Raw genomic sequence first — 57,671 nt, forward strand, 5'->3', positions numbered from 1 at the left:
TTTATATTCATCACCATTATTTAGATAAACGATTCTCTCGTTATTTTCAATAATACATATTGGATCTCCAGAACCAGTGGATCCTAACAACCAATATTTTCGAAATGCTTCAGACATATCAAAGATACTCGTAATTGGTTTAAATGATGATTGAGAGGAAGTAAAATCTAAATAAGGTGGAGGTGTTTCAGGTAAGCCACCTAAAGATAAAAATCGTTTAAATTCCTCCGAAAAAGGAGTCTCTATTAGATCATCATATAAAAACTTTAATAATGGACCATTTTTATTAACATCCCAGTTTCTATTAAATTCTTCTGGTAATAACATCTTGTCACCTTCCTGATTCTTTTCTGAATGTTTCTAGTCTATTCGCAATTTGATCATCTACTCCGGTAATTCCCCATTCTTTTTCAACATTATGAATACCACCATATCCAGGATGCAAGCTTTTAGGTAAAGCTGCTGCTTGACCTCCTTCTCCAATATGATGATGTCTCATAGGATCTTTTAAGTAATCTGCATACTGTGGAAAATGTTTTATAAATTGCTCATCAACAACTGGAACTCTTCCTCTTTTAATCTTAGCAGTATTTTCAGCACTCCAAAACTCAGGATTACTTTTAAGTAACGTGTTAAAAAATTTTTTCGCATTTCTTTCCCAGCCAGCTGCATTTGTTCCAGGTTTGCCTTTCCCCTTAAAATTCATCTCTACTACAAGCCTAGGATCGATTAAATACTTATTATCGTATTTTGAAAGATCTCTACCTGTATATCCTCTAATCCGATCATATTCGCCACCATTACTCCATTTCCCCATCATCTTCACAATCCCAAGATCTTTAACAGATTTCGTTTCAACATCTACACGGACTGTCGGGAATCCGAACGTGAGGCCGTCAGGAGTTACTGGGCGTTCTGCGTATACGCGGACGTTTGTTGGGACTTTGAATTGTTTTACTTTTTCTAGTGTCTTGTTAGCTTTTTGGACTTTTGAATGGGTTGCAAGCGGGATGCCTTTATTAATGTGTTTCGCCAATGCACCTGCGCCAACTAAGCTTAAAGCCGCTTCCAGTGCCCCCTGCTTCCGCTTCTCCTCAGACACTTTGTTTCCAAACATGTCTCTGCCTGTCACGGCTTCTGAGAATCCGTTTGAAGCAACAAGACCGTATGCGCCCATTTCTGACATTTTGAGGATATCTAAGGATTTGCCTGTTTTGTAGGCATCTAAAGCGTGATCGGCCGCGATAGCCGCTTTTCCGGTTTTGTAGATGGCTTTTCCGCCTTTGAAGGCGCGGCCTGCCCAGCCGACGACCGGTATGAAGCCAGCTGCTGCCATAGCTCCTGCTGTCACACGTTCTGCGGTGGAGAGTTTTTCTCCGGTAACCGGATCAACACCTTCGGTTGCTCTTTTATAATCATAATAGCCAGTGACTTCTCCAGTAAAGTTGCAAACTCCATCCCATGTTTTTTCGTACCATGGTTTATTTGCTTCTTCTTCAGCCTTTTCCTGAAGCCGTCTGGCTTCGGCTTGCTGGGCTTTTGCATCGATATAGGTCGTTCCTTGCTTTTCTACTTCAATGACGCTTTTGTAGACTTCATTGCTGTGGAAGGCTTTTTTGTCATAGTACATAGGGGATGCGCTCTTCCCGTTGCTGGTGGCCTGCATGAGAACAGAATATTTGGTGAGCACTGCGTTGTCCAGAGATTCTAAATTTTGATACTCAGTGGTCAGGGATTCATCAAGCTTATCGACTGCTGTGATTGTCTCACGTCTGATTTTTTGGGCATCGCCCATCTTATCGGCATAGTCGTCAAGCGTGTACATGTCGAGATCAATAATATCGCTGATGCCTGACAAAATGGAGTCGATTTCTTCTTTATGAGCGGAGACAATTTCTGAGGCTTTCAAGTCTCCATTGGACAGCTCATGATCCAAAAAAGAAGTTTCCACATATGAATCATTCAGTTCTTGATCTTTAATGTCTCCTGAAATGCCATTTAAAAACGCAATTTGAGCAGAGACAAGAGTCAGCCAGCTTTCGACGATTTCCGCCTGTCCCTGAAAGAAATCTTTAATATTGTCCGCGCCTTTTCCTTTAAAATTGTCGCCTAAATCCGCCACTTCCTGAAACGCTTTTTTCAGAGTATTCAGCTGCTCCTCAAGCGTCTCATATTGCTTTTTTCTGCTCTTCGCTTCTTCGATTAAAGATTTAGATTCAAATACTTTGCTCATCGCACTGCCCTTTCTCTTCTATTTTACAGCTATCGCCTCGTCCTGCTCTTTGAGTGAATCTACGTTGTCCTTTGTATCCTCGATATTTTTCTGCACCGCTTTTTTATAATCTCCGAGCATGGTTTTGATGTTCTCCTCACGCTCATGATATTTTTTCGTGTAATCGAGGCTGTTTTTTCCATTTGATCCTGCGGCGCCGATTGATACGTCAGCCAGCGCGTCTTTGACAGAATCTAAGGTTTTGATGACTGTGTCGTACTTCAGCTTAATTTCTGACATAAAAAAAGATCACCACCATTTTAGTTTACTAATTTGTCTTCCCGCTTCTTCCACGAACTCTTCTCCTTTAGCAAGAAGGTCGCCTGCGGCATTCGCTGCGCTTTTTGTCAAATTCAGCTCGAATTTCTCTGTTTCAAGCCAAAATATTTTGCTTTGAATCGAAGCCATATACTCGTTATATTTATCATTCACAATCTTGGATGCTTCCGATTTTGCGTTTTCTCTGCCCTTGTCGAAATCATCCGCTTTTGTTCCCGTCCAGTGCTTGCCTAATTCCGGTTTCACAATGTCTTTGATTTCAGTAATTGCCTCTTCTTGCAGTGTGTCTATGTCCTTTTTTGCTTTTTTCAGCTTTTCGATCTTGTCTTCTACGTCGGAAATTTTTCCGTTGAGCGAACTTTTGATATCCGCTAACATACTTTCATAACCCATCTGATTCACCTCTTAATACTCAAAAAGTCGTATGGAGGGGCTGATGAAGATAGACTTTTCCATACTTTATTTCCATATATTATATTTTAAAATAGCCAGAAGGCGGCTTAAATAGGGTAAACGGCTTAATTTCGACGTATAATGCTCGCAATGTGTAGGTCTATAATCTTGTTTTTGTTCGTTATACAGCCAACGAAAGCGTTTTATAAGATGAAAACACCTAAAGTCGTAGTTATAAAGACACTTGAAAGAGACAGATGTTGATGATCTGTCTCTTGTCGTAAGAGCATATTTTGTTTTTTCCCTTTAAACCGTAGTAGAAAAGAAAAAAACTGGCTTCCAGCCAGTTTTCTCTTTTCCAACTATTGAATTGCACCTGACGGAACAACCGCCTTCCGTCCCACAGAGTAATACTCCACTCCTGCCTCAGCTGCTTCATCCAATGTGTAGCAGTTTCTGCCGTCAAAGATGAGCGGCGTTTTCATCAAGTTCTGATAGGCCGCTAACGGGAATTGTTTAATGTTGGCCCAGTCGGTTAAAATCATGACGGCGTCGGAGCCTTTGACTGCTTCCTCGATCGTCTCTTTATATTCAACAGCTTGCGGGAGAACATGCTTCGCATGGCTGGCGGCAATGGGATCGTAGGCTATAATATGGGCGTCGAGCGCAGCGAGACGGTCTGCAATGACAATCGACGGCGCTTCCCTCATATCATCCGTATTCGGTTTAAATGACAGCCCTAAAAGGGCAATCGTTTTTCCCATCACCCCGCCGAGCCTGTTCAGCGCTTTATCAACCAGCATCGCCTGCTGATTGTTGTTGACTTTGATGACCGATTTCAGCAGTTCAAAATCATGCTCGACATTGCCGGCAATTTGCACGAGAGCGTTTGTATCCTTCGGAAAACAAGAGCCGCCGTAGCCTATGCCGGCTTTTAAAAACTGGCTCCCGATCCGCTTATCCTGTCCCATGCCGTACGCGACTGCTTCAATATCGGCGCCAACCTTTTCACATATATTTGAAATTTCATTTATAAAACTGATCTTAGTGGCCAGAAAAGCATTTGAGGCATATTTGATCATCTCGGCGCTTCTGACATCTGTTTGATAAATCGGGATTTGAAACGGACGGAAAAGCTCCTCAAGCGTCTTGGCTGTTTTCTGATCCGCCGTTCCGATCACGATTCTGTCGCCATGAAACGTGTCATAGATTGCCGATCCTTCACGTAAAAATTCAGGATTGGATGCGACCGAAATGCTCACAGGCTCTGCAAGATGTTCAGTGATTAGCCCATCAATCAAATCATTTGTTCCGACGGGCACTGTGCTTTTCGTTACCACGATGGTATCCCGTTTGACATGCCGGGCGATGCGTTTGGCCGCATCTGTAATATGCTCCAGATTCGCGTGCCCGTCGCTTTTCTGCGGTGTGCCGACCGCTATAAAAATAATGTCTGCCTGTGCCAAGCCGTTCTCATAGCTCGTTTCAAAGTTCAGCCGTCCATCAGCTGTATTTTTTCTCATCAGCTCTTCAAGACCCGGTTCAAATATGGGGGAAATGCCTTTTCTCATTTCATCAATCTTGTGAGCGTCAATATCAATGCAGGTTACATGATGTCCAATCTCAGAAAGAGAAACACCTGTCACAAGACCGACATAGCCTGTTCCGATGACTGTTATATTCATTGTTTCCCTCCAACAGTTAAATTGCTGCTTTGCAGCTTTCGTATTATCGTATGAGAACATCCTATCATGAATGCGGATGATCTCCCGCATAGCCTGTCGGGTACAGCCTGTACAGATTTCTGAAATGTGATTCAATCATACAGTATACTATTATATCGCTCTCAGAAAGAAAGTGGTGAAATGAGAACCGGCTGTTTAAAAGAGCCCAAATAATTTTCTTCTTTTGAGCGGCTGCGGAGGCTGCCTGTAGATCGTCTGATTCTGAAGGAGAAGCTCGGCATTTTCCGTCAGCATATAAGGAAATTCCGGACCAAATTCTTTCTTAAGAACATGAAGGGCTTCCTGGTAATGAAAGTCTCTTGTTTTCAGATTATGAGCATCTGATGCTACGAAATGAATCAAATTGGCTTCAGCCAGCCGGAGAGAAAATGCTTTCATCTGTTTTCCGAAAGTACCCGCAAGACTTCCTGAAGTCACTTGAGATGCCGCTCCTTTTTCCACAAGATGATACAGCAAGGACGGGTTTTCGCGAATTTCCCTGTTGCGTTCAGGATGGGCGATAACCGGAATATATCCTTTCAGCTGCAAATCATAAAAAAGCTGCTCCGCATATCGGGGAACCTGATCAAACGGAAACTCAATCAGAATGTATTTAGTATCGTTCAGTGTAAGCAGCTGCTGTTCAGCAAGATCCCGTTCCAAATCGCCATAGATTCTGATTTCCTGCCCCGGAAGCACGGTTAAAGGGATGTCTTCTTTGATTAAACGTTTGTTTAACTGATCTGCCGCTTCTCTGACTGCGGCTTGACCGTTTTCATACACACCGTTCTTATGATGCGGTGTCGCAATGATGGTCCGGATTCCCTGATAAACAGCAGCCCTTGCCATTTCTATACTGTCGGCTGAATCGCTTGCCCCGTCATCCATTGCCGGAAGAATGTGACAGTGGATATCTATCATGTCTTAGCCTCCTTTTTTTCGCAAAAATAAATAACGGGCAAGCTGCACGTTATTTATTTTGTATGAAATTTTCCTTGTTTCCGTAATATCCGTATTCAGAGTGCTTCGAAAGCTTTTTGCCGTTCATAATCGCCCCAAGGAGCTTGCTTTTGCACGATTCAAGTGCCTCTTTCGCTTTTGCGGCTTGTTCCTTTTCTGTTTTCCCGCTTGAGATAACCAAAACAGAACCGTCTGCCACGTTGCCTAAAATCTGCGCATCCGCTACAGCAAGAATAGGCGGCGTATCAAAAATGACCATATCATATGCCGCACACACTTCGTCTGCAAGCTCGTTCATCCACTTCGAGGAGAGAAGCTCAGCAGGGTTTGGCGGGATCGGGCCGCTCGTCAGCACGTCAAGATGTGTTGCATTTGAGGCTTGTACAGCCTGCTCCAGTGAGCTTTTCTTTAATAAAACAGTTGTTAAGCCAATCATATTTTCAAAATGAAAGGCCGTATGTACTGTTGGTTTTCGCAAATCGGCATCAATTAGAAGCACTTTTTTTCCCTGCTGGGCAAATACGACAGCCAGGTTAGCGGCCGTCGTTGATTTTCCTTCTCCGGGACAGGCCGATGTGATCATCACTGATTTCATTTGGCGGTCCACTGAAGCAAATTCGATATTCGTACGAATCGTTCTATATTGTTCAGAGTTCAAGGATTTCGGCTCTGTCATCGCAATGACATTTCTGCGTATCCAAGAGCCGCTGCTTTTTCTAAGCGCCAAAATGTCCACTCCCCGCTTTTTCAGATTGGATACCGTGTAGGCTCTTCGCTGTTTTCTGCTCATTCGCAATCGTGGAAACCGTCCCTAAAACCGGTATGTCCAGCAAGGATTCGAGCTGCTCTTCCGATTTGATCGTATTATCTAAATGCTCAAGCAGGAAGGCCAGACCGATGCTTCCCGCCAATCCCGCCGCAAACGCGATGGCAATGTTAAGAAGCGGCTTTGGCGATACAGGTGACGGATGGTCTGAAACCTCGGCTTTTGACAGAATACTGACATTGTCAACATTCATAATGGATGTGATTTTGGTTTTAAAGACAGATGCGATGGTATTGGCAATATGAGCCGCTGTTTCCGCGTTTTCATCCTTGACTGATATGTTAACCACTTGGGAGTCCTGCTCGCTGGATACGGTAATTTTGTCATTCAGTTCCTGAGATGTCATCGACAGGCCCATCTCTTTAATGACTTCGTCTAAGATGGCAGGGCTCTTAATGATGACGTTATACGTATTGATTAACTGTAGATTGGTTTGAACATCGTTAAATTGGACTTCTTTTTGGTTGTTTTTCGATTGATTGACCAGAATCTGAGTTGAATTTTCATAGATGGGTGTAAGTGCGAAGAAACTGATGAGTCCGCCGGCGGCAGTGGCAGCTGCGGTTACAATCATAATCAAAAGTATGCGTTTTGTTAACGTTGATAATATCTCTTTTAAGCTAGTAGATTCTCCCATGATACCTCCAAATCTCTTATAACATCCTTTTCCATCTACGATTATACAACGTAGAAACCGCATTTCTCCAGCTTTTCACGTGACATAATTCGACATTTTTTTACAAAACGTTATGTGGCGATTCTTTATGTAAGCGCTCTATTTACTGTTTTGACAAAGCTTCCTCTTTTTCTCCTATTCAGGCAGTCACGTATTCACGCATTAAAAAAATCCCGCAAAAGGCGTGCGGGATTCTTATGTTGCATATCCATTTTTAATATGAGAAATCAAATTTTCAAGCATTTCCTTCGTCGTCATTTCAGATGACCGCTCACCAATTTCATGTGCATGCATCAAAATTTTCAGAAATTCTTCTTGATTCAATTTCTTTTCACTCATCTTTTTTGTTCCTTTCAGCTTCCATTAAGTTGAAAACACGATTATTATATGATGCCGGTTATCAATTTGCAATCTCTAATACATCATTCGACACATCCCATTTTTTATGTCCTTTTTTAGGAAAAACTTTTTCAGGCCGATGTGTTGCGATATAATAGAGAAATTGGATCTTTTTATTACGTGACTCGGTTAGGAGCGATAATCATGCTTCAGAATATGATTTCCAAAGACGATGTGCTGGCATCTGCCGAACAGTTGAAAGAACTCCTTCCCTACAATGAGGAAAATGTTCAGCTGATCAAAAAAGCCCTTATTTTATATCGGCAGGATTCAGTCTATCGTTTACAAGCAGTGAGTCCGACGGAAGTTACGGCTTTTGTGCAGGATGTTGTCCCTGTGCGGGTCACATTGAACTTGTTTGTCATAGTCAAAAGCGGCTGTTCATGTCCGTCCGGAAGAATCTGCCGCCATATGCTGGCTGTGTTTTTATATGTATATGCAATGTTTGAGCGGGTGGGTACTTTTACAGAGTATTGGCTTGAGAGGGAAAAGCTTGAGGAAAGCAAAGAACTCGTCCGCCGCCAATTCCAGGAAAAGGTGCTGCCTAATGAAGAATCGCTATCAAGCTGGCTCGCTTTTTTTGATTCAGAGTTCTCTCTCTGGCAGGCGCGCACGCCGGAAAGCAGCCAAAACATGCAGGGCCTCTATTACGGCTACCTGTCCGCATTAAAAAAGCATGCGCCGAACAAGCCGGAGCTGAAAAGCCTGTACCAAATTCATTCCGCGATTGCGGTGTGGCTTCGGATGTTCACATTGATTGAAGCGGGCAAGCTGAACCCCGAGCAAGACTTTTATTCCCTCAATCCGTATGTTGAACAGCTGATGGATACAATCTACAGCTCTATTGATAAATTAAAAACATATGCGCTGTCATTTGCGCTTGATCCGTTTTTGGAAAAAACACCGGAAGTTATCCGACATTTGCTGTTGAAAGAAGATATTTTTCAATATGAACGCATCCGCATCTTCGGTGAAATTTGGAGTGCGCTGCTGTCGCGACCAAAATGGGTGGCGCACGAACAGGAGATTTTGAAAAAAGAAGCCGGACGGCGTTTTTCTCCTGAATTGCAATTCGGGCGCCTGCACTTAGAATTCTTGCAGAAGAATGATGACGTTATTTTTGCGGAAGCTGATGAATTCCCGCCGGAAGCGCTGCCGTATACGTTTCAGTGGCTGAGTGAAATCACTGCCAAGAAGGATTGGAAACGGCTGAAAACATGGTACCAGCGGATTGAACCGATTGCGATGGGTTATACGAAACTGGATAAGCCGTTTAAAGAGATTCGCGACGTGATCAGCGAATTGTTCCTTCTGCTGAATGCCTATGTGAAGCAAACCAATGACCAATCGCTGTTTGAACGCTATGCTTCGGGCTGTCTGCCGTATACGTTCACAGAATACAGCCATCACTTATATGAGAAAAAACGGTATGCCGAGTGGATCGAAATTCACAGCCTTGTCGGCTTTTCCATCTATGAAATGGATAAAATGATGCTGAAGGAAATTGCAGCGAGCGATCCGGAAGCGCTTATCCCGGCTTACCACAGAGAAGTGGCCTTTTTTATCGATCAGAAGAACCGCAGCTCGTACAAGGAAGCCGCACGGTATTTGAAAAAACTGCGCACCCTGTACAGAAAAGCGAAGAAACTGAAGGTGTGGGAGCGGTATATTCAGCAGCTGAGCTCGCATTACAAGCGTCTGCGCGCGCTTCAAGAAGAACTGCAGAAAGGAAAGTTGATTGATGGCGAGTCTTAAAGAAATTCTCATCCACGTCGAACAAATGGAAGATGGTTCATTTACGCTCTCAGCCTTTGATGAGAATGAACAGCCCCTTCCCTACAGCCATATGAAAAGGCATTTGTTCCAATGGCATGAATCCTCATTTTACGGAACCTTTCTTGAGGATGTCAGCTTCATCGGGACAACCGCTGTTTTGCTTTCTCCATGGATGACTGTAGAGCTTCTCGGCAAAAACTCGTTCAACTCATTCAGCTCCGTGCAGCTTACAGAAGAAACGGAGCCGCTGATCGAGGCGGCATCGACCATCTATGAATTTATCGCAGACGGCGATTTTCTGCCTGACTATGAAGCATGGACAAACGGTGTTTTTCGCTGGAAGGACCGCGACAATATACTAGATGGCTTTACTGCGGATTGGTTTTCCGCTGCAGTGCAGGACTACATCCAATACGACGATGACCTGCGGGAGAAATGGGAACACATTAAGGAGAAATCGCCTGCGGTCACGACATTCCGCGGACATTTTCTCGATGAAGAGGATTTTCTTGAAGGGATCGGCTGGATTGACGATCAATCTCCATTTACAGTCGGCCTGCGCTTAAATGAGCCAGACTTTGACGGAGACGATTGGAAAATCGAGATGTTTTTACGCGATAAAAAGAGCGGCGCTGTTGAATTCTTTGACGGGCTGAAGAGCCTTAAGAAATCGTGGCAGGCGTACAGCGATAAAATCGCACGTGAGCAGGATCGCTTTCACAGAACGGTTCCGTGGCTGTCATTTGATTCCGGGACAACGCTGATTTCAGAGGAAGAAGCCTGGATCTTCCTGTCAGAAGCAAGTGAGACACTTGTCGATATGGGGGTTGAAATTCTCCTGCCGTCCTGGTGGCAGATTGTCAGAGACAGCAACATGATGCTGAAGGCAAAGGTATCGTCCGCCCCGCGCGGCGAGTCATTTGTCGGCATGAATGCGCTGCTTGATTTCAACTGGCGGTTTGCGACAAATGGAATTGAGCTGACTGAGGCTGAATTTAATGAGCTTGTCGCCAGCAACAGGCGCCTCGTTAATATACGCGGGCAATGGGTAAAAATCGATCCGCAGTTTATCAAACAAATGAAACGCCTGATGGAAAAAGCGGAATCTGAAGGACTCCACATGTCTGATATTCTGGCGCGCGAACTAATGGATCAGGGGGAAGGCGGGCTTGAAGATTCAGATCTGATTGATACATCCGCTTTTGCCGGCATTCAATTTGATCTGTCCAAACAGCTCAGGTCACTGATTCGAAAGCTTACGGCCGCGGAAAATCTGCCGGAGCACGAAGTCAGTCCTTCTTTCCAAGGAACTCTCCGCCCCTATCAGAAATACGGCATGAACTGGCTGCTGTTTCTGCGAGAAAGCGGTTTTGGCGCCTGTCTGGCTGACGATATGGGTCTTGGGAAAACGATTCAAATGATCGCCTATTTCCTACACGTGAAGGAAAGCGGCCGGCAAAAAACGCCGAATTTGATTATCGCGCCGACATCCGTACTCGGCAACTGGCAGCGGGAGCTTCAAACCTTTGCACCTGACCTGTCTGTCGCGCTCCATTATGGGCCGCGCCGTCCAAAAGGTGATGATTTCGCCGCGCATTACGAAAACGCAGATGTGGTACTCACTTCATACGGATTGTCGCATGCCGATTCGGAAGAGATGTCTTCTGTGACATGGAACACAATCTGCCTTGATGAAGCGCAAAATATTAAAAACGCGCATACGAAGCAATCACGTGCAATCAGAAAGCTGAAAGGGCTTCACCATATCGCGCTGAGCGGCACGCCAATGGAAAATCGCTTAACTGAACTATGGTCCATTTTTGACTTCATGAATAAAGGCTACCTCGGCAGTCTGACGGGCTTCCATAAACGCTATGTGCTGCCGATTGAAAAAGACCGGGACGAAAAGAGAATCGGACAGCTTCAGCAGTTAATCCGCCCATTCCTTCTGCGGCGGACGAAACGTGATGAAGAGGTCGCGCTTAATCTTCCTGAGAAGCTGGAAGAAAAAGAATTTATCCCGCTGTCAGCCGAACAGGCATCACTTTATGAGCAGCTTGTCAAAGACACATTTGACCATATGACGTCACTGACCGGCATGCAGAGAAAAGCGTTGATCCTCAGCATGCTCGGACGTCTCAAGCAAATATGCGATCACCCCGCGCTCTATTTAAAAGAGGATCAAACCGAGCTGCTGGCTGGCAGATCAGTCAAGCTCGAAAAATTGCTGGAACTCATGACAGCGATCCGCGTCCAAAACGAAAGCTGCCTTATTTTCACGCAATACATTCAGATGGGGAACATGATGAAAAGTCTGCTTGAAAAAACGTTCGGCGAACCTGTGCAATTTTTAAACGGGAGTCTCTCCAAGCAAGAGCGGGATACACTCGTTGAGAAATTTCAGAAGAAAGAATACCCGACACTCATTCTTTCACTCAAAGCTGGAGGCACCGGGCTTAATTTGACCGCCGCCAATCACGTCATCCATTATGACAGATGGTGGAACCCGGCCGTTGAAAACCAGGCCACTGACCGGGCATACCGCATTGGCCAGGAGCGCTTTGTCCACGTTCATAAAATGATTACAACGGGAACAATCGAAGAAAAAATTGATGTTATGCTCGAATCGAAACAAACCCTGAACGACCAAATTATCCAAAGTGAAAACTGGATTACCGAGCTTTCCACACAGGAACTCGAAGAATTGTTTACATTAAGCGCCTCAGCGCGATGAGAATGACTATAAAAAAGCTGGCTCTTTGAAAGAGCCAGCTTTTTTCCGTTCATATCCGTCACGCCGAATTTCCAAGGAATCCGTTACGCCGGTTATCAACAGGATGCGCTTTTGATGCAGCATATAAACCTACAGTAAATGTTTAATCATATGTGCGACGCCGTGTTCGTCATTGGTCAAGGTGACAGCATCGGCCATCGCTTTGATATCTTCCCGCGCATTGCCCATCGCTACACCTTTTCCCGCCGCCTCCAGCATCGATTTGTCATTTAAGCTGTCACCGACAGCCACGGTTTCTTCGATCGGGATATTCAGCCGTTCCGCAAGCCTCTTCAGCGCCTGCCCCTTGGAAGCTTTGCGGGAAGATAGCTCAAAGTTGTGCTCAGCAGAACTGACAAGCGTCAAATCTTCGGCATGCTCATATTTTTTCCAGCCTGCCTCGAGCTTCTCCTTGAAGAAAGAAAAACCGAGAATATTATAAAAGTCGATCTCCTGATCAGCCTCAAACAGCTCTTGAAACGAGCTAATATAAGCGAAGCCGGATTGGCTGTATTGCACCTCGGCCGCCTGCATAAGGACAGAAAGATCTGCTTCCGGATTCGCGCTTCTGAATCTGTCCAGCTCAACCTCAAGAAGCTCCTTGCCGTTTTGCGGCGTATATATGGCTGAACCTGTGAATACCTCGTAATAATAGTTTTCCGACTCAAGCCATGAGAGAATATCATATGCCCGCTTCTTATCAATCGTTTCGTGATGATAAAGCCTGCCATCTGGATCGTGAATGACGGCGCCGTTTGCGCTGATGACCCACGTTTTGATCCCCAGCGGTTCAAAGATTGACATGACGTCAAAATGAGCGCGCCCAGTTGACACCACCACTTCAATGCCGTCCCGCTGCGCCTGCCGCAGCGCGTTTTCATTTTCCAAGCTTACCTGATGCTTGCTGTTGAGTAAGGTTCCATCTAAGTCAATCGCAATCAATTTCAAGTTTGTCAGCCCTTTCCTTCATCCTGCTCTGTCACGAGAAGTTCCACTCCGTTACGGTCAAGCAAGTCACAAAACGCCTGATTCGGCAGCTTGTCTGTGATCAAGAGATCGATTTCACTCAGCTCCGCATACTGATAAAAACTGGTGCTCCCCAGCTTCGAATGATCTGCAAGCGCGATCACCTGCTTTGCCTGCTGGATCATTTTTCGCTTCACCATACCATCCTCTTCATGCGCAATTGTAATGCCATGTTCGGAAATCCCGACCACACCGATCAGCGCTTTATCGACGTGGTAGCTTGAGAGCTTTTCAATCACAGAGGCGCCGTACAGAAAGCGGTGTTCCTTTTCAAGCTTGCCTCCGAGCAGATAGATTTCAATTCCCTCTTTATCGGACAGCACTTCCGCGAGATTAATCGAGTTGGTGATCACCGTACAATCATCCGCATTCAAATGCTTTGCACATGCCTGAACGGTTGTAGAAGCGTCTAAAATCACCCGGTCACCATCATGAATGAGCGATGCGGCAAGCCTGCCGATCTTGTTTTTTTCCTCGGACACTGTTTTCAGGCGGCCAGAGTAACTTTGAATTTTCTGATGCACAGTCGGCAAAATGGCACCGCCCCTTGTACGGATGATGGCATTCTGTTCCTCCAGCTTCACAAGATCCCGTCTCGCTGTATCCCTTGACACCTGAAGAAGCGTACAGATCTGCTCCGTTGTAATTCGGTTATGCTGTTTTAAAAAATCCAAAATCGCTACTAATCTTTCTTCTTGGTACACGCCCTCATTCCTTTTCTTATCAATCATCTTTAAGCAATTATAAGTTTTTATTCAATTTCATTCAACATTATTAAGTGAATTTAAGCAAAAATGCATCATAAGAACCAATTTTTCCTAAATGACACAAAAGAAAGAACCAGTCTGGTCGACTGGTCAATTTTGAGGGGATGATGCGGAGATCCGGATAATATGAATGGATAGAAAACGGGAGGATCAGGGGGATGTCAATCGGCAGCTTTTTCCCGGGGTTTAGGGTCCATAAAACGAACAGTGTCAGCCAACACTTCCGTTACATATACGGTAACGCCTTCTGCGTTTTCATAGCTTCTTGTCTGAATCCGCCCGCTTACGCCGACAAGAGAACCTTTTTGGCAATACAACGCCGTGTTTTCAGCTGTTTTTCTCCAAAGTGTGCAATTGACGTAGTCGGCCTCGATTTCACCTGAAGCATTTTTGAAGCTGCGATTTACCGCGAGCGTAACGTGTGCGACTGCCGCACCGGCGGAAGTGTAGCGAAGCTCAGGATCTTTTGTAAGACGTCCGACAAGCATGACCTGATTGAACATGCGATTCCTCCTCTCCTTGCGGTTGTATGTATTGTAGATGATGCAATGAGAAAAGAAAAACGTGTAAAAGTGACTTTCAGCCTCTGTTTTTATCTTTCGTTTTCATTTTTCCTTCAGCTAAAAACATCTTTTGTTTTTTCCCTTTAAAGAAATATGTACTTTTTAAAAACCGGAAAAATATTTGCTTTGTCAGCCAATTTTGCGTATTCATACACACATAGGAAGAACCATCCCATGCAAACCACTGAAAGCTCAGTTTTTTTTCCGGCAGTGACACCTTAATTTTATACTGTTCCATGCCGTCTTGCGTTTCGTATAAAAAGCTTATCCTGCCTCTCTTGTTCAGATGGACCTCAAACACTTCTTTACGGCTTAACATATATGTTACTTCCTTTTGAATCAAACAATCCTCAGAAGGAGTGCCGTCAATATAAATTTCTTTTAAACGAAATTGATTCATACTACATCTCTCCGTAATCTATAGTCAGTTACAGTATAATGAAAAAATAGAAATTATTAAATGTTTCGCCAATACAAAATTCTTTAGCCCCAGCATTGCAGCATTTTTTCCTCTAAAACGTTTATGTTATAATGAAAGGCAAGAAAACTTTGGAAGTAATCGGGGTGAGAAAAGGAATGAAAACCTTTAAACTGGTTGATCTGAATGTGGAACGAGTGGACAAGGAAGAAAAAACAATTGAACAGTTTCCCCTTATCGACGGACTGATTATAAATAAAGAAGACGGTGAAAATCACTGGCTGATCGAAGCGCTTGTAGCGAAAGAACACCTGTCTTTTTTTGAACAGCTTCAAAACAGCCAATCTGAAGCCAAAGTATTTGTAACAATCACGAAAAAAAGCAATCGCCCCGCCCAGCTGACAGCAGCAGTGAAAAATATCGTCAAGCTGGAAGAAAGCATACAGGTTTTAATCTACGGACAAATGGTCACAAGAAAACAGCAAGGCACTGAGACCATTCTGGAGTCTCTTGTAAAAGAGGGCTATACAGGAACAAAACTCATTGAGGCATTTAAGCAAAAAATATAAAAATGAGGGACATGGTCCCCCGAAACCAGTAAAGAAGCGACGAGCAGTTATAATAGACATTTTGAATCAATATGTTCTACATTAAAAAAGCTGCCGTTTTAGAACGGCAGCTTTTATTTTCGTGCTTTCACTCTTGCATATTTAATTTGTATGGCCAAAAGAATCGACCAATTCCCCTTTAACAACGAGGCGCCCTTCGGTTTCGGCCGCCTTGTCACATGTGACTAACGTAATCTCCTTTTCGTTTGTCTCCTCAATCACATCTGCATCCATTTCCGACATGATTTTTTTGGATGTCACAGAATAAATATAGTCTTTTTTAAAATCAGTGATGACAATTTGAGCACCTGTTTTTATGTTTTCAAGAGGTCCGAACAGAAGACTCTTTTGCTTCAAATGATGGCCAGCCAACGGATAATTCCCCTCGCCCATTTTCTGATCGGGGCGCATTGTTGCCGCCCCGATCAGAAGGTTTTCGTTGGTTGTGCCTTTTACGATCGGAAGCTCTAGATTGACACTTTTAATCGTTATCCGCCCGATAACCGCTTTTTGATCGTGATTAAAGCCAGCCTTTATGGCATCCACCAACTCAGGCGGCTCGATTGAATCAAATTCAAATTCCGCTTCTTTCTCATTATTTCTTTTCAGCTGCTCCATAGTTAAGGCCGACTCACTCTGGCTTTTGCTAAGATAGGCTATGATTCCTCCTTTCAAAAAAGGAGAACAGATAAGCAGCAGTCCTAAAAGAATGAACATCGTAATGATCATTTTCTTGTACATGCAAAAAAATTCCTTTCTTATGCTTCGTTCCTAAATGAGCTGTGTCACTTTTAAAAAAGCACCTGATCAATTCTTCAATGATCAGGTGCTTTCATATTTATCCCTTTCTTTGCTTCTTTCTTGAGGCAACAGCTAAGCCTCCGCCTGCCATTAGCAGCAGGATACCGATCATTACCGTCAATGTGCTGTCCGCATCTCCGGTTTTTGGAAGGGATTTGTCTGTTTTCGAATCACCATCTGTGCCACTGGTTTTCGAATGATGTCCATCTCCATTCACATTTCCATCCGGTGTAGGTTTGTCAGATTTGTCAGGCGTTGGTGTTTTCACTTTTTGATTAGAAACAACGAGCTCAACAGCTTTTGGCTGTCCTTTTTCTATTGTGAATTCAATTGGTGTTTCATCCAGTTTGTAACCTTCTGGTGCCTTTGTTTCAATAAATTGATAGCTTCCTGGCGTAAGGCCTTTTACTGTGAACTGCCCCTTTTTATCCGTTTTCCAGAGTTCAGGCAGCTCTTTGCCATAGCCGTCAGTTTTTACAGGCTTGCCGCTTGCGTCCAATAACTTGAATTCAGCGCCCTCCAAAACTGTAGTTTTATCATCTTGATCCACTTTCGTCACATTCACGTCACCTGGTGTCAATATGTTTTCAGCGGTGATATCAACTGGTTTCGTGTCTGTATTTGTGATCTTGAACGATATAGGTGTTTGGTCTAAATGATAATCCTTAGGCGCTTTTGTTTCGACAAACTGATATTCGCCGGCTTTGAGGCCATGAACCGTGAGCTGTCCTTTGTCATCAGTTGTCAAGCCAGATTTCAGTACTTTGCCGTTGGCGTCTGTCAGATTGAACTCCGCGCCTTGAAGAACTTTATTTTTATCATGCTGATCCACTTTCGTGAGAACAACAAGGTTCTTGGTATTAACCGCTGTTACTTTCACTTGTTCAGGTTTGCCGCTGTATTCACCCTTAATGGTGAATGACACTGGGCTTTCGGATAAAAGATATCCATCTGGCGCCTGTTTTTCAACAAATTGATAGCTTCCCGGAGCTAAACCGTCAACTTCAATTTTGCCGCCTTCTTTTGAAACGAGATCGTCTCTCACTGTTTTTCCATTGCTGTCAGTGATTTTGAATACTGCGCCGGCTAAGCCTTTTCCATCTTGGTCTTGCTTCGTCAGCTGAACCGAGCCTTTATCGTTCACGACGATCCCGGCATCTGCAGATTCTGGTTTTCCTGCTGCTGATTCAGAAATGATAAACTCTATTTTCTCCGTATTTAACACATAGCCAGATGGCGCTTTCGTTTCAATAAAGGCATAGCGGCCCGGTGCAAGGTCCGAAGCCTTAACTTTTCCGTCTTTATCCGAAGTCAGCTTTTCTTGAACCGTATTTCCTTCCTGGTCGACAATGTTGAAAACTGCACCTTCCAGTTTCTGGCCTTCAGTATTTTCCTTCGTCAACTCAACAGAGCCTTTATAGTTGATAGCGGTCCCGGCATTCACTGGTTCCGGCTTTCCTGCTGCGGAATCAGAAATCGTAAACTCTATTTTCTCCGTGTTTAACACATAGCCGGATGGCGCTTTCGTTTCAACAAAAGCATAGTGTCCCGGTGCAAGGCCTGAAGCTGCGACTCTCCCGTTTTCATCTGAGGTCAGCCCTTCTTGGACCGTATTTCCTTCCTTGTCAATAATCCTAAAGACGGCTCCTTCAAGCTTCTGACCATCGGCATCTTCCTTCGTCAGCTGAACCGAGCCTTTATCGTTAACGGCAATTCCGGCATCTGCGGCTTCAGGCTTTCCTGCTGCAGATTCTGAGATGGTAAATTCTTTTTTCGTTGTATTCAGCACATAGCCGGATGGCGCTTTTGTTTCCACAAAGGCGTAACGGCCCGGCGCAAGGCCCGAAGCTTCAACTTTTCCGTCTTTATCCGAAGTCAGCTTTTCTTTGACGATATTTCCATCTTGATCGACAATGTTGAATACTGCGCCTTCAAGTTTCTGGCCTTCAGCATTTTCCTTCGTTAGAGAGACTTTCCCTTGGTAATTGGTCATTGCTCCTAAATTGACATCAGACACTTGATTCTTTTCATTTTTTGCGATTGAGAAGTGAATCGCTTTTGTATTCACGATAAAGCCTGCAGGAGCTTGTGTTTCTGTCAAGCGGTAGTAGCCCGCCGGCAAACCGTTCATTTCCACTTTTCCGTTTTTATCGGATTTTATATCTGTTCGTATGAGAGTATAGGTGCCGTCATTTGATTTTTTCTCCAGCTTGAAAACAGCACCCGCCAAAGGATTGTTTTGTTCGTCTTGTTTGATAAGCGTCACCTTGTTCTGTTGATTTACGACTTTGTACAGTGCCCCTGTCTTGGAGGAATTGCTGTCTATCTTAACAGAGACTCCTTTTGCATAAGCATCGCTGATGGTATATCCGTCAGGCGCTTTTATCTCTTTTAATACGTAGGAACCGTAGCGAATATTTCCGAATGTAAGCTTCCCGCCGGCATCCGTCGTGCCAGTGCGGAGGAGCTGTTTGGAATCCTCAGACCATAACTGGAATTCTGCTCCTTCAAGAGCTTTATCGTCCTCTCCAGTCTTAAAAATCGTCAGGCTTCCTTTATCTCCGGATCCGGAACCGTCACCGCTTGAAATGGCAACAAAGATCGAGCTGCTGTTTTCCTGAGTCTGCTCCTTCACATTTGTTCCCGAAATGGACACTTTATTTTTAACGTGGCCATTCGTGCCGGCTATGTTAATCAGAGACCGGTATTTGATCACATAGGCGCGGTCAATTTGCTTATAGCTGCCTATGAATTTCAGGACAAACGATTGTTCACCTGTTGTATTGTCAGTTTTGATGTCTAACGTGTAGTCTTTGTCTTTTTGAAGCTCGACATCTCTCGCAGTCAGATTTCCGCTGCTGTCTTTGACCACTCCGTTTTCATCATATTTTGCTTGATAAACTTTAAAAGAATCCGCATCTAGGATTTGATTTTCATCCGGCGTATCAGTAACCTTTACGTCATCCAGCGTTGATTGGCTGGAGTTGACATTGATGTTCCAATCGATGTAGCTTCCATTTTGTTTGCCGCCTTTGAAAACCAGACTTCCTCCGTTCGTAACTGAAACAGAGCCCGTCAAGGTGCGGTCTGCATAACCGTCATTATGGTAGGTCGCTTTGTTTGTGTACTGATTCTGATCAATGACCTGTCCTTTGAGCGATGTCTTAAACTCAATCAAGTATGGCACAGAATCGCCCGTTTTAAGGTGTACCGTCAGAGTGCGTTCATTTTTTTCTGAAGGCTCTTCGACCTCATACTTGGAAGGGTCAAGCGCGTCTCCTTCTGTGATGGAGCCGTTTTTATTGATCGTATAGCTCTTTACCACAACGGAACCCGGCACAAATTGCTGAGGATCTGTTATGACATCTTTTATATAAGGATTTTTTGTGGGTTCGCCATTATAATTGATGCCGATTTTCCACGTGATTTCCTTTGAAACTGCGTTGTATGATCCGTTTTTGAATCCATTGTTTGTCGTCTGATGATTCGGCGTAAAACTGCTTGATACCTTATTCGTGCGCTCATTGCCGTATTGATCAGTCCATGTCGACTGAGCTGTGTTCTTGACGATTTCGTTAGAATAATCGGCATTGAATGTTGTCGTATACGTGATCTTAAATTGACTGTTTGTTTTCGCGTAATCCCCGATCAATGCCAAAGTAAAGCCTTTATGTTCGGGTTTTTTTGTCAACGTGTAGTCTTTGTCTTTCTGCAACGTTTTGTTGTTCGTTGTGTCTTGAATTTTGAACGAGTCATCAATCAGAACCAATCCGCCGCTTTCGAATTGATCATCCAGCGTCCAATTGTTCATCTCATAGTTATTTTTATTAACTGTAATCGTCCAATCAACCGTCTTCTTCTCATAATCAACATTTGAATACCCTTTGATAAGGTTCTGTTGAATGGCTATTCCAGAAGCTTCTTTTGTATCCCCTGTTCCGGTCACCACGCTATTGGTGTATGTTGTCGATTTATCAATGATCACTCCGCTGTTGACCTTTGTTTGATATGTGATTTTGTAAGCGCTGGTAACAGGTTTATTAAATTTGATTTCAAATCCGCTTCCATTATCGGTGAGCGTGTAGTCCTCGCCTTCTTTTAAAGGCGTTCCAGCTTGCTCACTGCCGTTCTGTCCAAAGGTAATAGGAATAACCTTCAAAGAGTCTTTCACGAGGTGCAAATCGCCAGTTCCAAAAGAATCCTTAATGCTGGCCTTGGATTGGTCGATCTGTTTCTCACCGTAGTTATATGCAATAGCCCAGCTGAATGTTTGAGATTCTCCATTATAGCCGGTAGATGATTTTGCGATCATTTTTCCATATTTGGCCGTAACAGTGGCTTCTGCAGAAATTTGTTCCAGATTGTCTCCACTGAATGCTGCCTTGTTCGTCAGCGTCACATTTCCGCCCTGGCTCGGCTTTGCGCTATTGTCAATGTCGGTTTCGTACACAAGGCGGTAGGCTGAATCAATTGTCCCGTTAAATGTGACATTTCCTTTTGAATCAACGCTATAGCCGGAAGAAACTTCATTTCCTCTGCTTACAGAACCATCAATGTTCACATTGAGTTCATACACTTTAACTGAACGGTAGATTAAGCCATCCGGGAGGCTTTCTGTGAGTTTAGCATTCTTGACTTGATCTAATTTTTTATTGACATCGACCGTCCATGTTACTTTGCCGGGGTTGATGCCTTTATCCAAAGCACCTGATTTATCAATGGTTTTACTCACATTCGGTTTAAAATAAACCGTTGTCTCAGGAGTATCGGAATTCACAGGGAATGGAATCTTTTGTGTTGTCGAACCCGTTATTTTTTTCTCGTTGAACTGCGTATTGATAACCAATGTGCCTTTGACATTAGAAGTTTCTTTTACCTCGCCGTTAAATGTCATCACCACATGTCCGTTCGTATCAATAGAAAATGTCCCGTATGTGGTGTCTCCGGCTCTTAATGGCAGGTTCACAATGTCATTATGCATAATAAATTCTTTAGGCAAATCAAATTCATACGTATCGCCGGCATTGATTGTTTTTCCTAAATCGTCAGGAATGGCCCAATCAATTGAAATTTTCACCGGAGCATTTGTGCTGGCACGATTGCTCTTGTCATATGGCTCCCCGTTTTCATCCGTCAGTGTCACGCCGGTTAAAATATGTTGGGTGATTTGTTTTTCTTCAGTTTGCAAGCTTTTGAAAGCTGATTGACTTGAGGATGACACTTTTTTGGAATCATCACTCTTAGAGGAGTCGCTGCTCTTAGAGTCGGCTGATGGCTGTTGTTCTTCCTCTTTTTGATCCTTGCTGACTGAAGGTGTAGATTTGTCATCTGTCCCTTCCTGATCACCCGCAGTTTCAGAAGAGTCGTTTTTTGGCTCTTCCGCCTCGGCATCTGGTGTCTCATCTTTCTTAACAGGGATGATCACCTGCTGGGTTTTGCCTCCCCCCAGTTGAAAAAGGGCTGCTACTGTATGCTCATCGTCTTTTACATCTGCAGTAAACGTGGCTGACAGTGTAATGGCTCCCTTGGCATCAGGAGAATCCGCGGATGCAGTTGTTAATTTTACCGTCATGGTGCTGCCGCCCGCCGGCACTTGATAGCTGCCGATGACTTGGTCAGCAGATTTGATCTCACCTTCTGCACCTTTATCAAATGTAAAGCTTTTAGGTATCTCCACATTGATATCTTTTTCGCTTTCTGCGTCTTTATCTTTTTTTAATGACCATTCATATGTCAGTGTCACTTCATCCCCCGGCGTTACTGCCGGTTCATTTCCTTTTGACCCGTCAACAATCTTGTCATTGCCCTCCTTGACCGTCACCGAATCGAAGAATTGGCTGTCACTTGACGTTACGTCCACAGCCTGTGCTGTAAGTGTATAGCTTGCGATCTGGCTGAAGAAGAAAAAGATGGCCAGGCTTATGATCATAACGATTCGCCCGCTTTTTTTCAGCCCTAAGGGAAAACTCCTTGTTCTCAACTTTTCATTCCTCCCTTTCATATCTATTTTTCACTTGCCGATTGATCCGCGAGACCATAAAGTCATGTCTCATCCCCCAAAAATAACTGCTAATGCCGAATGAGTTTAAAAACTAAGAATTGCCATCCGAACCAAACTACATTGTATGAAATGGAACTATACAAATTCTGTACAACTAAAAATGGAATGAGTTGGAGATTAGAAGTTTCAAGCGGAGACATATGGAGAGGGCCTTCCCTTTAAATGACTTGTACAAAAAAACCAGTGTGCATCGATAGGCAATCGACACACACTGGTTTGGATAAGTTTTTTTGCTTCTTCAATTAATCTGATCTTTCATTTGTTTATAACGCTGATATTCTTTTATTGCCTCTTCTACCTTCCCGTTTTTGTTAAATAGCTGCAGCTTGTATTGCATAATTTTATGATCGCAAGGCTCAATTTTCTCGGCCTGCAGGCAAATATCCATTGCTTGATGATCGTTCATTTCCCGAATGAGGAAATCGATCAGTTCATAAGCCTTTCCAAGCCAAAGCTGGGCGAGACGCGTCTTTTCCGGTTCTGCCCACAAATAGCCGTACTCTAACAGGTAATGACTTTGATAGGCCATGAAAATATCCATGTGCAGATGTAATGTAGCTGTATTGAGCGGAGGAGCCTCTTTTAGTGACTTTTCCCATTCGGCAACATCGATTTTTGCGCCTGAAAGCCGAAGAATATATCCTGTATCGGTCTTCTCTATTGTTTGGCTGAACGGGATCTGGCTGAGTAATTTCCGTATCTGATAAATGGTTGAGTAGAGCTGGGTGCTTGCTTTTGACACATCGTAATTAGGCCAAAAAAGATCGATTAGCATGTCTTTACTGACCACGCGGCCTAGGTTATGAAGTAAAAATGAGTATATTTCGCGTGCTTTCGACGTTCTCCACTTGACTGGAATATTTGTTTTGACACCCTTTAAGGTTTGATAAAACTGCAGGTTTCCAAAACATTGGATAGAAAAATGCGTCTCGGTATTTTCTGCAGATGCTCTGAGCATGTTATTCGTTCTAATTCGTTCAACAGTTGTCTCGAGCCGCTTGTAATTTACAGGCTTCAGCAAATAATCAATGGCATTCAGCTCAAACGCTTTGATAGCGAACTCATTATAGGCCGTGATGAAAACGACTTGGATGTTTTCATTCATAGATTGAATCGCTTCAGCAAGCTCAATGCCGTTAACCCCCGGCATTTCAATATCAAGAAACACTGCATCTACAGCAGGAATCTCTGGGTGCTCCAGAACTTCAATCGGATCTTGATACGCCATAATAGATTGAAATGCGTTTGTCCGTTCAAGCATATTTTTAAAGTGAAGCAATGCCAGGTGCTCATCATCAACAATTAACGCTTTCACAAAACATCACACCCTATAAATAAAATCGAGATAACAGTAAATAACTTCTATTATATCATGCCAAATTGTCCCTTTATCTGGATTCTTTTTCTTTCTATCTATAGTTTTTGAAAGTTTGCACTTACAATATTTATAAAAATAGGAATTTAGAAAAATCCTATTATAAAGGAGCATTGATATGAAAGAAAAATTCATTTTCACTTCGATTATTTTCGGTTATGCCGCATTCTTTATGGTTTTTATAGCCATTGACCATTTTTCTGGTTCAACACTTCCTGCTGCAAAGCATGGGATCATGGACTTGGAAAACTGGGATTTTCAGAAGGATGGAAATGTACAGCTGAATGGAAAGTGGACATTATATCCCAATCAGCTGCTGTCGCCAAAAGAGATCGCTTCAGCAAAAGGAAAAGATCCCCTCTTCGTTGATGTCCCCAGTAATGTGAAGCTGGCCAAGCAGGGTATTAACGTAGATTACGGAACGTACAAGCTGACGATCAGATCAAAGCAAGACAATCAGGTTTTCGGGATCAGCACGTCGTTTATTTACAGTGCAAATCGCATCTATTTTAATGGCCAATTGATAGGACAAAGCGGCAGCCCTTCAAATAAACCTGATTTTACAGCGCAAAACAGACCGTATACGAGCTTTTTTACGCTTCACAAGGGTGACAATGAACTTGTGGTACAATTTTCAAACTTCGGAAAAACGCCGGGGTGGGGAATCGCAAAGCCGATTACTTTTGGAACGCAGGATAACATATTGCGAGAGAACAAAATTTCCTTTCTTAATGATTCAATCATGATTACGGCTTTTTTCATTACCGGATTATATTTTCTGGGCTTTTTCCTGCAAAGAAAAAAAGATAAACATTTGTTGTTTTTTTCTGTTATGTGTCTTCTGTTTTCGTTCATTATTCTGATGATCGGAAAAGAGCGGATTATATTTCTCCTCAATCCGTCAATTTCATTTTCATTGCTAAATTCAATGAGGGCAATCTCTACAGTGTTTGTCAGCATTGCGGTTTTTCTCTATCTCTATTTTGCTTACCGGAAGATTGTTTCAAAGCGTTTTATTCTCATAGCCACTGTTTCTTCCGGGCTGGTCTTGATCACAGATTTTTTAACCGTGGGTTTTATCGGCCATGCCTCATACATATTACATTCTGTGCTAGCCGTTTCGACCCTGGTTTATATCACATATATTTTCACAATTGCCGCGGTCCGCAAAATGGAAGGAAGCCTGTATCTTACTATCGCTTCTATTTCAATGAGTGCTTTTGTTATTTTAACGACCATATCAGCTTACAGTGGGAAGTCGGCTTTTTCATTTAATTCGATTTACTCATTGCCAACAGTCATCGCTTTGCTGGCGATCGTTCTTCTGATGGCACAGCAATTCGCCGGCGCTTTCCGCGAAAATGAGGTCTTGACGCGGAAATTGCTCAATATTGATAGGCTAAAGGACGAGTTCATTGCCAAAACGTCGCATGAATTCAAAACGCCGCTGAACAGTATTATTAATATATGCCAGACCCTGCTGGCCGGAAGAAGAAAAAGAACAATAGAAGAAGAGAAAGATAATATGCAGCTTGTCATCCGCATGGGCTACAGGCTGTCCAATCTGGTGAATGACATCCTGGATTTAGAAAAAATAAAACAAGGCATGCTTCAGATTCACCCGGTTCCTGTTGATATTTACACTTTAATCAGTTCGGAAATGAATTTTTATCATCTTTTGTCCAGGCATAAAAACTTGAACATTATGAACCATATTCCACCCGGCCTTCCTTTGGTACTTGCAGATGAAAACCGCTTTCGGCAAATTGTAACCAATCTAGTAGACAATGCAATCAAGTATACAGCGGAGGGCCAAATCACACTTTCTGCTTCAAAACTGAACGATAACATGATCAAGGTGACAGTAACAGATACCGGAAGCGGCATCTCAGAAACCGATCGCCAAACCATCTTTGAGTCTTTTCAGCAAGCCGAAACGAATAAAGACGACGGAGCCGGTCTTGGTCTAAGCATTGTCAAACAGCTGGTTGAGCTCCAGAACGGAGACATTTGGGTAGAATCGGAAGAGGGAAAAGGTTCGGCATTCCACTTCACATTGCCAATTGCTCAAAATGAATCTGTGCCTGAAACAAAGAAGGGTCTTTCTGATTTACAATCCGAGATAAATATGTCAGATATCTCTTTGAAAACGCCTTATTACTCTGAGAAAACTGACGCTCCAACCATTCTGATTGTCGATGATAACCTTGACAGTTTAAAAATTTTAAGCGATATGCTTGAAGGTGTACCCTACAATGTAATTGCTGCAAAAAACGGAAAGGAAGCATTAGAAGTCATCTCTTGCACGAAGCTTGATTTGGTTATTTTGGACTTGATGATGCCGGATATGTCGGGTTTTGAAGTCTGTACGAAAATTCGTGAACGATTCAGCTTGGTTGATCTCCCCGTTCTGATCATTACAGCAGCCATTATCGGCCATGACAAATACAAGGCTTTTCATGCCGGAGCGAATGACATTTTGCAAAAACCTTATCATTACTCTGAATTTATGGCGCGTATCAAAAACCTGATTATGATGAAACATACAGCAAATCAAGCCACAAGAATGGAAATGGCATTTCTCCAATCGCAAATCAAACCTCATTTTCTTTACAATGTATTAAACACGATCATTTCTCTCAGCCATTTGGATATTGAAAAAGCGCGGGAGGTAACAGAGGAATTTACCAACTATTTAAGAATGAGTTTTGATTTCCAAAATACATCTGCCATCAGTTCATTCAAACATGAGCTTTCTATTATCAATTCCTATCTTTCCATAGAAAAGACACGCTTCGGCGATCGGCTGGACATCATTTTTGATATAGAAGAAGACATTGACTTTATCCTTCCTCCTTTAATGATTCAGCCCTTGGTGGAAAATGCCGTTCTTCACGGCGTCAGCAAGAAAAGAGGCGGAGGATGGGTCAAGCTGACAGCTAAAAAACAAAGCGAGAATGAGTATTACATCAAAGTAGAAGATAACGGTGCCGGCATAGCTCCGGAAAAACGAGAAGATCTCTTATCTGCGGATTTCGATCGCAGCGTCGGATTGAAAAATATCAACCAGCGGCTGAAACATTTTTGCGGAAGTGAATTGAAGATTAGCAGCACTCCGGATGCCGGCACCTCTGTTTCAATGCTCATTCATCTCGCTGTAACAACAGAAAGCCCCGCAGCATTAAGTGAAAGGAATTGAAAATAAAAAAAGACTGCCGTTTCAAAACGGCAGTCTTTTTATTCCGGCGACTTTGTTTGCTGCTTTAGCAGATCTCTGATTTCCTTCAGCAGCTCCTCTTGCGCATCCGGCGCTTCCTCCGCCGCCTCTTCTTCTGCTTCTTTTTTGCGCCTTAACCCATTCAAAATCCGAATCACAATAAAGATGGAAAACGATATGATTAAGAAGTTCACAATTGTCTGTATAAAGCTGCCGTACTTCACCACAGCATCGCCAAACGTAAACGATAAACCTGAAAAATCAAGCCCTCCTAGCAGCAAGCCGACTAAAGGCATGATGATATCATTGACTAGAGATGTGACGATCTTCCCGAACGCGCCGCCTATTACAACACCAATCGCGAGGTCAACGATGTTCCCGCGCATGGCAAAAGCCTTAAATTCATTCCACATACAATCACCTGCTTTTCTCATGTTTTGAAAGAAAAAAAGACAAATGTGCCGCTGCCCATCTGCCTTTTTTCATTTATTCTCCGAGGGCAAAAGTCAGTTCGACTTCGCAAACGACTTCGCCATCAACTGTGGCAACGCCTTTTCCGCGTCCGATTGTGCCGCGTGCACGAATGATTTCAACCTCAAGGTGAAGCTGATCACCAGGCTTGACTTGTTTTTTAAACCGGCAATTATCAATACCCGCAAAGAACGCCAGTCTGCCGCGATTTTCTTCTTTAATCAGCATCGCAACGGCTCCGACTTGAGCAAGCGCTTCTACGATTAATACGCCGGGCATTACCGGATACTGAGGAAAATGCCCGTTAAAGAACTCTTCATTTGCGGTTACATTTTTATAGCCTTTTGCCCGTTTGCCCTCTTCAACTTCCGTAATCCGGTCTACAAGCAAAAACGGATAACGGTGAGGAATAATTTCTTTAATTTGCTGAGTATCAAGCATTCTCTTGACATCTCCTTCATCTGCATTAGTATGTATAGCAATCATTAAAGATCCAATCTGTACATTTGAAAAGTATATTATGAATTAATCTCTTTTTCAACCGCGCTAAAATGTAACCAACTGTCAATGAGAGCCGTCAAAAGTTATGATATGATAATTATAGATTTTACCAATAGCAAAGAGGTAGGAAAATGATTTCGAAGTTTATTGAAAAAAGGATGCAAAACATGTTAGACGAGTGGTATTCCGCAATGAGCAAACGCAAAATGAATCACGTTTGCACACTGAAAGAGAAAATCGACCAGCACCTTCCGAAGATCAAAAAGAACTCAAAACTTTGGATGCGTTATCAATTGTTTCAGGCCCGCCATCAGCTGCTTTTTGAAAACCAGAACGGACTTGATTCATTATTCGATGATCTATACGGCCTGGAAGACAAAATGGATGATGAATTGAAATATTATCTGTATTTTTTCTCAGGATTATATGAAATGGTAAAAACAGCTCCGAAACATGCAGTGAATCATTTTAAAAAAGCTGAACAGTACCTGGGCGCCATTCAAAACACGTTTGAAGCCGCTGATTTATATTATCAAACCGCTGGCGCCTATTACTTGATGAAATCACCGCCGCTTTCCATCCAATACGTCAAAAAAGCATTACACATCTATTTACACCAATTCGGCTATATAAAAAAGGTGATCACCTGCAAGCTTTTGCTCGCCGTTAATTATATTGATCAAGAACGCTATGAAAAAGCTGAACAGCTTTTTAAAGAAATCATTAGGAAAACCCAGCAATTACATGACGAAAACCTGCTTTGCCACGCTTATTATAACCTTGGCTTTTTAAAAGCAACCGAAAAAAAAGACCAGGAAGCGCTTCTTTACTTTAAAAAAGTATTAAGGAATCAAGAATTTGAAACGAATTCTCCCGTCTCGTATCTGCACTGTGTGTACGAATCTGTCAGAGCGCTTTTTAAAACAGGAAAGGTCACAGAAGCGAAAGCCGTCCTGCAAAAAGGGAAAGAATTATCAGAAAAGGTAGACATTCAAACCATTTATCTAAAATTAAAAACGCTCGAAGCGCTCTACACATCAGTTGAAGACCCTTATGATCAGCTGCTCGAATATGTGCTTGAATTAGAAAAAATTGAAGCGTGGGTGGATTTAGAGGTGCTTTTAGAAGATATCACGGAATACTACAAAAAAAAGGACGATTTCGAAAAAGCCGCTTTTTTTATCCTGCGCGGCTGATTGAAAACGCCCATTTCTTATTATCTGACTGAATTGATTAAACCGAGCATTTGATCTCCCATTGTAATCGTTCTGCTGTTCAGCTGATATGAACGCTGGGACGTGATCAAATCTGTCATTTGTTCTGAAATATCGACATTGGACATCTCAAGCGAGCCCTGCTCTATGCCGATGTTTTGTCTATTAGCGCCATTCAGCTCTTCAAAAGCTGCCGCATTATCAATAGAGAACAGGTTATTTCCTTCCGATTTCAGCTCTTGAGGGTTATTCACTTGGACAACTCCGAGATTAAACCGCTGGACCGCGTTTCCGTCAGATGCGGTTAACGTGCCGTTTTTATTGATGGTGATATTCTTCATTGAGCTGTCGATGTTCACTGTATTGCCGTTTTCATCAAGCACCGGATTCCCATTTCCAGTAACGAGCTGAAGCTGGTTGGCATTTGCAGCTGAAGACGTTACATACAGCGCTCCGTCCCTCGTGTACTGGCGGTTTCCATTCACGTTAACCTGAAGATATTGGTATGGAGACGTAAACGCGATATCCAGATCGCGATCCGTCTTCTGAATGCTTCCTTGATCAGATACAAGGCGTGAATTCATCATCGCTCCGACGCCAAGGCGCAAGCCGGGCGGCGTTTTTCGGGCTTTTGCCACTTCCTCATTTTTTTCATCAACCTGATCGAATTGCTGTCTGACTAGCTCAGAAAAATTCGTATCTTTTGCCTTATAGCCGGTTGTGTTGCTGTTTGAAAGGTTGCTGCTGATTGTGTCAATCTGCTGCTGCAGCTGGTTTAAGGTTGTTGATGCCGTTAGCATTGACCTGAGCATAGTTGATGTCCCCCGTTTTTTCTTCCGTTATCTTAGATTTTTCCGATTTCATTGGCTGCTTTATCCATACTTTTATCGTAAGCCTGAATAACCTTCTGATTGGCCTCAAACGATCTGTACGCTTCAGTCATTTCTGTATAAGCACTTGTCACATCCACGTTTGAAAGCTCCGAGACGCCTTGTTTTAATGAATAGGATACCTGGTTATTGCCGGCTGCGCTTGGCAGATCATTGCCGTCTGCCGTGCTGTACAGATCATTTCCGTCCCTTTTCAGATTGCGGACATCCTCCGCCATTCTGACATCAATCTGGCCAGCTGTCCGTCCGTTCGTTGTCACAGTACCGTTTTCAGACACAGTGAAGTTCTCATTATCAACAGTAATCGGCTGGCTATCCGTCGATAAAATAGGACGCCCGTTGATCGTCAGCTGATTATTCTCATTTAGTGAAAAAGTGCTGCTTTTTGAATAACGGATTCCGTCCGCTGTCTGAACCGGGTAAAAAAGAGCCGCGTTTTCATTGGTTTCTGTATTAACCGGAACTTGATTTTCGACCAATGTGATGTCTGTAGGCTGATCTGTGGACTTCAAGCTCCCCTGTGTGAAAAGGGGCTTAAGCTCCTGCATATACACACCGGTATTCACGGAACCGATTTCCGTCCTTGATGTTCCGGCCGGAGATTTTGATTCTATTCTGCTGAGCAGCATCTCAGGGAACGCGCGCATAGAGCCTTGATCAGCTTTATATCCGGATGTATTTGCATTTGCAATATTATTTGAAAGCATTTCCGTTCTTCGCTGCTGGGCAATCATTGCGGATGTTGCTGTATATAATCCTTTTAACAAGTTTCCCACCTCTAAAATGGCATTTTTTCCAGTTGTCATATAGGAACATTCGTTCTATAATAGAATTCAGTATTTTACCCTATTATCGGCATTTCTCATCAATTCGTGAAGAGTTTTCATAAAAAAACCCCATTCTTTTTCAGAATGAGGTTTAAGTGATCAGCTTAGTTTGCGTTTAGGAAGCTTGTCCATATTATCAAGCATGACACCTGTGCCGACTGCTACACAATCCATTGGATTTTCAGCAACAAGCACCGGCACCTTCAGCTCTTCAGCAAGCAGCTGGTCGAGGCCATTTAAGAGCGCTCCGCCGCCGGTAATGATAACACCGCGGTCAATGATATCAGCAGAAAGCTCAGGCGGTGTTCTTTCAAGCACTTGTTTCGCCGCCTGCACAATAACAGCTACAGATTCGCGAAGGGCTTCTTCTACTTCTTTGCTGTTTACTGTAATTGTTCTAGGAAGACCGGAAACCATGTCCCGTCCGCGAATGGAAATTTCCTCTTGACGTGCGTCTGGGAAAACTGTTGCGACTTTAATCTTAATATCTTCCGCAGTACGTTCGCCGATCAGCAGCTTGTACTCGCGTTTGATGTAATTTAAGATTTCCATGTCAAACTTGTCCCCAGCCATTTTAATAGAAGAGGAGGTGACAATATCGCCCATTGAGATAACCGCGATATCCGTCGTCCCGCCTCCGATGTCTACAACCATGTTACCGCTTGGCTGGAATATTTCCATACCCGCGCCGATAGCGGCAACTTTAGGTTCTTCTTCAAGGTACACATGTTTACCGCCGCTTTTTTCTGCGGCTTCTTTGATTGCTTTTTGCTCAACGGATGTAATATTCGTCGGGCAGCAAATGAGCATGCGCGGTTTTGAGAACAAGCCTTTTACATTCAGCTTGTTAATAAAATGCTTCAGCATTGCTTCTGTTACTTCAAAGTCAGCAATAACTCCGTCTTTCAGCGGGCGAATCGCAACAATATTCCCAGGTGTACGTCCAACCATTCGTCTTGCCTCTTCGCCAACCGCCAGCACTTTGCCGCTGTTTTTATCAAGTGCAACTACGGAAGGTTCATTCAGAACAATTCCTTTACCTTTAACATGGATCAGTACATTTGCAGTACCGAGGTCAATACCAATATCCCTTGCAAACATCTATTTATATCCTCCTTGAAAATCTGTTTCACAGTAAATATCCACATTGTGCCCTAATTATATATATTATCATAAAATATAGAAAAAAAGTTGGAAGCGCATTAAGTTCTTTACAAATTTTTGCGGATGTTTTATGAACGATTTCAAGAAGACAATGCCAACTGATAACAGCTGGTAATTACGATTGCTGAACAGGCTCTCCTTCGAGAATTTCATCTTTTTTATATTTGAGTTTTGTCGCTTCTCCTCCTCTTAAATGCCTGATGGATTTATGATAATCGAGTATTTCCTTCACTTCGTTTGCCAAGTCAGGGTTAATTTCAGGCAGACGCTCTGTTAAATCCTTGTGTACTGTACTTTTGGAAACACCAAATTCCTTCGCAATGACACGAACGGTTTTCTTTGTCTCCACGATGTACTTCCCTATCTTGATTGTTCGCTCTTTGATGTAATCGTGCACACCACTCGACCTCCCTAAAATGGATGTGAGAAGTGTGAAATGAGATCCGTATTGTGTAAAGAGTCATTCATTATGCCGCTTCTTCGTTGTATGGTTTTAAAAGTAAGTTTGTGAAATATGCCCACGATCCCTCACCTCAAACACTCTCTTTGTTAGGTTTGTAACAGTGTATTAGCATTCTGTTGGGAATATGCTAAAAACTCAATAAGGACAAGGGGTGAAACGAACTTTTTCGGCTTTAGCCAACTATTTCGCGTCACTAAATTTTTATCTTTACATCCATTCACCGCTCCTGTAAAATGAAAAAAGCAATTAGTTACTTAGGTAAGTTTTTTAGAAGGAGAACGAAATGACCTACGTCAACAGACACCTCATTCATCAAATCAACCAAAGCGCCCGCCTGATTGCCAAGAAAGCCAATGAACAGCTGGAGCCATTCGGCCTTTATTCATCTCAATGGTCAGTTTTATATTGTTTGCGTACGATCGGACCAATGACTCAAAAAGAGATTTGGTCCTATTTAAATGTGGAAGCGCCGACTGTGACACGGACGATCAAACGTCTGGAGGAAAACGGTTGGGTACAGAGACGGCAAGGTGAAGACAAACGGGAAAAACTTGTTGTCCTCACAAAAGAAGCCGAGAAAAAATACGAAGAAATCAATGTGAAAATGCTGAAATTCGAGGAAGAACTGCTTGCAGATTTCCGGGATGAAGATAAGGAAGCTTTTTCTCATTTATTTCGCATGTTTTTACAACAATGAAAATAAGGAAGTGACATACATTTGAAAAAAACGGATGCGATATGGACCAAGGATTTTATTATGGTCCTGCTTGTCAATTTATTTGTGTTTGTGTTCTTTTATACATTTTTAACTGTACTGCCGATCTATACGCTTCAAGAGCTTGGCGGCACAGAATCACAAGGCGGGCTTTTAATCAGCCTGTTCCTTCTGTCAGCGATCATTACACGGCCTTTCTCCGGAGCCATCGTTGAGCGTTTCGGGAAGAAAAGAATGGCAATTGTCTCAATGGCGTTATTCGCCCTTTCTTCTTTTCTGTATATGCCGATTCATAACTTTTACCTGCTGCTTGGCTTGCGGTTCTTCCAAGGAATTTGGTTCAGCATTTTAACGACTGTTACAGGTGCAATTGCAGCGGATATTATTCCGGCCAAACGCCGCGGTGAAGGGCTTGGATACTTTGCCATGTCTATGAACCTCGCCATGGCAATCGGGCCTTTCCTTGGATTGAACTTGATGAAGGTCGTAAGCTTCTCTGTATTCTTTACAGCCTTTGCGCTGTTTATGGTTGCAGGCTTGCTTGTTTCGTTCTTGATAAAGGTGCCCCAAAACCAAGACAGCGGCACGACTGTATTCCGTTTTTCGTTCTCGGATATGTTTGAAAAAGGCGCACTTAAGATTGCGACGGTCGGTTTATTTATTTCTTTCTGTTATTCAACTGTCACAGCGTATTTGTCTGTATTCGCCAAATCAGTTGATCTTTCGAATATCAGCGGATATTTCTTTGTTTGCTTTGCAGTGACAATGATGGTTGCACGCCCGTTCACAGGGAAATTGTTCGACAAAGTCGGACCGGGAATTGTCATTTACCCATCTATCTTGATTTTCTCAGTGGGGCTCTGCATGCTGTCCTTCACACACAGCGGCTTAATGCTCCTTCTTTCAGGAGCGGTTATCGGTCTCGGATACGGATCAATCGTTCCTTGCATGCAAACATTGGCGATCCAGAAATCTCCCGCGCACCGCTCAGGTTTTGCAACGGCAACGTTCTTTACCTTCTTTGACAGCGGAATTGCTGTAGGATCGTATGTTTTTGGATTGTTTGTAGCATCTGCCGGCTTCTCTGCCATTTATTTATCAGCGGGGCTGTTCGTTCTGATTGCTCTGCTTCTCTACGCGTGGAGCCAGAAAAAACCTGCTGAAGCTGAAGGAAAAGTGTCTATTGCAGAATAACGCTCAGACTGCCGGGAATTGCCGGCAGTCTTTTTTTTGCATATAAAAAACGGCGTCCTGCTCCGTTGAACGGAAGAGAACGCCGCTTATGGCATATTATTCAATGACCGGCCGTGCAGGTGAATCTGGATCTAACGTAAAGTCATAGGACTCTTCATCACGATACATCGGATTGGCATAAATGGATCGCTGATCGTTATTGGTTGCTTTTCGATACGATGAAAATGAATCGTATTCATTCTTTTTCCACATCCATATGCCGTCTTGATCCGCTTCCTTATGGTACACGTTATGATTGACCGTATTCCCTTCATTTTCTGTAAAATCGTTTCCGATAAATAATCTGGAATCACTGGCCGTCAATATATTCTTTTCAATTGTGTTGTTTTTCGCATCGTACTGCAGCAGCAGCTGTCCGCCATACAGCCCCTTTGTGTCATTCCGGTACATAATGTTGCGGGCAATCAGAGAATTGCTGGTGCCGCCCCGCTTTTTGTCATATCCTCCGATTGAAATACCGGTGTATGCATTGTTGTACACTTTGTTGTCTGTTATCTGAATAGCAGTTGCATATTTCCCTTTGTGTTCAGACGTTGCTTCAATCCCAATATCGTTATCGTAAACTGTGTTTTTCTTAATATCGATACTGTGTCCGCCATCAACATATATCCCGCCCGCTGAGTAATCATCTCCATAAGCTGGGTTTCCGTAAGTCGAGTTTTGATAAATTGTATTGTTTTCTACGACACCGTTTCGCACATAATCGTTTTTGTCTGCGGTTCCCTCATAACCGATAAGATCAATCCCGATGTTGTTATTGTTGCGGACCACATTGCCCGCAATAGTGAAGCCGTCAATATTCCCGTTCAGCACAACCGCCTCACTCGCTCCAAGTGTCAGATTCTCAACCGTATTGTCCTCAATTTGAATGTCTTTCATGCTGCCGGTTCCATAGACCGCGATTCCGTGGGCATTTCCTTCATCCGCTGTTGTCTTAATATCCCGGACATGATTGTTCTTAATGGCAATATGACTGCTGGAGCCTGATACATAAATCCCCATAGCAGTTGCTTCCTCAGATGAAACAGAAAGATCTTGAATCGTTAAACCGCTAATGGCAATGTCATGTTTATCTTGAATATGAATGAGCGGTGTTTCATATTCTGCGTCCGCAATGGATTCTCCGCTAATCACGACTTTTTCATTTTCATAGTTTCGGAATGTGATAGGCTTTCCGTCCGTACCGCTGTGCTTTACAACAAGTGTTTCAAGATACGTTCCTCCCCGAATCATGACAGTTGTGCCGGGGGCAGCCTCCTCTGAAGCGTGTGCCAGTGTACGAAATGGCTTTTCTTTTGTCCCTTCATTTTGATCACTGCCATTTGGCGAAACATATAGGCAATCCCCAGATCGTTCCTCATTCGCTTTTGTCTTATCAAAAACGAAAGCGAGGATGACAGACGTTAAAACACCCGCCAAAAGAATATAATATAATTTTCTCATATTCGATTCCCATTTCGTTTTAGAATAGATTTCTAAAACAATTATAAATGTTCTATTTATGGAAAACCATTTCAAAAATATGAATATATAGCGTGAAATAGATCTTATTCAGCTTGGCGAACCTGCCTAGATTCAAACGGTTCAATCGCAGATGATGCCGGCGGGTGAACACGCATCAGAACAATATAGAAAAGAAATGAAATCAGCACACCTACAAACCAGGAAATGTCGTATAAGCTCTTTAATGCAGGAACATACATACCAATCAGCGAGATGAGCGCACCCAAAATCGTGGCTGCAAACGCACGGTAATTATAGCCTTTACAATATACATACCGCCCTGTTTCAGAATACAGGTCATCTACCGAGAGTTCCCGTTTGCGAATGATAAAGTAATCAGCCATCATCACGCCTGCCACCGGACCAAGCATGCCGCCTATTAAGCCAAGAAACGCATATACGCTTGTCGCACTCTCCATCAGCTTCCACGGAACCGTAAATAAAGCGAGCAACGCAGTGATAAAACTGCCGCGTTTGAAATTAATATATTTCGGCAGGGCATTCGCTATATCATAAGCGGGCGATACGATGTTCGCCGCGACATTTACAGAGATCGTGGCGATGCAGAGCGTAATCACGGACAATACGATGACATAAGGGTTATCAAACCTCGCCAAAATATCGACAACGTCCCAAATCGGCTCGCCGAAAGCAACCTGCGAACCGGAGGTCACAGTAATACTGGCAAACGCAAACAGCGCGAAGGTTCCCGGCAAACCGTAAAATTGCCCTTTGATTTGCTCTTTTTGCGTTTCTGCAAACCGCGTGAAATCAGGGATATTTAAGATCAATGTCGCCCAGATGCCGATGATGCCGGTAACTCCGGCAGCAAACGGCCAGAACGTTTCTGAAAACGTATGGAACCTTCCTGGCTGAGAATAGATCGGCCCCAGTCCTCCGGCAATATCAACGGCCCACCATACCATGCCGCCAAATACCAAATACACTAAAGGGCCTGCCCATACCTCAAAGCGCTTAATCGATTCCATGCCGTGATGCAATACGAGTAAATGAATAGCCCAAAAGAAGACAAAAGAAAGCAAACCAGACAAGTGAATGCCGAGGATGTTCCACTCGCCGCCAATTTCTCCCCAGCCCGGCCATATATTTAAAAGTAAAATGTTCAGCGCCGTGCTTCCTGCAAAGGTCTGAATGCCAAGCCACATGATCGCTGTAAACGCCCTTAGAAGCGCTGGGATATTCGCCCCGTATATTCCGTAAGAAGCACGGATGATCACCGGAAACGGCAGCCCGTATTTTGTCCCCGCGTGGCCGTTTAAAGCCAGAGCCCCAAACAAGATAAGCGATGCCGTAATAATAATCGCGAGCACCTGCCAAGGCGAAAGACCGATCGCAATTAATCCGCCCACCGTCGCGTAGGTCGGTATATTATGTATACATCCCATCCAAATGGAGGCAAAGTTTATTGCTTTCCACGTCCGTTTCTCCTGTCCCAAAGGCAGCAGATCTTCATTGCTCAGTCTGTTGGATTGATGCTGGCTCTCTTTTAATTTCATAGCCGGCTCCCCTTTCAATATTATCTGTTTTTCGTCATATGTTCAGTTTTCTGACATTTGATGTCACTTAATATAACTGAAAAGTCAGACAATAACATTGGCTATGATATACAATTTTTCTGTTTCTATTTGAACAGCCTAAACAAGAAAAAGAGACAGACTCAGCGCCTGCCTCTTTTCTCATGATGCAGTTTTCATTAATGCAGCAAATCTCACAGCCATTAACAGGCTTGCTCCGCCCGCAATGATCATGATGATTCCCATCATATCAAAATGGGCCGCCGTGATTTCCTTTCCAAAAAGAATACCAAGGATCACCGAAGATAAAATCGACCCTAAGTAACGGCAGGTTTGAAACAGCCCTGAAGTCGTTCCTACCATGTTGGAAGGACTCGTTTTCAGCATCGCTGCCTGCAGCGCGACATTTCCAAGCCCATAGCCTATACCCAAGATTGACAGGATAAAGCCTTTCCCGATCACCTGAGCGTTGATAAAAAAGATGGTTAAGAGCACGGCTCCAGCCGTCATCAGAAGCGCGCCCGCAAAGATCGGCTTGACGACGCCTGATCGGTCGATCCATTTGCCCGTAATAGGTGACACTACGATGCTCATGCCAGACATAAACAGCATAAACAGACCGCTCGTTTGAACAGAAAGATGCATTTCATCCTGAAAATAACTCGGCAGCCCAAAAAATAAACAATAGAAGAAAACATTCAGCAAAATAAACTGAACATACACAGCTGATAGATTTCGCTGCGTTTTAAACAGACGGACATCAATGAACGGCTTTTCCGTTTTCAGCTCACGCCAAACAAATGCACCGAGCAGAAGCACGCCAAGCACACCTTCAACCGCATGCGGCGACGTGCTGAATGACAGCAGAAAAGATAGAAGCAAAATGATTCCTCCGGCAAATAAAACAATGCCAAGAATGTCGAGCTGCCGAATAATCGTTTTGATTCCAGCCCCTTTTTTCTGATCTTTCGGGAACATATACATGCCTAAGAAAAAGCTGAGGATAATAAACGGCAAATTGACGATAAAGATCGCCGGCCAGCCGCCCCACACAATCAAAAAACCGCCGACAGTCGGTCCGAGCGCCGTCATGGCAGACGCAAAAATAGAGAGCACAGCCAAGGCGGATGCCTGCCGCTCATGAATATGACTCCGAATCAATCCGACTCCTGACGGGTAAATCGCACTGCTCCCTACCGATTGAAACAGCCGCATGATCAATAATGTCATAAACGTTGGCGCAAACGGTGCCCCTATGGCAGAAACCGCAACAAGAATGAGCCCGAATAAAAACAAACGTTTCCGCCCGATCAAATCACCGAGTTTTCCCGTTACAGGCTGAGCTACGGCACTCGCCAGGTAAAACGAGGAAATCAGCCAGGAAACCGTTGTAAACGACAGATGAAATTCATGCTGGATGCTATGGAGCGCAAGAGAAATCATAGACGAGTTCAGCGGATTCAGCATTGTCCCTGAAGCCACCGCTGTCAAAAAAACAGCACGGCTTTTTTTCGATATCATCATTTCACTTGTGCTAGAAATTCTTCCGTTGTCCGCGATTTACCGATTCTCGGGAAAATAAAGCGCAGTGTGGCTTCATGCTCTTCCTCACTGAACGTGGACATGGCATCTGTAATAAAAATCTGCTGATAGCCAAGCTGGAATGCCTCGCGTGCTGTGCTTTCCACCCCGATGTTCGTCGCGATGCCGCACAATACAATCGTGTCAATGCCTCGGCGTCTCAGCTGCAAATCTAAATCTGTGCCGAAAAATGCGCCCCACTGCCGTTTTGTCACAGTGTAATCTCCATCCTGCACACCGATTTCCGGAACAAATTCAGCCCAGTCCGCAGGCATTTCCCCCGAACCTCCCTGCGCAGGCTCATCCGTTTGCGGCTTCAGCGCATCCGCTCCATCATGGAAGGCTACATTCACAAAGCTAATAAATCCGTTATGTTTCCGAAATTCATCGATGAGTTTTTTCGCATTTGGGACAACCTGTCCGCTTTGATCTATCGGCACAATTCCTTTTTGCAAATCAATGATAACCAATGCAGTTTTTTGAAAATCAATATTGAGTGTATTCATCATACGTCTCCTCCTGATGCTGTTAGTGTTTCTCGCATTGCATATTTTACTCTTCACGCTGCCTAAGTTCTTTTATTATGCTTGTGAAACTCTCAGAAGGAGCGCTTTTCCCATGATTTTTCTTTTATGTAAAAGTAACAGGTCGTGCATACAAACAGACCGGCAAGCACTGTAATCATAAGGGGTGTCATCGCTTCATCACCTGCCCGCCGTTTATCGGCTCCTGTCTGAACATGCCCATGAATTTGCGGCGGTCTACCCAAAGCAGGATGAGACACATGACCATTAATATCGTGCTAAGATCCTGCACGCCAATATCAAAACAATAGTTAATCAAGACGATGTTCACAATAATCGGCATAAAAACAACTGCCCCTAATGCAGATGTTCGCGGAATCAGTAATAAAACAGCTGCAACGATTTCGCCGAAACCTATAAACAGTTCGTAAACATGAGAATAACCGAAAAATGTCCACGCAATTGTAAACCCCTTCCCAGCAACTGCCTCGATTTCAGGCGTCACCTCGCCAAACTGGCCTATTACCACTTTCGCCAGGCCGTACACGAAAAAATTAAAAGCTAAAAACAATCGGAACGTCATCGGAATCGATTTACTTACCGCTCTCCTCAGCCTGCCGCCTTTATTCATAACGCATCCTCCCCTAATGTGTATTAATTGGATTAGTACACTTAATACAGTATGAAATAATCTAATAATTGTCAATTCCCTTTTCTGCTCATATGGACAGCTTCTTTTATAGATATAAAGACTTATATCGTAAAAATGACATTTTCCATTCTTTACATCCCTCGATAACATTCCCTAAAAAACCATGTTAGGAAATCTTACATGAAAATGTTTTATCATTCTTTTTTCTCTATAATGAAGAAATATAATAATTCTGAAAGATACGGAGGAATGAGACATGCAAATGGGCGATACAGTTTTTATGTTCTTTTGCGCTTTACTCGTGTGGCTGATGACCCCGGGATTAGCGTTATTTTATGGAGGAATGGTAAAAAGCAAAAATGTGCTGAGCACTGCAATGCACAGTTTTTCTTCTATTGCCATCGTTTCCATCGTTTGGGTGCTGTTCGGATATACACTTGCCTTCGCACCAGGCAATTCGATCATTGGCGGACTGGAGTGGGCCGGTCTGAAAGGGGTCGGATTTGATCCCGGAGATTACAGCGATACCATTCCTCACTCATTATTTATGATGTTCCAAATGACGTTCGCTGTTCTGACTACAGCCATTATTTCCGGGGCTTTCGCAGAACGGATGCGATTCGGTGCTTTTCTTTTATTCTCGGTTTTATGGGTTTCTTTGGTTTACACACCGGTTGCTCACTGGGTGTGGGGCGGCGGCTGGATCGGCCAGCTTGGCGCGCTCGATTTCGCCGGCGGCAACGTTGTTCATATTTCCTCCGGGGTGGCAGGACTTGTTCTCGCTATTGTGCTCGGTAAACGGAAAGACGGTACAGCGTCTTCCCCGCACAACCTCATTTACACCTTCTTAGGAGGGGCTTTGATTTGGTTCGGCTGGTTCGGTTTTAACGTTGGCAGCGCCCTGACCTTAGATGGTGTGGCCATGTTCGCTTTCATCAACACAAACACTGCCGCAGCAGCCGGGATTGCCGGCTGGATCTTAGTAGAATGGATCATTAACAAAAAACCAACGATGCTCGGAGCGGTATCTGGCGCAATCGCCGGACTTGTCGCAATTACGCCTGCTGCCGGATTTGTCACACCTTTCGCTTCCATCATTATCGGCATCATTGGCGGAGCGGTTTGTTTCTGGGGCGTATTCTCGCTTAAAAAGAAATTCGGATACGATGACGCGCTCGACGCCTTTGGACTGCACGGCATCGGCGGCACATGGGGCGGGATCGCAACAGGATTATTCGCGACAACCTCTGTTAATTCAGCGGGCGCGGACGGATTATTCTACGGTGATGCAAGCTTAATCTGGAAACAAATCGTAGCCATCGCCGCCACTTATGTTTTTGTATTTATTGTCACTTTCGTTATTATTAAGATTGTAGGCCTCTTCCTTCCCCTTCGCGCAACCGAAGAAGAAGAATCACTTGGGCTTGACTTAACGATGCACGGGGAAAAAGCATATCAAGATTCTATGTGAGGAGTGACGCTATGAGCGGTCAAATGTTCAAGGTAGAAATTGTAACGCGTCCGGCAAATTTTGAAAAGCTGAAGCAGGAACTCGGAAAAATCGGAGTCACCTCTCTGACCTTCTCTAATGTTCACGGCTGCGGCCTTCAAAAAGCACACACGGAGCTTTATAGAGGGGTAAAAATAGAAAGCAATGTATATGAGCGTTTAAAAATTGAAATTGTAGTCAGCAAGGTTCCTGTTGATCAAGTGACTGAGACCGCTAAAAGGGTTCTGAAAACGGGATCACCGGGTGACGGTAAAATATTTGTCTATGAAATCAGCAATACAATCAATATCCGCACCGGCGAGGAAGGACCTGAAGCACTGTAATCGTTTTGAAGAGATTCGGAATTCCGGATCTCTTTTTTTACGCATAGAAAAAACCCCCAGAAACACTGTCCCCCCTTCGAATTCTCTTCAAGCATCACGCATTTTGGCAAACTCTTTTTTGATTTGAAACTTTTTATGAGTATAATGAGTCTATTATTAAAAATGTAAAAGGTGATTATTTGAATTACGAAATCTTTAAAGCCATCCATGGACTATCTCATCACAATTCAGTTCTCGATTCTATTATGGTCTTCATAACGGAATATGCGATTGTCGCCTATGCCCTTATCCTATTGGCAATCTGGCTGTTCGGGAACACGCAAAGCAGAAAAAATGTGCTTTACGCGGGACTTACAGGAATTGCGGGTCTTGTCATCAACTTTTTGATTACACAAGTTTATTTCGAACCGCGCCCGTTCGTTGCGCACACCGTGCATACGCTGATTCCGCATGATGCGGATGCTTCATTTCCGAGTGACCACACTACAGGTGCGTTAGCGATTTCTATTGCGATGCTTTTCAGAAACCGCAAAATCGGCTGGCCGCTTGTCATTTTCGGGCTTTTGACAGGCTTTTCGAGAATTTGGGTAGGGCATCACTATCCGGTAGATGTATTGGGCAGCCTTGTTGTCGCCATCATTATCGGGTTCCTATTCTTTAGATTTTCAGATCTGCTTCGCCCATTCGTCGATTTGATTGTGAGAATCTATGAAGCCATCATCAATAAACTGACGAAAAAACCAACTGATCAAAATTTCTAGAAAAAACAAAAGCCGGCGTCTGAACCTAAGACAGCCGGCTTTCATATTTTTCGTACATTTCATGTTTTCTCCGCTTCACCAACACATATAAACCACAAAACAATACAATTCCAACAGTATCGATGAGCACATCCCGAATACATCCGTTCCTGCTGAAGAAGAGCTGAAGAACTTCTGTGAAAAAAGCAAACGCGAATGAGCCGGCCGCAGCTGATTTTATGCTGCCCCGCTGTTTCCACAGCAAATATGTCAGCACAAAGAAAGAAAACACGTGCCCGATTTTTTGGATAAACGCTACAGGTACAGTAAGCTCAGTAAAATCCATGTCTAAAAATTGAGACAGATCAGGGTGCGGCTGAAAATGAAAAGCCACCGTTTGCGATACGACCATGCCGCTGAAGCTTTCCGTACAAACAGAGAGCAGAATAAAAAAGATCCAACCCGCGAGCAATAGACGGTTCATGACATAACCTCCTTTATAACGAACGCCCTATGTGTAACTACATAGACGGTGAAACAAAGCAAAAAGTAACAGAAAAAAAACGCCCATCACACGGATAGACGTTTTCTACATTAAGACTGTTCAGTGTCTTCTGTTGTGCTGCTTTCTTTAGATCCAGATTTGTCAGTTGAATCATCCGTTTTCTCACCGGATTTTTCTTCTGTTCCTTTTTCAGGTGATCCATCCTTTTTCTCGGAAGATTGCTGAATGGATTCTTCTGTTTCTTCAGTGGCAGTTTTTTCTTCAGCTGCTGCTGCTTTTTCAATAGAAGAAACCGGCTTGTCCATAAAGTTCAGCGGGTTCATTGCGACTCCATCTTTACGGATTTCAAAATGTACGTGATTTCCGCTGTCTTCGCTGTAAAGGTTCTTGCCAGACTTTCCGATCACTTGGTTTTGTTTTACTTTGTCACCTTGCTCAACACTTACTTCAGAAAGAGATTGGTACACAGTTGATAATCCGTCGGCATGTTCTACTTCCACAACATATCCCAGCACCGGATCTTTTTCAGCTTTAACAACCGTACCGCTCAGAGAAGCAGAAACATCGAAATCTTTTCCGTCTTTCTCAGCTAAGTCAATTCCTTTGCTTAGGCTGTACGTGTTATTATAGGTAACGAGTGCTGCTTCTTTTTCTTCTTTTGCGGCATCGGTTTCATAGAACTTTTTCACAACAGAAACGTTTTCAGAATCAACAACCGGCATTGCGACATTTTCCATTGACTTTCCTACTTCAACTGCATCGTCGTTGTTGTCATACGCGGAGTTTCCGCCGTTATCAGCTAACTGATCCTTCACTTCATCGTTTGATACAGATTGATACCAAAGGACAGCTGTTAAAATGACGGCCGCACTGACTAAGTAAATTGCAGGGAACACCCAGCGTTTACGAAAAAACTGCTGAAGTTTTTTGACTTGAGAAGTTTTCTTTTCTTCCTCTCTCATTGTTTATCACCTCAGCAACATTCTGAACACTTTTCTGAAAATATATACACCTATCCAAAAAAACTTTTTTTTAGATGTAGTTTGCGCAGACTGATACGAAAATATGTCTTTTTTTTGAGAGGAGTGCCAAAAACGTATGAACATGACATTGCGTCTTGCTGAACATAAAGATCTGGAGGCTGTTGTTGCGATTTATAATTCAACGATTGCTTCTCGAATGGTAACAGCCGATACCGAACCGGTAACTCCTGAAGACCGGATGGAATGGTTTTTGGGCCATACAGAGGCACGTCCCCTCTATGTTGCCGAGGACGAAAACGGGAACGTCGCTGCCTGGATCAGCTTTGAAACATTTTACGGAAGGCCCGCCTATAATAAAACAGCGGAGGTCAGCATATACATTGACGAAGCATGCCGCGGCAAAGGCGTTGGATCGTATTTGCTTCAGGAAGCGCTCCGCATTGCGCCGGATCTTGGAATCCGCTCACTTATGGCCTTCATTTTCGGACATAATAAACCAAGCCTGAAGCTGTTTGAAAAGCACGGGTTTGCAGAATGGGGACTATTCCCCGGCATTGCCGAAATGGACGGCAAAAGATATGATTTAAAAATTTTAGGGAGAGAGCTGTCATGATTAGTCTGGATAAAGATGAAAACGAGATTGAAAATCATAATGAAGAAAATAGCCCCGCTGAGCAGGAGATTGAACCTGCAGAAAGTGAGAGCCGCCAGCTGAGTGCCTCTGCTGTCAAGTCGCTATCAGACATTGCCAAGTGGGGCAAAATTTCAGGCATTTTGCTGATCATTATGGGATCGCTGGTTACTCTGTCTACCTTAATGACAGTCATCGGCGCCATTCCGGGCGTACTGCTCATTATTTCGGGCGTCTTTCTGATGCGTTCAGCAAAAGCAGCCGCGGAAGCCGAAGGAAATCTTAGCGGCACCGCTGGCGAAAGCATGCTTGAGAATTACGGGACATTTATTAAAATGCAGCTGTTTTACGCAGCATCCAGTATCGTCACTGGCCTGATCGGAATCATTTTGGTCATTTTCGTGCTGGTGGTTATCGGCATTGCTGCTTTTGAAAACACCAATACGTATGAGGATCCGGATTCTTATTATTATGAGGATGATCCAGTTTTTGAATAAAGCCATTGAACAGTACCGGGCATGTGTTCCAGACAAAGCGGAACCATGCCTTTTTTATTTGTCTATTTTTCACCCTTTACCTCAATTTGACGGATATTTGCCAATCAAAGCAGGCAGGTGCAAACACTAAGTTCTTAAGCAAGCATACAATCTAATAAAACGACTTGGTCTTTTTTTTAGAAACAGCTTTCAAAAGTGGCACCTGCCATATCACTGCAGGATTGTCCCAATAAAAATAAAGGAGTGGGGCATTTGGAAAGTAACAGCATTTCGGAAAAAGTAAAAGTCATTGCTGAAATCGCAAACGCCCATCAAGGAAAAGAGGAGAACCTCAAAGCACTCATCAAGGCTGCTGCAGAAAGCGGAGCAGATGGTGTGAAATTTCAGTGGTTCAAGTATGACCGTATTGCAACACCGTGTTTTTTTGCTTATGAGTCATATATCGAGCTGTTTTTGAATGAAGATGTATGGAAAAATTGTGTCGCTTATGGAAAAAGACTTGGATTAGAAATTTGGGTGGATATTTTCGATTCATGGGGGGCAGGTCTCTTTTTGCACCTGCAGCATGACATTGATGGCATAAAGCTTCCAACAACCATCCTTCAATCCACGGAAATCATGAAAACGATCGGTATGACAGAGAAGCCTGTGCTCATCGGAGTTGGGGGATGGTATGAAGAAGAGATCGATCAGATGATGTCGCTTGTAAAACAACATATGGCAAATCAGCTCATTCTCATGCACGGATTTCAAGGGTATCCGACAAAATTAGAGGATATTAACCTAAAACGGATACAACATCTACAAAAAAGATACAAGGTTCAAATTGGATTTGCGGATCACATTGACGCAGATCATCCGCTTGCAGCCGATCTCCCTGTCTATGCATTTTTCTCAGGGGCAGCTGTTATTGAAAAACATATTACCCTACATCGGGCAGCTAAAGGGTTTGATTATTATTCTTCACTAGAGCCGAACGAATTCAAAGTGATGACGGAAAAGCTCCAGCAGGCCCAAATTGCAGATGGTTCAACTGAAGTAAAGGAATCCGAAAGAAAGTATTTGCATGATTCATCATTACGCGTAACAGCCAACCGGGATATAAAAAAAGGAGAAATCATTACACTGGATAAAACGAGCTACAAAAGATGCGGAAATGAGAATGCATTAATGCCCTTACAAGCCGAGGACGCTTTTCCTCAAGTAGCAACTGCTAATGTATCGTTAAACCAGCCAATTACACTCAACGAAATAAAAAGTCCAAGAATTGCGATTGCAGTGATATGCCGGCTAAAATCGACTCGTTTGCCGAAAAAAGCGCTGCTCCCTATTTACGGAATACCATCTGTTGAGCGCTGTTTAATCAATTGCCTGGCTGTCCCTGGTGTTCATGAAGTTGTATTGGCAACGTCAAATCTTCCTGAAGACGACCCGCTTGAAGCTTTCACTCTAAACGGAAAGGTCAGAATCGTGAGAGACGCCCCCGAAAATGTGGCAGAAAGAATGCTTGAAGCCGCAGCTTTAACAAAATCCGATATTATTATCCGTGTGACAGGTGATTGTCCAGCGGTTTCACCTGAAGTGCTTCAATATTTAATTGACCGGCACTTGCAAAAAGGAGCAGATTATACTCAGGAGCTTTCAAGTTCAGCAGGAATTTCCGGTAATGTCATTACTGTTGAAGCCCTTCAGCGGCTTGTGCAGCAGCCAAAACCGTTAACCCATACAGAATATCTTTCTTTTTATTTTTTAAACAACCCTTCCCTATTTTCCATCAATCAAGTCAGCCTGCCAGAAGAACTCCATTATCCATCTTGGCGTTTAACACTGGATGAACCTAAAGACTTAGAGTTGTTTGAACAAATATATCGAAACCTGGATGTCAAAAACGAACCGCTCTATTTCAGCCGGATAAGAGATTATTTATCAGAAAACCAACACGTTTCAAAAATAAATCAGGATGTGTCGACCAAATGGATCGATCAGACATCTCTAGTGAAGGAAATCAACAAAGCAACGCTGTTGCCATCGGAGAACAAATAATATCTTGCTAAAAAACGGTGCATGAGTTCGGGACCATTCCGAAACCGTGCATTTTATTACGACTGCCCACATCCCTAGTGTCTAAAAAAACACCCGATTGTCAGGCAAATCCCAACATTCCGGGTGCAGTTCTTATTTAATACATTTTCTTGCGTCTGTCTTCCTCAGTCAAAAATTCTACAAAACTTCGCATCGCAAACGGTTCTTCCTTAATCTGTCGCGTATAGGAGTCTTTTCTCTCTTCTGAAAGGATTTCGCTCTTTTTGATCCTGTTCAGCATATAGATGTGAACCGTTTTTTGGATTTGTTTATGCTGATAGCCTGCTTCTTTGAAAAATGCCAGCCCAAGCGCCGCCAAAAGGGCGAATATACCTGCGCTGATTAAGGACTCCCTGTCAGCTGAAGCGTGAAATAGAAAAGCAGCTAAATTAAAGAGAGAGAATGCAGCAAGCGGAATAGCAAGAAAACGGTAAATGACGGTTTTTTTCATGAAAGGCTGTACGGCCTTTTGAATTTTTTGCATTTCTGTTTTAATGAACCCCGGCATTTGTTCGACTCTGTAAAAGTTCATGTAATCCTCCCCCTTTATTTTGTTGCAAGGCTTCACGGACGTTATGATATGTGTTTATTTTAACGCAGGTGCAAGCTGGTTTTAAAGAAATCTGCCCGTATTTTTCACGAAGAATCTGGATCGCCGCTCTTTATTCTTTTAAAATGTGAGTGTTATAATTTGTAATGGGAATCAGATCGCTGTTAATCATGGAATACTAATGGCAATCTTCTTGATAAATATGAATGAGCGGGGTTACAAAGTGAGTATTTCTTCCATCCTTTTATCACTTTTTTTCATTTTGAATATTCTTTTGGCTATCATTGTCATTTTTAAAGAACGGCGCGATGCCAGCGCATCTTGGGCGTGGCTGCTTGTTCTTTTCTTTATTCCCGTTTTAGGCTTTATTTTATACTTATTATTCGGCCATAATCTCAGGCGTAAGCATTTGTTTCAATGGGAGGACCGAAAAAAGATCGGAATTGAAAAGCTGCTGAAGCATCAGCTTGAAGACTTAGAAAACAAGCAATTTCAGTTCAACAACCGGGCAACCTTTGATAACAAAGATTTAATATATATGCTTATCATGAATAATCATGCTGTGTTCACTGAGGATAATTCAGTTGACGTCATTACAGATGGACGGGATAAGTTTCAGCGGCTGCTGAATGACATTTCAAAGGCTAAAGATCATATCCACTTACAATATTATATTTATAAAGGTGATGAATTAGGCAAAAAATTACGGGACGCTCTCATCCAAAAAGCGAAAGAAGGCGTTCAGGTCAGGGTGCTTTATGATGAACTCGGGTCCAGAACGCTGCGAAAAAAGTTTTTTAAAGAGCTCCGCGAGGCCGGCGGGCATGTGGAGGTCTTTTTCCCTTCAAAACTCAGGCCAATTAACTTGCGGCTGAATTACCGGAACCACCGCAAGCTTGTCATCATAGACGGAATAATCGGTTATGTCGGAGGATTTAACGTCGGAGATGAGTATCTCGGGCTTAATCCGAAATTTGGTTATTGGCGTGATACGCATATCCGGCTCCAGGGGACGGCCGTGCATGCCATCCAGACGCGTTTCATCCTTGACTGGAACCAAGCTTCCCATCACCATACGCTGACATATATTCCGAATCACTTTCCTGATTACGGCCCAAAAGGCAACGTCGGGATGCAGATTGTCACAAGCGGACCGGATTCCGAATGGGAACAGATTAAAAATGGCTACATTAAAATGATTTCGAATGCCAAGCGTTCCATTTTGATTCAAACGCCTTATTTTATCCCGGACGCAAGCCTGCTGGATGCTTTGAGGATCGCGTGCCTATCGGGGGTTGACGTCAATATTATGATCCCGAACAAGCCTGATCATGCCTTTGTATACTGGGCGACACTTTCGTACATCGGCGATCTGCTGAAAGCCGGAGCCACTGTCTATATTTACGATAATGGCTTTATTCATGCGAAAACCATCGTGGTGGATGACGAAATCGCATCTGTCGGCACAGCGAATATCGATGTCCGAAGCTTCAGGCTGAATTTTGAGGTTAATGCATTTATTTACGATATCACCATTGCGAAAAAACTGGTTTCTACATTTAAAGAAGATTTGCTCGTATCCAGAAAATACACCTATGAAGAATACCTGCAGCGCCCCTTATGGATTCGAATTAAAGAATCCGTCTCGCGCCTGTTGTCGCCGATTTTATAAGATGTGCCAAAACCCCGGCCTTTATAGCCGGGGTTTTTCCTGTTGGTCACAGTAAATGATGATCGCCTCCCGCAAAAAAGCGGCAAGGCCTTCTCCATATTGATTGATTGCATTTGTAAATCGTTCGTCAGTGATATACACTTCTCCAAGCCCTCTGAAAATGTCGAGTGTGCAATCATAATGATATTGGCAAATATGATCACGAAACGCCCCCACAGCGGACTGAACCTCTGCATCATTGGGGCCGTGTACCATTCGTGCCGCAATTTGTCTGTAAATCGAATCAAATTCAGCCATGATCGCGCGCCAATCGTCCGCTGAGTATGCGGATGTCCTTTTCTCTGTTTCTTCTGCAATTTCCCTTCCATACAGCTTTCTGACTTCATCAGCGTATGTCTGCTGGTGCTCTTCAATGTCTTTCATGCTTAACCCGGCAAATAAATCCCGCTTATCCATATGTTCTCCTCCCTCAATAGATTGAAGCGTCCTGTCAACCGTTTGAATCATCTCTTCCATTCTTTGTTTTTTCTTCATCAACATATCCTTTTGCGACTGAAGTGCCGCTTTCCGGTCAAAATTCGGATGATCCAGCATCTCTTTAATATCATCCAGACGAAACCCAATTTCCCTAAAAAATAAAATCTGCTGGAGTCTTTCCAGATCTGCATCACTGTACAAACGATACCCTGCGTCAGTAAGCGCTGAAGGTTTCAGAAGCTGAATATCATCATAGTGATGAAGCGTCCGAATGCTGACACCAGCTATGTCCGCCACTTGTTTGACTTGGTATTTCATAAATAACACCTCCTCTTCTTCTATCGTAAACAATCACGCAGCGTCAGGGTCAATCCCAAAATGTTATTTTTTATATACAAAACTTCTCACAAATAGTGTATAAAAGAAAAGTGAGTATTTTTTTGTAAAGGGGAGCCAGTGTACATGAATCCTGAAACCATGAACAAAACCCTCATTAGCATTTCGAAATGGGGAAAAGCAACAGGCATTTTATTTATTATTATGGGCGCAATTACCGCGCTTTCAGGCGCGTTCTTTTTTCTAATCGGTGCCGTGCCGGGCGTACTGCAAATTATTTCCGGAATCTTTTTGATGCGTTCCGCTAAAGAAGCAGGGCAAATGGCTGAACACCATAGCGGACAGTCTGAGGACTTAATGCTGGAGAATTACGCGAAGTTTGTAAAGATGCAAGGGATTTATTTAATCGTAAGCATTGCTGTATCCATTCTTGCGATTATCGCCTTCTTCGTCTTCTTAATGCTTGGAATTGCTGACGGCCTTTTCAGCGATTATGATACGTACAACACTTATTAATGAGAAAAACCCGGAGGAAGCTCCGGGTTTTTTATTATTCCGCTTCGCTTACCACTGTGAAGCGTTCATTTTTGTGTGCAGGTTGTTCAAGCTCATCCAATACGGCAATGGCATAATCTGCATAGCTGATATAGCTGTCGCCTTTTGCATTTACGATGACATTGTCTTTTCCTTTTTGGTAAGAACCCGTCCGTTTTCCTGCCGGATCAAAAAATGCCGCAGGGCTGAGGAACGTCCAGGAAATGGAGTCTGTCTGCTGCAAATCTTTCAGGTTCTCCCCTTGATTTGATGCAGTCGGCAAATATTCTTTCGGGAATTCCGGTGTATCCATTAAACGGGTTGTTTTGGCTTCATCAACAAACAGGCTTCCTGCTCCGCCGACGACAAGCAATCTTGTGTTTTTCGCATTCTTTAAGATGCTGATTAGCGCTCTGCCTGCCTCAACATGAAGATGTTCCTGGCCAGGCGCTGCTCCAAAAGCGTTTACAACCGCATCGAAAGGCTTGATGTCTTCTGCAGTCAGTTCAAACACATCTTTCTCCAAAATCGCTATGTCCTGTTCCTGCACTTTTGAAGCGTTTCGGACGATGGCAGTCACTTCATGGCCTCTTGTTTTCGCTTCTTTCAAAATCTCGTTTCCTGCTTTTCCGCTTGCGCCGATAATTCCAATTCTCATTTTTCATTTCCTCCTTATTTGTAACAATTTTAGTTACATGTTAGCGGTGAGAAGTCATCTCTTTTGATTAAAAGAGATGATTCATAACATCTTTTAATGACTTGCTTGCCAGTTCATCTTCCATCGCTTTTTGCACACTTTCAAACGTTTCATCCAATGCGTTTTGAATTCTTTTCCCTACCGGACAGTTCGGATTCGGGTTTTCATGAATCGCAAAGAGTTCATCTTGCTTTTGGACAGCCCGATAGACTTCTAAAAGAGAAATATCAGCCGGATCTTTTTTGAGGCTTGCACCCGGCACCCCAGCGCGGGATGTGAGAATATCCGCTTTTTTCAGCATGCTGATCATTCTTCGCACGACAACCGGATTGGTGTTGACGCTGCCAGCGATGGTTTCTGAAGACTCTTTTTCATCCATCGAAATGAGGGATAAAATATGAATGGCAACAGCAAGACGGCTGTTAATCATGTTTTTCACCACCGTTGTAACTATAATAGTTACATTTGATTCGTTTGTCAACATCTAATATACACTAAATACGGGGTTCTTGTGCACCGTTTTTAGTCAATAGAACGGCCGGATGCACTCCGGCCGCGTCTTGTCAGAATAAGAAATATCTTTGTCCAAGCGGAACATAATCGACAGGCTGGCAAGACAATTCCTCTCCGTCAGCGAAGACCTGATAAGTTTTTGGATCAACCTCAATCTTCGGCAATGCTGAGTTCAATTTCATATCCAGCTTGCTCAGCTTTCTGATATTTTTGACAGGAGAAATTCTTTTTTCCAACCCTAAGCTTTCCGCCACACCCCGCTCAATGCTTGCTTGAGACATAAATGTAATGGAGGTTGAGCGATTGGCTTTTCCGTAAGACGCATACATTTGGCGCATAAACACCGGTTCAGGAGTCGGGATGGACGCGTTCGGATCCCCCATTTGCGCACGTGCAATCATGCCGCCCTTTAAGACAAGTTCAGGTTTTACGCCGAAAAATACCGGGTCCCACAGAACGAGATCTGCGAGCTTCCCTTTTTCCACCGAGCCGACTTCATGGCTGAGCCCGTGAGTAATCGCCGGATTAATTGTGTATTTGGCAACGTAGCGTTTTGCACGCACATTGTCGTTTCTGTTTTCACCGGCAAGTGCGCCGCGCTGCTTTTTCATTTTATCGGCTACCTGCCATGTTCGGATGATCACTTCACCGACACGCCCCATCGCTTGGGAATCCGATGATGTCATGCTGATCGCGCCGATATCATGGAGTATGTCCTCTGCCGCAATGGTCGCAGCCCTGATTCTCGAATGGCTGAACGCCACATCTTCAGGCACTTTCGCATCTAAATGGTGGCAGACCATCATCATGTCAAGATGCTCATCCATCGTATTAACGGTATAAGGAATGGTTGGCGTTGTGGATGACGGCAGAATGTTTGCGTAAGAGGCGAGCTTCATAATATCCGGGGCGTGGCCGCCGCCTGCTCCTTCAATGTGATAGGTATGAATGACCCGGTCCCCGATCGCATCGAGCGTGTTTTCCAAAAAGCCCGCTTCGTTAATCGTATCGGTATGGATGGCGACTTGAATATCCGCCTCATCCACAACTTCCATACACGTTTTGATGGCGCTTGGCGTCGTGCCCCAGTCTTCATGAAGCTTAAGGCCGATGGCGCCTGCTTCCACCTGCTCGATCAGCGGCGCTTTATCGGATGCATTCCCTTTTCCTAAGAAGCCGACATTAATCGGAAACTCCTCGGCCGCTTCCAGCATCCTTGCCATATACCACGCGCCGGACGTACATGTTGTCGCTTTGCTTCCTGTAGCAGGTCCTGTTCCGCCTCCCAAAAGGGTCGTCACACCTGAAGAAAGCGCAACTTCCATCTGCTGAGGACAAATAAAATGAATGTGAGTGTCCACTCCTCCGGCTGTTAAAATTTTGCCTTCACCGGAAATCACCTCTGTACCCGCGCCGATGACCATATGCGGATCGACTCCGTCCATGATATCAGGGTTTCCGCTTTTTCCGACGCCAACAATCCGGCCGTCTTTCACACCGACATCCGCTTTGACAATGCCTGTGTAATCCAATAGGACGACGTTTGTGATGACCAAATCCAAAGCGCCGTCTTTGGCTGTAATTCTGCCGTTTTGGCCCATGCCGTCGCGGATCGTTTTTCCGCCGCCAAAGATCATTTCTTCACCATATACAGTGAAATCCTTTTCGACTTCGATCCATAAATCCGTATCGCCCAATCTGATTTTATCGCCCGTTGTCGGGCCAAACAGCTCCGCATATTCCTCCCGTGACATTTTCATCGGATTACACCCTCCATCCAGCCGGCTTGTTTTAAGTTGGCTAACGTTTTTTCTTTGCCGCGTTCATCGATAAACGTGTCGGCCATTCCGTTCAGGCCTCTAATTGTCTTTCGTCCGCCGATTTCCACAAGCGTGACTGTTTTCTGCTCGCCCGGCTCAAAACGTACCGACGTGCCTGATGGAACATCAAGGCGCATGCCGATCGCCTGCTCACGGTCAAATGATAATGCCCCGTTGGCTTCCGCAAAATGAAAATGCGAGCCGACTTGAATGGAGCGTGATCCGGTGTTTTTTACCGCTACCTCCCGTGTCTCACGGCCTTCATTAATCGTAATCGTTCCCTCAGCAATTTGGAATGCTCCCGGCTTCATGACTTCACCTCCGCAGAAATTGGCTGATGTACCGTAACAAGCTTCACTCCATCAGGAAATGTGGCCTCCACCTGAATGCTGTCTAGCATCTCAGGAACACCCTCCATCACATCTTTTTCTGTTAACACATGGCGGCCGGCTTCCATCAGCTCTGCTACTCCCTTTCCGTCACGTGCGCCTTCCATGATAAAGCAGGTGATATAAGCGGCAGCCTCAGGGTAGTTGAGCAGAACGCCCCGCGCCTTTCGCTGTTTGGCTAATTCCCCCGCTGCAAAAATGAGCAATTTCTCTTGTTCAACCGGTGTCAGTTTCATCTGTAGTCCTCCTTCTTTTGTCGTATAAAGCGGATGCGGTTACTGCGAATTTGCGGAACATGCAGGCGGGACATCACCTCCCTTTCTTCAAGTACCGGGTCATACGGTAAGATGCCTTTCAAAGCGGCGTGCCGTTTCTTCATCGGCCTTTCCATGGTCGACAACCGTTCCCCTGTCGATCACATAAAGGTAGTCAGCACATGTTAACGCGTTTTCTAGACTGTGCTCGACTAAAACAACGGAAATGTCTTTTTTTCTGGAAATTTCTACGATAACTTGTCTGATTAGTTCGATAATTGACGGCTGAATTCCTTCCATTGGTTCATCAAGTAAAATAATTTTTGGATTTCCCATCAGTGCTCTGGCAATTGCAAGCTGCTGCTGCTGGCCTCCGCTTAAATCGCCGCCTTTGCGGTCAAGCATCTCCTTTAAAACAGGAAACCACTGAAAAATGTCTTCCTTGACCTGCCCCGTTCGCTCCTTCTTCGGAAGCGGCTCTTCCCCAAGCAGCAGGTTGTCACGAACGGTTAAGGAGGAAAAGATGTCTCTTCCCTGCGGAACGTACGCAATTCCCGTTCTTGCCCGTGTTTCCGCCTTTTCGTTTTGAACAAACGTTTGATTAAAACAAATATCCCCCTGTTTTGCCGGAAGCAGGCCTATGATTGTTTTCAGCAAGGTAGATTTGCCGACTCCGTTTCGGCCTAATACAGCGACAATCTGCCCCGGGCGAACCTCCATGCTGAGGCTGTGCAAAACCATCGATTGATCGTAACCGGACGTTACATTCCTGACGGCAATCATGACACACCGCTCCTTCCTAAATACACCTCTGCCACCTCTTCATTGCTTGTGATGTCATCCATCGACCCTTCACAAAGCACTTTGCCTTCATGCATGACCGTGACTTTTCTGGAAAACGAGCGCACAAAATCCATATCGTGCTCGACAATCAGAACAGAGCACGTTTTTGCAATTTCTTCAAGCAGGGCTCCGGTTTTTTCCCGCTCCTTTCCTGTCATGCCGGCAATCGGTTCATCCAGCAGCAAAAGCTTCGGCTCCATGGCGAGCTGCATGCCGATCTCAAGCCATTGCTTCTGTCCGTGTGACAGGCTGCCAGCTGTTAGATCCCATTTGTCATCTAACCCAATCAGCCGCAGGATGTCTATGATCCTGTCACTTTGCTCTTTTGTCATACGAGCTGTCAGCAGTGAAAGGATCGTTTTTTTCTGTTTCATGGCAAGTTCGAGGTTCTCAAACACAGTCAGCTGCGTAAAAACACTCGGAGCCTGAAACTTTCTGGCGACCCCCAGTTTGGCGATCTGATATTCCCGCGCTTTTGTCAGTTCACTCGTTTCTTGAAATAGCACTTCGCCCGAATGCGGCTTCGTTTTTCCGCAAATGATGTCCAGCAAAGTCGTTTTTCCGGCGCCGTTCGGCCCAATTAAAAAATGGATATCACGTTCCTGCACGCTGATATCAGCGCCCTGCAAGGCCCAAAATCCGTCAAACTCAACCTTCACGTCACGGCAGGTAAGTATCGGTTTCATAAGCAGCCGCTCCTTTCTTTTTCGAGGAAGAAAGCTGGGTTCTAATCTTCTCGAACAGCCCGACAATCCCTTTTGGCATATAGAGCACGACGATAATAAACAGCGCGCCGAGGAAGTACAGCCAAATGTCAGGGTAATATTCGCTTAAATAGCTTTTCAAGCCGTTCGTTAACAGCGCGCCAAGCACCGCCCCGAAAATGGAGTGCCTGCCGCCGATTGCGACCCACAGCACCATTTCCACCGAAGGGATGATGCCCATCATTTCCGGCGAGATCATCCCATCCTGAAGCACAAACAGCATCCCGGCAATCCCCGCCATCGCAGCAGATAGACAGTAAATAAACACTTTAAAAACGGTGGAGTGATACCCGAAAAAACGAACCCTGTTTTCTCCGTCGCGCACCGCCTGCAATAGCCGCCCAAAACGGCTTCTTGTCAGAAACAAAGCAAACATGACAGAAACACCGAGGAAAAAGACTGTCGTAAAATACAAAATCTGCTTTATTGCAGGATCGGCCAGAGCATATTGAAAAACGGTAAAGAAATTCGTGAGGCCATTCGTGCCGCCAGTGATGTCCTGGCTGCCGATGAACAGTGTGACAACAACCACCACAACAGCCTGAGAGATCAACGAAAAATAAACACCCTTTATGTTGTTGCGGAAGGTAAAGTAACCGAGTAAAAAGGCCAAAAAAACAGGCACAATAACGGCTGCAGCAATCGCACTAAAAGGATTACTGAACATTGCCCAAATCCACGGCAGTTCACTGACGCCGGTCCACTCCATAAAATCAGGAATGCCTGACGGTGAGGCTTCTATTTTTAAGTACATGGCCATGCAGTAAGCGCCCAATCCGAAAAAGACGCCATGTCCCAAACTCAAAATGCCTGTATATCCCCAAATCAGGCAAATGCCGACCGCCACAATCGCGAAGCATAAAAACTTCGCCAACAGCCCTAATCGAAACTCCTGCAGAAAGAACGGAGCGGCGATAAAAAGGGCAAACATCACCAGATACGGACTGAATTGTGAAAACCGCTTCATCCGGTTCCCTCCTAATCAAGTAATCTCGTTCTGACACTCGCAAGACCTGAAGGCCGCCATTGCAGAAAGAGAATAATAAATGCAAACACGACTACCTTTGCAATCGTAGCGCTTGTGGAATACTCAACGAATGTGCTCAGCAAACCGACCGTCACCGCGCCGATAATGGTGCCTTTTAATTTTCCAATTCCGCCTAATATGACGATCATGAAGGCATCGACGAGGTACGACGAACCGAGAGTAGGCCCGATCGAACCAAGCAATGTGAGTGAGCTCCCCGCGATACCGGCCAGTCCGCTTCCGAGCGCGAAAGCCAATGTATCTGTTTTTCTCACAGATACGCCGAGACACGATGCCATGCTCCGGTTCAGCGTAA

56 protein-coding genes and 1 pseudogene (2 of these 57 running past the window's edge) are annotated in these 57,671 nt (G+C 44.0%); 16 read left to right on the plus strand and 41 right to left on the minus strand.

Translation table 11 applies throughout. The features are described 5' to 3' along the window. The 9 genes from GYO_RS40525 to GYO_RS40565 form a co-directional block, all read right to left on the minus strand. Window positions 1-327: the 5' portion of an SUKH-4 family immunity protein gene (locus GYO_RS40525; RefSeq protein ID WP_003221754.1), read on the minus strand. 225 nt of this gene lie to the left of the window's left edge; 327 of the gene's 552 nt are visible here — the first part of the coding sequence; its start codon is at window positions 325-327; its stop codon lies off the left edge, out of view. Between the two features lie 4 nt (window positions 328-331). Further along, complete coding sequence (locus tag GYO_RS40530; RefSeq protein ID WP_014115435.1) at window positions 332-2,233, minus strand: T7SS effector LXG polymorphic toxin; 1,902 nt, start codon at window positions 2,231-2,233, stop codon at window positions 332-334. An 18-nt stretch (window positions 2,234-2,251) separates the two neighbouring features. Further along, the gene (locus tag GYO_RS40535) at window positions 2,252-2,512 is read right to left on the minus strand and encodes a YwqI/YxiC family protein (protein WP_003221757.1); all 261 of its coding nucleotides are present in this window, start codon (window positions 2,510-2,512) and stop codon (window positions 2,252-2,254) included. Between the two features lie 9 nt (window positions 2,513-2,521). Further along, window positions 2,522-2,944, minus strand: coding sequence for a YwqH-like family protein (locus GYO_RS40540; protein ID WP_014115436.1), 423 nt, complete (start codon window positions 2,942-2,944; stop codon window positions 2,522-2,524). 362 nt (window positions 2,945-3,306) lie between these two features. Continuing rightward, window positions 3,307-4,629, minus strand: coding sequence for a UDP-glucose 6-dehydrogenase UglF (gene uglF, locus GYO_RS40545; protein WP_014115438.1), 1,323 nt, complete (start codon window positions 4,627-4,629; stop codon window positions 3,307-3,309). Between the two features lie 195 nt (window positions 4,630-4,824). Further along, window positions 4,825-5,589, minus strand: a complete 765-nt coding sequence (locus tag GYO_RS40550) for a tyrosine-protein phosphatase (protein WP_014115439.1) — start codon at window positions 5,587-5,589, stop codon at window positions 4,825-4,827. Between the two features lie 49 nt (window positions 5,590-5,638). Beyond that, complete coding sequence (gene ptkA, locus GYO_RS40555) at window positions 5,639-6,355, minus strand: tyrosine-protein kinase PtkA (RefSeq protein WP_014115440.1); 717 nt, start codon at window positions 6,353-6,355, stop codon at window positions 5,639-5,641. Continuing rightward, window positions 6,345-7,091 (minus strand): protein-tyrosine kinase activator TkmA, encoded by a 747-nt coding sequence (gene tkmA / locus GYO_RS40560; RefSeq protein WP_014115441.1) that lies wholly within the window; start codon window positions 7,089-7,091, stop codon window positions 6,345-6,347. The genes ptkA and tkmA overlap by 11 nt, the downstream gene beginning before the upstream one ends. Window positions 7,092-7,325: 234 nt before the next feature. Continuing rightward, window positions 7,326-7,469 (minus strand): YwzD family small protein, encoded by a 144-nt coding sequence (locus GYO_RS40565; protein ID WP_003221769.1) that lies wholly within the window; start codon window positions 7,467-7,469, stop codon window positions 7,326-7,328. Between the two features lie 204 nt (window positions 7,470-7,673). On the opposite strand from GYO_RS40565, the gene GYO_RS40570 reads away from it, so the two are divergent. Further along, entirely contained in the window at window positions 7,674-9,284 is a 1,611-nt protein-coding gene (locus GYO_RS40570) for an SWIM zinc finger family protein (protein ID WP_014115442.1), read from the plus strand. Beyond that, the gene (locus GYO_RS40575) at window positions 9,271-12,039 is read left to right on the plus strand and encodes a DEAD/DEAH box helicase (protein ID WP_014115443.1); all 2,769 of its coding nucleotides are present in this window, start codon (window positions 9,271-9,273) and stop codon (window positions 12,037-12,039) included. The genes GYO_RS40570 and GYO_RS40575 overlap by 14 nt, the downstream gene beginning before the upstream one ends. Before the next feature lie 129 nt (window positions 12,040-12,168). Here GYO_RS40575 and ywpJ read toward each other — a convergent pair whose 3' ends face one another. From ywpJ to ywpG, 4 genes are all read right to left on the minus strand, one after another. After that, window positions 12,169-13,026 (minus strand): phosphatase YwpJ, encoded by an 858-nt coding sequence (gene ywpJ / locus GYO_RS40580; protein WP_014115445.1) that lies wholly within the window; start codon window positions 13,024-13,026, stop codon window positions 12,169-12,171. Window positions 13,027-13,031: 5 nt separating this feature from the next. Beyond that, entirely contained in the window at window positions 13,032-13,808 is a 777-nt protein-coding gene (glcR, locus tag GYO_RS40585) for a transcriptional regulator GlcR (protein ID WP_014115446.1), read from the minus strand. 224 nt (window positions 13,809-14,032) lie between these two features. Next, window positions 14,033-14,374, minus strand: coding sequence for a single-stranded DNA-binding protein SsbB (gene ssbB / locus GYO_RS40590; RefSeq protein WP_014115447.1), 342 nt, complete (start codon window positions 14,372-14,374; stop codon window positions 14,033-14,035). A gap of 76 nt (window positions 14,375-14,450) precedes the next feature. Next, complete coding sequence (ywpG, locus tag GYO_RS40595) at window positions 14,451-14,834, minus strand: DynA interaction protein YwpG (protein WP_014115448.1); 384 nt, start codon at window positions 14,832-14,834, stop codon at window positions 14,451-14,453. 176 nt (window positions 14,835-15,010) lie between these two features. On the opposite strand from ywpG, the gene GYO_RS40600 reads away from it, so the two are divergent. Continuing rightward, a complete protein-coding gene (locus GYO_RS40600; RefSeq protein ID WP_041521204.1) occupies window positions 15,011-15,421 on the plus strand; it encodes a YwpF-like family protein in 411 nt (136 codons plus the stop codon). Window positions 15,422-15,562: 141 nt separating this feature from the next. On the opposite strand, the gene GYO_RS43985 is transcribed toward GYO_RS40600, so the two are convergent. The 3 genes from GYO_RS43985 to GYO_RS40615 all read right to left on the minus strand — a co-directional run bounded on the left by GYO_RS43985 (window position 15,563) and on the right by GYO_RS40615 (window position 23,637). Then, the gene (locus GYO_RS43985; protein WP_014115450.1) at window positions 15,563-16,201 is read right to left on the minus strand and encodes a class A sortase; all 639 of its coding nucleotides are present in this window, start codon (window positions 16,199-16,201) and stop codon (window positions 15,563-15,565) included. A gap of 97 nt (window positions 16,202-16,298) precedes the next feature. Then, window positions 16,299-22,241 (minus strand): SpaA isopeptide-forming pilin-related protein, encoded by a 5,943-nt coding sequence (locus GYO_RS40610; RefSeq protein WP_014115451.1) that lies wholly within the window; start codon window positions 22,239-22,241, stop codon window positions 16,299-16,301. A gap of 319 nt (window positions 22,242-22,560) precedes the next feature. Next, complete coding sequence (locus tag GYO_RS40615) at window positions 22,561-23,637, minus strand: response regulator (protein WP_014115452.1); 1,077 nt, start codon at window positions 23,635-23,637, stop codon at window positions 22,561-22,563. A gap of 1,387 nt (window positions 23,638-25,024) precedes the next feature. Here GYO_RS40615 and GYO_RS44360 point away from each other — a divergent pair. Both GYO_RS44360 and GYO_RS44195 read left to right on the plus strand, forming a co-directional pair. Continuing rightward, a pseudogene (locus GYO_RS44360) lies at window positions 25,025-25,705 on the plus strand (sensor histidine kinase); the annotation flags it as partial. Window positions 25,706-25,930: 225 nt separating this feature from the next. Continuing rightward, entirely contained in the window at window positions 25,931-26,896 is a 966-nt protein-coding gene (locus tag GYO_RS44195) for a histidine kinase (protein WP_238528884.1), read from the plus strand. A 38-nt stretch (window positions 26,897-26,934) separates the two neighbouring features. Here GYO_RS44195 and mscL read toward each other — a convergent pair whose 3' ends face one another. Then, window positions 26,935-27,327: a large conductance mechanosensitive channel protein MscL gene (gene mscL, locus GYO_RS40625; protein WP_014115454.1), complete on the minus strand. Its 393-nt coding sequence runs from the start codon at window positions 27,325-27,327 to the stop codon at window positions 26,935-26,937. Between the two features lie 73 nt (window positions 27,328-27,400). Further along, window positions 27,401-27,826, minus strand: a complete 426-nt coding sequence (fabZ, locus tag GYO_RS40630; protein ID WP_003221796.1) for a 3-hydroxyacyl-ACP dehydratase FabZ — start codon at window positions 27,824-27,826, stop codon at window positions 27,401-27,403. 191 nt (window positions 27,827-28,017) lie between these two features. Between fabZ and rapD the strand changes: the two genes are divergently transcribed. After that, window positions 28,018-29,082 carry an aspartate phosphatase RapD gene (rapD, locus tag GYO_RS40635; protein ID WP_041521092.1) on the plus strand — a complete coding sequence of 355 codons (1,065 nt, stop codon included), beginning with the start codon at window positions 28,018-28,020 and terminating at the stop codon, window positions 29,080-29,082. 20 nt (window positions 29,083-29,102) lie between these two features. On the opposite strand, the gene flhP is transcribed toward rapD, so the two are convergent. The 5 genes from flhP to GYO_RS43565 form a co-directional block, all read right to left on the minus strand. Next, window positions 29,103-29,912 carry a flagellar hook-basal body complex protein FlhP gene (flhP, locus tag GYO_RS40640; RefSeq protein WP_014115456.1) on the minus strand — a complete coding sequence of 270 codons (810 nt, stop codon included), beginning with the start codon at window positions 29,910-29,912 and terminating at the stop codon, window positions 29,103-29,105. 32 nt (window positions 29,913-29,944) lie between these two features. Beyond that, on the minus strand, window positions 29,945-30,757 hold the full coding sequence (flhO, locus tag GYO_RS40645) for a flagellar hook-basal body complex protein FlhO (protein ID WP_014115457.1): 813 nt from the start codon (window positions 30,755-30,757) through the stop codon (window positions 29,945-29,947). A gap of 159 nt (window positions 30,758-30,916) precedes the next feature. Further along, complete coding sequence (gene mbl / locus GYO_RS40650; protein WP_014115458.1) at window positions 30,917-31,918, minus strand: cell shape-determining protein Mbl; 1,002 nt, start codon at window positions 31,916-31,918, stop codon at window positions 30,917-30,919. Window positions 31,919-32,096: 178 nt separating this feature from the next. After that, window positions 32,097-32,378 (minus strand): sporulation transcriptional regulator SpoIIID, encoded by a 282-nt coding sequence (gene spoIIID, locus GYO_RS40655; protein WP_003221804.1) that lies wholly within the window; start codon window positions 32,376-32,378, stop codon window positions 32,097-32,099. A 14-nt stretch (window positions 32,379-32,392) separates the two neighbouring features. Beyond that, entirely contained in the window at window positions 32,393-32,503 is a 111-nt protein-coding gene (locus GYO_RS43565) for a protein usd (RefSeq protein ID WP_072181869.1), read from the minus strand. A gap of 224 nt (window positions 32,504-32,727) precedes the next feature. Between GYO_RS43565 and GYO_RS40660 the strand changes: the two genes are divergently transcribed. Both GYO_RS40660 and GYO_RS40665 read left to right on the plus strand, forming a co-directional pair. After that, window positions 32,728-33,141, plus strand: a complete 414-nt coding sequence (locus tag GYO_RS40660; protein ID WP_003235672.1) for a MarR family winged helix-turn-helix transcriptional regulator — start codon at window positions 32,728-32,730, stop codon at window positions 33,139-33,141. 21 nt (window positions 33,142-33,162) lie between these two features. After that, the gene (locus tag GYO_RS40665) at window positions 33,163-34,353 is read left to right on the plus strand and encodes an MFS transporter (protein WP_014115459.1); all 1,191 of its coding nucleotides are present in this window, start codon (window positions 33,163-33,165) and stop codon (window positions 34,351-34,353) included. 96 nt (window positions 34,354-34,449) lie between these two features. Here GYO_RS40665 and GYO_RS40670 read toward each other — a convergent pair whose 3' ends face one another. The 5 genes from GYO_RS40670 to GYO_RS40690 form a co-directional block, all read right to left on the minus strand. Continuing rightward, window positions 34,450-35,856, minus strand: coding sequence for a right-handed parallel beta-helix repeat-containing protein (locus GYO_RS40670; RefSeq protein WP_014115460.1), 1,407 nt, complete (start codon window positions 35,854-35,856; stop codon window positions 34,450-34,452). 104 nt (window positions 35,857-35,960) lie between these two features. Next, complete coding sequence (gene pucI / locus GYO_RS40675) at window positions 35,961-37,433, minus strand: allantoin permease (protein WP_014115461.1); 1,473 nt, start codon at window positions 37,431-37,433, stop codon at window positions 35,961-35,963. A gap of 180 nt (window positions 37,434-37,613) precedes the next feature. Then, window positions 37,614-38,972: an MFS transporter gene (locus GYO_RS40680; RefSeq protein WP_014115462.1), complete on the minus strand. Its 1,359-nt coding sequence runs from the start codon at window positions 38,970-38,972 to the stop codon at window positions 37,614-37,616. Continuing rightward, window positions 38,972-39,541 carry a hydrolase gene (locus GYO_RS40685; protein ID WP_014115463.1) on the minus strand — a complete coding sequence of 190 codons (570 nt, stop codon included), beginning with the start codon at window positions 39,539-39,541 and terminating at the stop codon, window positions 38,972-38,974. The genes GYO_RS40680 and GYO_RS40685 overlap by 1 nt, the downstream gene beginning before the upstream one ends. A 184-nt stretch (window positions 39,542-39,725) precedes the next feature. Beyond that, entirely contained in the window at window positions 39,726-40,187 is a 462-nt protein-coding gene (locus GYO_RS40690; protein WP_014115464.1) for a hypothetical protein, read from the minus strand. A gap of 277 nt (window positions 40,188-40,464) precedes the next feature. Here GYO_RS40690 and amtB point away from each other — a divergent pair, with 277 nt between their 5' ends. From amtB to bcrC, 3 genes are all read left to right on the plus strand, one after another. Beyond that, window positions 40,465-41,679: an ammonium transporter AmtB gene (amtB, locus tag GYO_RS40695; protein ID WP_014115465.1), complete on the plus strand. Its 1,215-nt coding sequence runs from the start codon at window positions 40,465-40,467 to the stop codon at window positions 41,677-41,679. Window positions 41,680-41,690: 11 nt separating this feature from the next. After that, complete coding sequence (locus GYO_RS40700) at window positions 41,691-42,041, plus strand: P-II family nitrogen regulator (RefSeq protein ID WP_003221829.1); 351 nt, start codon at window positions 41,691-41,693, stop codon at window positions 42,039-42,041. Between the two features lie 179 nt (window positions 42,042-42,220). Next, window positions 42,221-42,802, plus strand: coding sequence for an undecaprenyl-diphosphate phosphatase BcrC (bcrC, locus tag GYO_RS40705; RefSeq protein WP_014115466.1), 582 nt, complete (start codon window positions 42,221-42,223; stop codon window positions 42,800-42,802). 25 nt (window positions 42,803-42,827) lie between these two features. Here bcrC and GYO_RS40710 read toward each other — a convergent pair whose 3' ends face one another. Together GYO_RS40710 and spoIIQ are read right to left on the minus strand one after the other, a co-directional pair. Further along, a complete protein-coding gene (locus tag GYO_RS40710; protein ID WP_014115467.1) occupies window positions 42,828-43,265 on the minus strand; it encodes a VanZ family protein in 438 nt (145 codons plus the stop codon). Window positions 43,266-43,375: 110 nt separating this feature from the next. Further along, window positions 43,376-44,248 (minus strand): stage II sporulation protein SpoIIQ, encoded by an 873-nt coding sequence (gene spoIIQ / locus GYO_RS40715; RefSeq protein ID WP_014115468.1) that lies wholly within the window; start codon window positions 44,246-44,248, stop codon window positions 43,376-43,378. 142 nt (window positions 44,249-44,390) lie between these two features. Here spoIIQ and GYO_RS40720 point away from each other — a divergent pair, with 142 nt between their 5' ends. From GYO_RS40720 to GYO_RS43570, 3 genes are all read left to right on the plus strand, one after another. Next, window positions 44,391-44,882: a GNAT family N-acetyltransferase gene (locus tag GYO_RS40720; protein ID WP_072181891.1), complete on the plus strand. Its 492-nt coding sequence runs from the start codon at window positions 44,391-44,393 to the stop codon at window positions 44,880-44,882. Beyond that, window positions 44,879-45,397, plus strand: a complete 519-nt coding sequence (locus GYO_RS40725; protein ID WP_014115470.1) for a DUF5362 family protein — start codon at window positions 44,879-44,881, stop codon at window positions 45,395-45,397. The genes GYO_RS40720 and GYO_RS40725 overlap by 4 nt, the downstream gene beginning before the upstream one ends. A 252-nt stretch (window positions 45,398-45,649) precedes the next feature. Beyond that, window positions 45,650-47,440, plus strand: coding sequence for an N-acetylneuraminate synthase family protein (locus GYO_RS43570; RefSeq protein ID WP_014115471.1), 1,791 nt, complete (start codon window positions 45,650-45,652; stop codon window positions 47,438-47,440). Between the two features lie 136 nt (window positions 47,441-47,576). Here GYO_RS43570 and GYO_RS40735 read toward each other — a convergent pair whose 3' ends face one another. Then, a complete protein-coding gene (locus tag GYO_RS40735) occupies window positions 47,577-48,011 on the minus strand; it encodes a DUF5392 family protein (RefSeq protein ID WP_014115472.1) in 435 nt (144 codons plus the stop codon). A gap of 241 nt (window positions 48,012-48,252) precedes the next feature. Here GYO_RS40735 and cls point away from each other — a divergent pair, with 241 nt between their 5' ends. Further along, window positions 48,253-49,701: a cardiolipin synthase gene (gene cls, locus GYO_RS40740; protein WP_014115473.1), complete on the plus strand. Its 1,449-nt coding sequence runs from the start codon at window positions 48,253-48,255 to the stop codon at window positions 49,699-49,701. A 21-nt stretch (window positions 49,702-49,722) separates the two neighbouring features. On the opposite strand, the gene GYO_RS40745 is transcribed toward cls, so the two are convergent. Then, window positions 49,723-50,496: a MerR family transcriptional regulator gene (locus tag GYO_RS40745; protein WP_014115474.1), complete on the minus strand. Its 774-nt coding sequence runs from the start codon at window positions 50,494-50,496 to the stop codon at window positions 49,723-49,725. 144 nt (window positions 50,497-50,640) lie between these two features. Between GYO_RS40745 and GYO_RS40750 the strand changes: the two genes are divergently transcribed. Then, on the plus strand, window positions 50,641-51,030 hold the full coding sequence (locus tag GYO_RS40750) for a DUF5362 family protein (RefSeq protein WP_014115475.1): 390 nt from the start codon (window positions 50,641-50,643) through the stop codon (window positions 51,028-51,030). Window positions 51,031-51,064: 34 nt separating this feature from the next. On the opposite strand, the gene GYO_RS40755 is transcribed toward GYO_RS40750, so the two are convergent. The 9 genes from GYO_RS40755 to urtB form a co-directional block, all read right to left on the minus strand. Continuing rightward, a complete protein-coding gene (locus tag GYO_RS40755) occupies window positions 51,065-51,706 on the minus strand; it encodes an NAD(P)-dependent oxidoreductase (protein ID WP_014115476.1) in 642 nt (213 codons plus the stop codon). A gap of 67 nt (window positions 51,707-51,773) precedes the next feature. Next, window positions 51,774-52,175: an Rrf2 family transcriptional regulator gene (locus GYO_RS40760; RefSeq protein ID WP_014115477.1), complete on the minus strand. Its 402-nt coding sequence runs from the start codon at window positions 52,173-52,175 to the stop codon at window positions 51,774-51,776. Between the two features lie 133 nt (window positions 52,176-52,308). Further along, complete coding sequence (ureC, locus tag GYO_RS40765) at window positions 52,309-54,018, minus strand: urease subunit alpha (RefSeq protein ID WP_014115478.1); 1,710 nt, start codon at window positions 54,016-54,018, stop codon at window positions 52,309-52,311. Next, complete coding sequence (gene ureB, locus GYO_RS40770) at window positions 54,015-54,389, minus strand: urease subunit beta (protein WP_014115479.1); 375 nt, start codon at window positions 54,387-54,389, stop codon at window positions 54,015-54,017. The genes ureC and ureB overlap by 4 nt, the downstream gene beginning before the upstream one ends. After that, entirely contained in the window at window positions 54,386-54,703 is a 318-nt protein-coding gene (gene ureA, locus GYO_RS40775) for an urease subunit gamma (RefSeq protein ID WP_003227724.1), read from the minus strand. Before ureA ends, ureB begins: the two co-directional genes overlap by 4 nt. A 99-nt stretch (window positions 54,704-54,802) precedes the next feature. Then, window positions 54,803-55,504: an urea ABC transporter ATP-binding subunit UrtE gene (gene urtE / locus GYO_RS40780; protein ID WP_014115480.1), complete on the minus strand. Its 702-nt coding sequence runs from the start codon at window positions 55,502-55,504 to the stop codon at window positions 54,803-54,805. Continuing rightward, window positions 55,501-56,250 carry an urea ABC transporter ATP-binding protein UrtD gene (gene urtD, locus GYO_RS40785; RefSeq protein WP_014115481.1) on the minus strand — a complete coding sequence of 250 codons (750 nt, stop codon included), beginning with the start codon at window positions 56,248-56,250 and terminating at the stop codon, window positions 55,501-55,503. The genes urtE and urtD overlap by 4 nt, the downstream gene beginning before the upstream one ends. Next, window positions 56,225-57,295, minus strand: coding sequence for an urea ABC transporter permease subunit UrtC (gene urtC, locus GYO_RS40790; protein WP_014115482.1), 1,071 nt, complete (start codon window positions 57,293-57,295; stop codon window positions 56,225-56,227). Before urtC ends, urtD begins: the two co-directional genes overlap by 26 nt. Window positions 57,296-57,306: 11 nt before the next feature. Then, window positions 57,307-57,671: the final stretch of an urea ABC transporter permease subunit UrtB gene (urtB, locus tag GYO_RS40795; protein WP_014115483.1), read on the minus strand. The gene runs 538 nt beyond the window's last position; only the last 365 of its 903 coding nucleotides appear in the window; its start codon lies off the right edge, out of view; the stop codon is at window positions 57,307-57,309.

The sequence above is a fragment of the Bacillus spizizenii TU-B-10 genome (assembly GCF_000227465.1).
Lineage (GTDB): Bacteria > Bacillota > Bacilli > Bacillales > Bacillaceae > Bacillus > Bacillus spizizenii.

Bases quoted from the DNA above. Each gene is read 5' to 3' on its own strand.
- urtE (WP_014115480.1), bottom strand. From the start codon at position 55,504: ATGATTGCCGTCAGGAATGTAACGTCCGGTTACGATCAATCGATGGTT.
- GYO_RS40710 (WP_014115467.1), bottom strand. From the start codon at position 43,265: ATGAACCGTCTATTGCTCGCGGGTTGGATCTTTTTTATTCTGCTCTCT.
- GYO_RS43985 (WP_014115450.1), bottom strand. From the start codon at position 16,201: ATGTACAAGAAAATGATCATTACGATGTTCATTCTTTTAGGACTGCTG.
- urtC (WP_014115482.1), bottom strand. From the start codon at position 57,295: ATGAAGCGGTTTTCACAATTCAGTCCGTATCTGGTGATGTTTGCCCTT.
- amtB (WP_014115465.1), top strand. From the start codon at position 40,465: ATGCAAATGGGCGATACAGTTTTTATGTTCTTTTGCGCTTTACTCGTG.
- pucI (WP_014115461.1), bottom strand. From the start codon at position 37,433: ATGAAATTAAAAGAGAGCCAGCATCAATCCAACAGACTGAGCAATGAA.
- uglF (WP_014115438.1), bottom strand. From the start codon at position 4,629: ATGAATATAACAGTCATCGGAACAGGCTATGTCGGTCTTGTGACAGGT.
- GYO_RS44195 (WP_238528884.1), top strand. From the start codon at position 25,931: ATGCTTGAAGGTGTACCCTACAATGTAATTGCTGCAAAAAACGGAAAG.
- mbl (WP_014115458.1), bottom strand. From the start codon at position 31,918: ATGTTTGCAAGGGATATTGGTATTGACCTCGGTACTGCAAATGTACTG.
- GYO_RS40540 (WP_014115436.1), bottom strand. From the start codon at position 2,944: ATGGGTTATGAAAGTATGTTAGCGGATATCAAAAGTTCGCTCAACGGA.
- GYO_RS40690 (WP_014115464.1), bottom strand. From the start codon at position 40,187: ATGAATAAAGGCGGCAGGCTGAGGAGAGCGGTAAGTAAATCGATTCCG.
- GYO_RS40530 (WP_014115435.1), bottom strand. From the start codon at position 2,233: ATGAGCAAAGTATTTGAATCTAAATCTTTAATCGAAGAAGCGAAGAGC.
- spoIIQ (WP_014115468.1), bottom strand. From the start codon at position 44,248: ATGAGAGAGGAAGAAAAGAAAACTTCTCAAGTCAAAAAACTTCAGCAG.
- GYO_RS40600 (WP_041521204.1), top strand. From the start codon at position 15,011: ATGAAAACCTTTAAACTGGTTGATCTGAATGTGGAACGAGTGGACAAG.
- GYO_RS40550 (WP_014115439.1), bottom strand. From the start codon at position 5,589: ATGATAGATATCCACTGTCACATTCTTCCGGCAATGGATGACGGGGCA.
- GYO_RS40660 (WP_003235672.1), top strand. From the start codon at position 32,728: ATGACCTACGTCAACAGACACCTCATTCATCAAATCAACCAAAGCGCC.
- ureC (WP_014115478.1), bottom strand. From the start codon at position 54,018: ATGAAAATGTCACGGGAGGAATATGCGGAGCTGTTTGGCCCGACAACG.
- fabZ (WP_003221796.1), bottom strand. From the start codon at position 27,826: ATGCTTGATACTCAGCAAATTAAAGAAATTATTCCTCACCGTTATCCG.
- rapD (WP_041521092.1), top strand. From the start codon at position 28,018: ATGATTTCGAAGTTTATTGAAAAAAGGATGCAAAACATGTTAGACGAG.
- GYO_RS40700 (WP_003221829.1), top strand. From the start codon at position 41,691: ATGAGCGGTCAAATGTTCAAGGTAGAAATTGTAACGCGTCCGGCAAAT.
- GYO_RS40735 (WP_014115472.1), bottom strand. From the start codon at position 48,011: ATGAACTTTTACAGAGTCGAACAAATGCCGGGGTTCATTAAAACAGAA.
- ureB (WP_014115479.1), bottom strand. From the start codon at position 54,389: ATGAAGCCGGGAGCATTCCAAATTGCTGAGGGAACGATTACGATTAAT.
- GYO_RS40720 (WP_072181891.1), top strand. From the start codon at position 44,391: ATGACATTGCGTCTTGCTGAACATAAAGATCTGGAGGCTGTTGTTGCG.
- GYO_RS40670 (WP_014115460.1), bottom strand. From the start codon at position 35,856: ATGAGAAAATTATATTATATTCTTTTGGCGGGTGTTTTAACGTCTGTC.
- GYO_RS40565 (WP_003221769.1), bottom strand. From the start codon at position 7,469: ATGAGTGAAAAGAAATTGAATCAAGAAGAATTTCTGAAAATTTTGATG.
- GYO_RS40575 (WP_014115443.1), top strand. From the start codon at position 9,271: ATGGCGAGTCTTAAAGAAATTCTCATCCACGTCGAACAAATGGAAGAT.
- GYO_RS40745 (WP_014115474.1), bottom strand. From the start codon at position 50,496: ATGAAATACCAAGTCAAACAAGTGGCGGACATAGCTGGTGTCAGCATT.
- urtD (WP_014115481.1), bottom strand. From the start codon at position 56,250: ATGAAACCGATACTTACCTGCCGTGACGTGAAGGTTGAGTTTGACGGA.
- GYO_RS40760 (WP_014115477.1), bottom strand. From the start codon at position 52,175: ATGATTAACAGCCGTCTTGCTGTTGCCATTCATATTTTATCCCTCATT.
- GYO_RS40570 (WP_014115442.1), top strand. From the start codon at position 7,674: ATGCTTCAGAATATGATTTCCAAAGACGATGTGCTGGCATCTGCCGAA.
- GYO_RS40685 (WP_014115463.1), bottom strand. From the start codon at position 39,541: ATGATGAATACACTCAATATTGATTTTCAAAAAACTGCATTGGTTATC.
- GYO_RS40725 (WP_014115470.1), top strand. From the start codon at position 44,879: ATGATTAGTCTGGATAAAGATGAAAACGAGATTGAAAATCATAATGAA.
- ywpG (WP_014115448.1), bottom strand. From the start codon at position 14,834: ATGAATCAATTTCGTTTAAAAGAAATTTATATTGACGGCACTCCTTCT.
- GYO_RS40680 (WP_014115462.1), bottom strand. From the start codon at position 38,972: ATGATATCGAAAAAAAGCCGTGCTGTTTTTTTGACAGCGGTGGCTTCA.
- tkmA (WP_014115441.1), bottom strand. From the start codon at position 7,091: ATGGGAGAATCTACTAGCTTAAAAGAGATATTATCAACGTTAACAAAA.
- GYO_RS40750 (WP_014115475.1), top strand. From the start codon at position 50,641: ATGAATCCTGAAACCATGAACAAAACCCTCATTAGCATTTCGAAATGG.
- flhP (WP_014115456.1), bottom strand. From the start codon at position 29,912: ATGCTCAGGTCAATGCTAACGGCATCAACAACCTTAAACCAGCTGCAG.
- ssbB (WP_014115447.1), bottom strand. From the start codon at position 14,374: ATGTTCAATCAGGTCATGCTTGTCGGACGTCTTACAAAAGATCCTGAG.
- ureA (WP_003227724.1), bottom strand. From the start codon at position 54,703: ATGAAACTGACACCGGTTGAACAAGAGAAATTGCTCATTTTTGCAGCG.
- GYO_RS40535 (WP_003221757.1), bottom strand. From the start codon at position 2,512: ATGTCAGAAATTAAGCTGAAGTACGACACAGTCATCAAAACCTTAGAT.
- mscL (WP_014115454.1), bottom strand. From the start codon at position 27,327: ATGTGGAATGAATTTAAGGCTTTTGCCATGCGCGGGAACATCGTTGAC.
- GYO_RS40755 (WP_014115476.1), bottom strand. From the start codon at position 51,706: ATGAGAATTGGAATTATCGGCGCAAGCGGAAAAGCAGGAAACGAGATT.